Genomic DNA, 56,662 nt, shown 5'->3' with positions numbered 1-56,662 from the left:
GGGCGGCCGAGACGAGCCGGGCAGCCTGAGTTCGTGCCGCGGACAGTTTACTTTTTGCCCCGGACGGGCTTAAGCCTCGCTGAAGTCCCGCCTAGGGCAAAAAACAAACTGTCCCCAGAGCCAAAGCCATGAACAAGCCAGCCGAACCCAATTCCTTCCGCACCGGCCCCGACCCCGAGGGCATGTTCGGCATGTTCGGCGGCCGTTTCGTCGCCGAGACGCTGATGCCCCTGATCCTTGATCTGGAGCGCCACTGGAGCGAGGCGAAGGACGATCCGGCCTTCCGGGCCGAGCTCGAACATCTGGGCAAGCACTATACCGGGCGGCCGAGCCCGCTCTATTTCGCCGAGCGGCTGACGGCACATCTCGGCGGGGCCAAGATCTATTTCAAACGTGAGGAGCTGAACCACACCGGCTCGCACAAGATCAACAACTGCGTAGGCCAGATCCTGCTTGCCAAGCGGATGGGCAAGACACGCATCATCGCCGAGACGGGTGCGGGGCAGCATGGCGTCGCTTCCGCGACCGTCGCGGCCCGGTTCGGCTATCCCTGCGTCGTCTATATGGGCGCCACCGACGTCGCCCGGCAGCAGCCCAACGTGTTCCGCATGAAGCTGCTCGGTGCGGAGGTAAGGCCCGTCACGTCCGGCCACGGCACGCTGAAGGACGCCATGAACGAAGCGCTGCGCGACTGGGTGACCAATGTCGAGGACACTTATTACCTGATCGGCACAGCCGCCGGCCCGCATCCCTATCCGGAGATGGTGCGCGACTTCCAGGCGGTGATCGGCACCGAGGCCAAGGAGCAACTCCTGGCTGCCGAAGGCCGGCTGCCGGACCTCGTCATCGCCGCAGTGGGAGGCGGCTCGAACGCGATCGGCATCTTCCATCCGTTCCTTGACGATCGCTCGGTCAGGATCGTCGGCGTCGAAGCCGGCGGCAAAGGTCTTTCCGGTGACGAGCACTGCGCCTCCATCACCGCCGGCTCGCCGGGCGTGCTGCACGGCAACCGCACCTATCTGCTGCAGAACTCCGACGGCCAGATCAAGGACGGCCACTCGATTTCGGCCGGCCTCGATTATCCGGGCATCGGGCCGGAACACTCCTGGCTGCATGCCACCGGCCGCGTCGAATATGTACCGATCATGGACACCGAGGCGCTAGAAGCCTTCCAGCTCCTCACCCGGCTCGAAGGCATCATTCCAGCGCTGGAGCCCAGCCATGCGCTAGCCGAGGTGATCAAGCGCGCGCCGCAGATGGGCAAGGACGAGATCATCCTGATGAACCTCTCCGGCCGCGGCGACAAAGACATCTTCACCGTGGGCAAGATACTCGGGATGGAGCTTTGAGGATTGACCGGGCGCGCTGTCGAGCCGCTTTCCGCATATGTGCTGACGCGCGATAGCGAGCGCCTGCTCGATCGCGTGCTGCCCCCCCTGTCGCGCGTCGCCGACGAAGTGCTGGTCCTCGATTCGGGAAGCCGTGACCGGACGATCGAGATCGCCCGTCGGCACGGCTGCAGGGTCGAAACAAGCGAGTTCAAGGGCTTTTCTCGGCAGCGTCAGAAGGCGCAGTCATTGTGCACCTACGATCATGTGCTCTTCATCGACAGCGACGAGATCATGAGCGACGAACTCGTCGCCGAGATTCTCGCCCTCAAGGAGGCCGGGTTTCCGGCAGACGCCTATACCATCCGCCGCGATTGGTTCGTGCTCGGCAAACCAGTCCATGCGTTTTATCCGGTGCAAAGCCCGGACTACCCGATCCGCATCCTCGACAGGCGCAGGGTCGACTTCGCGACCTCCAACGAAGTGCACGAGACTGCATCGGGCTATCGCTCGATTCAACGCATCGAAAAGCCGCTCACTCATTTGACCTGCGCGACGAAGGATGAAGTCGAGACCAAGCTCAAGCTTTACAGCTCGTTGGCCGCAGCTGATTTGAGGGCGTCAGGACGTGCCATTCCGGCGCGACCTCTCGTGCTTGGCCGGTCGCTCGTGGCCTTCGTAAAATGGTATTTTGGCAAGGGCGCATGGATGGACGGCGGAGTGGGCCTGCGTGCCGGCGTTTTCGCTGCCCGTTATACTTACCTGAAATACGAGCGCGCGAGACTCATTGACCAACCGCAGCATGCAGTGCCTTAGGTGGAAAAGGCAGAATTGATACGTGCAGATCAAGATATCCCCGAAAGGCTCCGTATGACCACCCGCATCGACCGCTGCTTTGAGAAGCTGAAGGCCGAAAACCGGCCGGCGCTCGTCACCTATTTCATGGGCGGCGATCCGAACTACCAGACATCCCTGTCGATCATGAAGGCGCTGCCCAAAGCCGGTGCCGACGTCATCGAGCTCGGCATGCCGTTCTCCGACCCCATGGCCGACGGGCCGGCCATCCAGGCCGCCGGGCTGCGCGCGCTGAAAGGCGGCCAGACGCTCAGGAAGACGCTTGCCATGGCCGCAGATTTCCGCCGCGGCGACAATGACACGCCGATCGTCATGATGGGCTACTACAATCCGATCTACATCTACGGCGTCGACCGATTCCTCGCGGACGCCATCGATGCAGGAATCGACGGGTTGATCATCGTCGACCTGCCGCCGGAAATGGACCAGGAACTCTGCGTCCCGGCACTCAAGGCCGGTATCAACTTCATCCGTCTCGCCACCCCGACCACCGACGACAAGCGCCTGCCCAAGGTGCTGCAGAACACGTCCGGCTTCGTCTACTACGTGTCGATGACGGGCATTACGGGCGGGGCGCTGCCGGATACGTCCAAGATTTCGGGGGCCGTCAGGCGCATTAAGAGCCATACCAGCCTGCCGGTCTGCGTCGGCTTCGGCGTCAAGACGGCCGAGCAGGCAAAGGTCATTGGCACGGCGGCCGACGGCGTCGTCGTCGGCACGGCGATCGTCAACGCGGTGGCCAATGTCATCGGCCCGGACGGCAGGACGACGGCGGACCCGGCCGAAGCGGTGGCGACGCTGGTCAGCGGGCTTGCCGCCGGCGTCCGGGCAGCGCGCCTTGCGGCAGCCTGAGAAGCTTCCCATGTCTCTCGTCATGCCGTTCCGATCGAAAGGGCTGAAGCCATGAACTGGATCACCAACTACGTCCGCCCGAAGATCAATTCGATGCTCGGCCGGCGGGAGATGCCGGAAAACCTCTGGATCAAGGATCCGGAGACCGGTGAGATGGTCTTCCACAAGGACCTCGAGGAGAACCAGTATGTGGTCCCTTCATCCGGCCATCACATGCGGATCTCGGCAAAGGAGCGGCTGAAGTTCTTCTTCGACGACGGCAGGTACGAGGCGATCGACAACCCGAAGGTCGCGGTCGATCCCCTGAAGTTCCGCGACGAAAAACGCTATGTCGACCGCCTGCGCGACGCCAAGACCAAGACCAGCCTGGAGGATGCGATCCTCGGCGCGCTGGGCAAGATCGAGGGCCTGCCGGTGGTCGCGGTGGTGCAGGATTTCGCCTTCATGGGCGGCTCGCTCGGGATGGCGGCCGGCGAGGCGATCATCAGGGCATTCGAGGTCGCTTTCGAGAGGAAACAGCCATTGGTGCTCTTTGCCGCTTCCGGCGGCGCGCGCATGCAGGAAGGCATTCTCTCCCTCATGCAGCTGCCGCGCACCACGGTCGCGGTCGATCGCCACAAGGAGGCTGGGCTGCCCTATATCGTGGTTCTCACCAACCCGACCACCGGCGGCGTCACTGCCTCTTACGCGATGCTGGGCGACATCCATATCGCCGAGCCGGGCGCGCTGATCGGTTTCGCCGGGCCGCGCGTCATCGAGCAGACGATCCGCGAGAAGCTCCCGGAAGGCTTCCAGCGCTCGGAATATCTGATGGAGCACGGCATGGTCGACATGGTTGTCTCACGGCTCGAGCTGAAGCCGACGATTGCCCGCCTCTTGAAGATGCTGCTGAAGCAGCCCGCGGTTCCCAAGGCCGTCGAGCCGGAGATCCTGGCGCCGGCCGTGATCCAGGCCGAGGCGCGACCCTAACAAGCCATCAAGCACGAGACGCCGCACCGGTTGCTTGCCCGCGGCGCATCGGGCCGCGATCTGGACGTGCCGATCTCGCCCGACAGGCTAGTTTGGGCATATGGCTGGAAATGATTTCATGATTGGCACCGCAGCAGACAAGGAGATCGAGCGCCTGCTGGCCCTGCATCCGAAGGGCTTCGACCTGTCGCTCGACCGTATCACGCGGCTGCTCGCACGGCTTGGCAATCCCGAGAAACGCCTGCCGCCGGTCATCCATATCGCCGGCACCAACGGCAAGGGCTCGGCCTGCGCGTTCTCCCGCGCGCTCCTCGAAGCCTCCGGCCTTCGCGTCCACGTCCACACCTCGCCGCATCTGGTCAGGTGGCACGAGCGCTACAGGCTCGGCGCGCCCGGTGGCGGCGAGCTTGTCGAAGACGAGGTGCTTGCGGAAGCCGTCGCTCGCGTCGCGAAGGCCAATCGCGGCGAGACGATCACCGTGTTCGAGATCTTGACCGCCGTCACCTTCCTGCTCTTCTCAGAACATCCCGCTGACGCGGCGGTGATCGAAGTCGGCCTCGGCGGGCGCTTCGACGCGACCAACGTGATCAGCGAGCCAGCGGTTTCGGTGATCATGCCGATCTCGGTTGATCACGAGGCCTATCTCGGCGACCGGGTCGAACTGATCGCGGCGGAAAAAGCCGGCATCATCAAGCCTGGCCGGCCGGTCGTCATCGGCGCGCAGGAATCCGACACCGCGCAAGACGTCCTCCTCGAAGCCGCGGAGCGGCTCGGTGCGCCCCCGATCGTCTATGGTCAGGACTTCCTCGCTTACGAGGAGAATGGCCGCATGATCTACCAGGACGAATGGGGCCTGATGGACCTGTCGCCGCCGCGCCTGCCGGGCCGCCATCAATACGCCAACGCCGCTGCCGCGATTGCCGCAGTAAAGGCTGCCGGCTTCGAACTGTCGCACCGTGCCGCGGACCGCGCCATGACGAGCGTCGACTGGCCGGGCCGTATGCAGCGGCTGACACAAGGTGCGCTTGTCGAGCTCGCGCCGAGCGGTTCCGAGATCTGGCTCGACGGCGGCCATAACCCCGGTGCGGGAACTGTCGTGGCCGAGGCGCTTGCCGAGCAGGAGGAACGCTCGCCACGGCCACTCTTCCTGATTTGCGGCATGCTCAACACCAAGGACCAGACCGGTTTCTTCCGAGCCTTCCACGGCATTGCCCGTCACGTATTCACGGTACCGGTCAGGTCCAGCGATGCCGGTGTGCCGAATGCCGAGCTCGCGCTGCGTGCCGTCGATGCCGGGCTTTCTGCCGAGCCGGTCAATTCGGTCGCAGACGCGATGATGCTCTTGCGAGACACCTGGGACAGATCGGAGGTTCCACCGCGAATCTTGATCTGCGGATCGCTCTACCTGGCCGGCGAAGTGCTGGCGGAGAACGGTACGCCGCCGACGTGAGTGTTGGTGGCGGAGACAGCAAGAAGCCCGGCGCGAGGGCCGGGCTTCTGCGGTTAGTATCTGGGAGGATTACGCCACCGCGCCGCTGATCCAGTGCGACAGCGCCGTCTTCGGGGCCGCGCCGACTTTCATGTCGGCCACTTCGCCGCCCTTGAAGATCATCAGCGTCGGGATCGAGCGTACGCCGAACTGGGCAGCGAGCTCCGGATTCTCGTCGATGTTGAGCTTGGCGACCTTTACCTTGCCGTTGAGCTCGGTCGCGATGTCCTCGAGCGCGGGCGCGATCATCTTGCAGGGGCCGCACCACTCCGCCCAGAAATCCACGACGACCGGCTCCTTCGCATCGAGCACGTCCGACTTGAAGTTGTTCCGGTCGACCTTGACGGTTGCCATTTCGAGGATCCTTTCGGTGTTAACTTGCACAATATGTGGTGCGCAGCGGTCATGGCTTCAAGCACAGCTTGTGTCACGCTGTTTCTGTCACGCCTGGGCGAGTCGGGCAAGGGCATCTTCCATCACGTGTTCGGGCACGGCGATCAGCTGCGGTGTCTCCGTGAACAGCAGAGCCGCCCGAACAGCCCGGCCCGGATAGAGCGGTCCGAGCAGGGCGCGATAGAGCGCAAGCTGCGCGACGTAGGCCGGCGGCACGTCTGCGAGCCGCTCCGGCGGCGGGCGATTGGTCTTGTAGTCGACGATCAGCACCTCGTCCGCCGTTATTGCCAGCCTGTCGATCTTGCCGGAGATGGCGCGTTCGGCGCCGCCAATCTCGAGCGTGCCGGCGATGCTAACCTCCGCCCGCGACCGCGCAGAAAAGATCGGCGCGAAGGCCTCGTCGGCAAAAATGCGCATCACGGAGCCTGCGGCCGCCTCGCGATCCTCGGCCGGCCAAAGCCGGCCGATGCGCTCTATATAGCGCCGCGCGGCGAAGTCGCGCTCGGCCTCGCTCGTCTCGGGCAGCACCTGTAGAAGCTTGTGAACGGCGAGGCCGCGAGCAATGGCCAGCGACGGCTCCTCACCAGCGTCCAGCACCGGCGATTTCGGAATGGCAGCCGGTTCGATCGACTGGTCGATCGCCGCAATCGCGCGTGACGGCGTCAACGGCCGCGGCAGCAGCGGTTCCGGCGCAACCTGTTCGGTGAGCCAGGCCGGCACGGGGGCAGGTACGCGCTTCGCCGGGCGTTCGCTGTCACGACGCCTGACAGTGCTGTCGCCTTTTAAGACGCGGTAGCGGTAGCGGCAGCTGCCCTCGCCGAGCACCGGATCCGGCAGCGATTCGGCATCCGCCGAACCGGCGAGTGCCGCCGTCACCAGCGCGTGCCATGTTGCGCCGTTCTGCTGCTGCTTGCCGTGGTAGCCGCACACGATCAGCCGGTCTTCGGCGCGCGTCATGCCGACATAGAGAAGGCGACGGTATTCCTCCTCGGCCGCTTCCCTGATGCGGGCTGCCGCAGCACGCGAGCTCTCGCTCGCGAGATCGCTCGCAGCTCGCCAGAGAAAACCCTTGCCGTTCCACAATTTCCTGGCCGACTGGATCGGCAAGAGCCGCGGCAGGTGCTGCTCGCTGAACGGCCGCGCGCCATTGTCGACGAGAAAGACGACTGGCGCCTCAAGGCCCTTTGCCGCATGCGAGGTCATGATGCGCACCTCGGCGCGGCCCTGGTCCATTTCGCGCTTGATCTCGGGTGCTGCGCTTTCGAGCGTGGCGAGGAAGGCTTCAAGGCCCGGGGTCCCGACCTTCTCCTGCGCAAGGCAGAAGCTCATGAATTCGTCGATGATGTCGCCGGCCTCGGGTCCGAGCCGAGCGATCAGCTTGCGGCGCACGCCGTCACGGCCGAGCACGCCGGCGTAGAAGTCGAAGACCGGCTTGAAGGCAGCTTCGTTCGCCCAGCGATCGAGATCGGCGACGATCGCTCCAAGCTTCAGGTCGGTCTGGGCTTTCCTGCGCAAGGCACGGTCGAGCGAAACATCCCGCCGGCCATGGGCGATGTCGAACAGCGCCTTGTCGGAAAGCCCGAACACCGGACTACGCAGCAGCGCCGCGAGCGACAGATCGTCGTGCGGCTGCAGGGCTATGCGGCCAAGCGCGGCAAGGTCCTTCACTGCGATATGGCCGGCAAGGCTCAGCCTGTCGGCGCCCGTGACCGCGATGCGGAGGTCCTTGAGGCGCCGCGACAAGGCGTGGATGAAGCGGTCGCGCTTTCTCACCAGCACCAGCACGTCGCCGGCATCGAGCCGCCGTCCCTTCCCCTCGATGATCTCGCCCTTGCCGATCCATTCGGCGATGGTCCGGGAGATCGCGTCGGCAAGGCGCACGGCGGGTGCCTCGGCATGGTCGATTGCTTCGCGCCAGTCCTCCGGTTCCTCGATCGCCGTCGCCCCGATCGAGGGCCATACCTCGACATAGCCCGGTGCGCCGGCGCGGATCGCCTTGTGCTCGATAGGTTCGGGATCACGCGTCAGCCCCTTGCGGGCTGGCCCGTTGGCGAAGACCTGGTCGACAGCGGAGAGAATGTCGTCGGTCGAGCGGAAGGACCAGTTGAGCTTCACCGCCTCGAAGCTGCCCTTGGCAGCACTGACGCGCTCGCGAAAGAAGTGGCCGCTTTCGGCGAACAGCGCCGGGTCGGCACCCTGGAAGGAATAGATCGACTGCTTTTCATCGCCGACGGCAAAGATCGTGCGGTGCACGTTGTCGCGCGCGCTAACGCCGGAGAAGAATTCTTCGGCAAGTTGGCGCACCACCTTCCACTGCTCGGGACTGGTGTCCTGCGCTTCGTCGATCAGTATGTGATCGATGCCCTGGTCGAGCTTGTACTGAACCCAAGGCCCGACATCGCTCCGCGACAGCAGTCGCACGGTACGCGTAATCAGGTCGTTGAAATCGAGAAAACCGCGTGCTGCCTTCATCCCTTCGTAGCGCGCGATCAGCCAGTCGGCGACGATCAACGCGGCCGATGTCGCCTCGAGCATGCGGAACAGCGCCAGCCGGTCGGCAGCAGCCTGGATCGCAGCGACGGCAGCGGCGTAACGATCCATGAGGTCGGGGATGCGTTTCTGGAGCGGCTGCTTGAAGAGTTTCGGCGAATAAGGTTCGCCATCCCCATTGAGAAAGGCTTTTGCCAGCAGCCTCAAGCGCTGCCGGGGGTCGCTTTCGGCGAAGGCCGAGATCGCGTCCGGCAGGATGTTGGCGATGATGGCCTTCGCTTCTTCCGCGTGCGCCGCATGCACGAATTCTTCGAAGCCTGCCTGGTCGAAGCCAGGCAGCGGCCAGACAGATGCAGCGATCGAATCGGCGGTCTCCCCCGGCCTGAAGCCGAATTCCTCGAACAGGGCAGGGAAGGCGCCTTCTTCCTCGCGCAACTGTTCGATGAAGAGCCGCAACTCGTCGCGCTTGGCAACGATCTCGCCGAGCAGAATGTCGAGCCCGTATTCGCCGCCATGGGAGAGGATCTCCGAGAAGGCCGAGGCGAGCGTCGGCTGGCCGGACACTCCTGCCCCAGTGATCATCGCACGGCGGGCTTCGGAGATCAGCGCCTGCTCCATCTCGGGATCGAGCATCTCGAAATGGCCGGCGATGTTGGCCTCGAGCGGAAACTGGTGGAGAATCGCTTCGCAGAAGGCATGAATGGTCTGTATCTTCAGCCCGCCCGGCGTTTCCAGCGCCTCGGCGAAAAGCCGACGCGCCCGCGCGAGCTTCTGAGCATCCGGCCGGGCACCTTCCAGCGCTTCGACTTCGGCGGTCAACGCCTCATGCGAGAGCGCGGTCCATTTGGCGAGATCGTCATAGACGCGTTTGGCCATGTTGGCGGCGGCTGCCCGGGTGTAGGTGAGGCAAAGAATCTTCGATGGCTCCGCACCCTGCAGCAACAACCTGATCACCCGGCGCGACAACACATGTGTCTTGCCGGCGCCGGCATTGGCCGACACCCAGACGGAGTTCTGCGGATCGGCGGCAATCGCCTGCCGCTCGATCGTTTCCGGAGGTATCCGCCAATCCTCCTTCATTCGGACCCTTCCGCCTCGCCGTCGCCGCCGGCCGACCATTCGAGCACGCGGGCAAGGTGGTCGTAATCGCCTTCGACCTCGCCTTCGCGAAACGGCAGAGCGCGAGAGAGATAGCCTTGCCTGGGATCGGCATAGTAGTGCAGCAGGTCTTCCAGCCGGTTCCAGGCGAGCTCGGACAACTCCTTCGCTTCGCGCGTCGAGTTCCGGTGCTTGAGGATGGATTCCTCTTCCACCTCGCCATTGGCCTTCAGCCGCACATGGGCGAGTTCGTGAGGAAGAAGCGGCCCGGCGGCCTTGAACGCGCCGCGCATGAGAAGCGCGCCTTCCAGCGCGAGCTGCGGCGCAATCAGCGTGTGAGCCTGCGCCTTCGAGGGCGAGGAGCCTGTCTTGAAGTCGAGCACGTCCGCGCGGCCGGCGGCGAGCAGGTCTATACGGTCGGCATAACCGAGAAGCGTGACGCCGGTGCCGCCGACCGGCAAGGGATCGGACCGGACTTCCGCCAGCCGCCTCTTCACCGCGGCGCGCTCGCGCCGCTCCCAGGCAATGATCGCCTCGACCGAGCCCTCGAAGCGGGGCCACCAGACCGCCTCCACATCGGGCGGCAAGCAGGCCTCCGCGAAGGCGCTCCTGGCGGCAGCGACCAACAGCGTCTCGGCGTCGGGCGCTGCCGGATCGGGACAGCTCTCGGTGAAGCGGCTCAGAATGAGGTGGAAAAGCGTCCCACGTTCGGCCGCGCCTGGGTCGCGCAGCAGCGGGTCCAGCGGCGAAAGCCTCAGCACATGACGCGCGTAGATCGCATAGGGGTCGCGTCGCAGCGTCTCTATCTCGGTCACGGAGAATCTCTTCGGCCGTGCGCCGAGCGGAGGTTTCGGCTTCGGCCGCGGCTCGAACTTCACCGCCGCGCCGGCGTCAAGGCTCCTTGCCCAGGCAATGATCTCGTCGCCGCGCGCGTGCATCCTTGCGGTCTCATCCGGTCCGGCGAAAGTTGCCAGGCGCTGCAGCCAGCGCGAAGCGGTGGCCGGCGCGTCGCCGGAACGTGCGGAGCGGGTCAGCACAATCTGTTCGTGGCCCATCGCCATCATGAAATCATGCGCGGCGAGACCAATGCGCCGTTCCGGCGGGTCGAGTTCGAGCCCCCCTTTCATGACACGCGACATGAAGCGGTCCGGCTCGGCTTTGCGCGGCCAGCTGCCTTCGTTGAGGCCGCCGACCACCAGCATGTCCACTGTCTGCAGCCGCGCCTCGAGCGCGCCCCAGATCGAAACCCTGCCATCGCTTCCCGCCGCCGGCTTCACGACCTCGCTGGCGATCAGCGCTGCCGCAACATCGGGCCAGTCCTGACCTGCGACTGGAAAATTGGCATTCGAGCTGACCAGCGCACGAAAGAAGCCGGCAAACTTTTCGCCCTGCTCGCGCTGGTAGAGCTCGGCGAAGCCGCCAGCTTCATCGCGCGCGAGGCGCTCGAGCGCTATGATCGTGATGCGCGCCAGCTCGGCGAGCTGGATCTCCGGGCCACCACGGCAGGCAGCGAGCGGGGCCAATGCCTCGGCGAGGCGATTGAGGACAGCACGGGCATCGGCGACCGAGACCAGGTCGATCCGGCCGAACCAGAACGGCTTGCGTGTCGCGGATCGAAACGCCTTCAGCCGATCGTCGAACAAGTGCTGCAGATCGGCAATATCGGGCCGGCCCGCGCCGCCCCGCAAGGCGAACAGCTCGATGGTCTCGGCGGCATGACGCACCTTTGCGCGCTCGAAGCCGAGCCTGAGGAAGGGGTGCTTGAGCAGCCCCGCGATCGGCACGGGATTGCCCGGCTCGAAGACAGCTTCAAGGACGAGCTTCAGCAGCTCCGCCGCCGGCGTGTCGGCAAGCGGCCTGCCGCCTGAATCGTCGGCCCGGATGCCGAACCGCTGAAGCTCGGCGCTCACCCGCCTCGCCAGCTCGCGATCGGTCGTGACGAGCGCCGCAGTCCTGCCCGGCTCGACGATGGCTCCGCGCAACGCCACCGCGATCGCCGCTGCCTCCTCACGCTCGTTCGCAGCTTCGATCAAGGCAATCCCCGCCAAGGCACTGCCGAATGCCGCCTCGTCCGTCCGCGCGCGGCTCCTCATCCAATCGTCGGTCGTTTCGGCAGGCTTCAGCGCCTCGCTCAGGATGGAACCGCGAATCCTGAGCGGGGCGTGCAACGCGCCAATCTCGGCGACGTCGGCGCGCGCTATCCCTATCGCCCGGAGCAGCCTGGCGAGGCCGAACTGGGGATGTCCGAAGACAGAGGGATGGGGCGCGACGCCGTCGAGAACCCGCCATGAGCGGTCGTCCAGTGCAAGGTCGAGGCCAGGCAGCACCACCGCACCGTTCGGCAGCCGCGATATGGTGGCGAGCAACTCGGCGGTAGCAGGTATCGAGCCGGTCGAGCCGGCCGCGATCACCGGTCCGTGCGCGGGCGCGCCGGCAAGGCGCTTCGCCTCGCGGCGGATCAAGGCATCCCGATGCGCAGCCGGGTTGGAGCGGTCGAGCTCCTTGAGCGCCTCCGGCCAGATCGAAGTGACGATGTCGAGAAAATCGAGCGTCACCTGCCACCAGCCAGCGAGACTGCCGGACACCAGCTCGCCGAGCTTCTTCCAGTCCGCCCCCTCCGTCTCGATCTCGTCGATGAGAGCGGCCAGGTCACGCGCCAGCCAGATCGAATCGGCGGCCGAAGCGGGCACGACCACCTGTTCGTCGAACAACGCCGTGATATGGGCCGGCAGCCGGCTCTTCCAGGCCCGCACCAGCGGGGCCAGCCTCAGCAGCCGTTCGAGAGGGGCGATAGGCGGGGCAAGTTCGGTCTCGGCCGGGTCGGCCAGGTCCAGGGCGGAATCATCCTCGTCGAACTCGCCGAGCGGTCGGATGACGGGCAGGATCGCCCCACGCCGGCACGATGAAGAAGCTAGCCGTTCGGCAAAGGTGCTGCGCAATTCGCGCGCCGCGCGCCGCGTCGGCACGAAAATCGTCATGTCGGCGAGCGTCAGCGGGTCGCCGTCCCAGGCGAATCCCGGGACGAGCGCACCGGACAGCGTCGCCTCGGCAAGCACCGGCAGAAAAGGCGCTCCGGTCGGAATGGAGAAGACCCGCGGAGGCCGGCCTGCAGTCACGGCTTCATAGCGTGGGCGACAGCCTGCTCGGCGAGCGGGATGGCGCCAGGCGTGCCGACCGTGATCCAGTGGCCTTCCATCCTCATGCCATAGAGCCGGCCTTCGGCGATCGCCCGGTCGAAATAAAGGTTGAGCGAGTGCGGCGCAGCCGAAGCACCGGCAAAGATGCGGGGCTTGACGATCGCTGCCCCGGCATAGATCAGCCCCTCGGGCAGGCCTTTCGAGCGAGCAAGACGGCCGCTCGCCGCGAGAAGGAAATCCGTGCCACCGCTATGACCCGTGGTTGATTCGATCTCAGCCAGCATGATGAGAATATCCATCTCGGCCGGGTCCCAGGCAAGCGCCAGCCGCTCCAGGTTGGACCTGCCGCTGTCGATCCAGAATGTATCGGCGTTGAGGATATAAAAGGGCTCGCTACCCAATTGCGGCAGCGCCCTGACGATGCCTCCGGCCGAATCGAGCAGGCCCGCGCTCTCGTCCGAGATGACGATCTTCGGCGCGCTGCGCGAGGCAACATGGCGGATGATCTGATCCGGGAAATGGTGGACATTCACCACGGCTTTCTCCACGCCCGCTGCGGCGAGCATGTCGAGGGAACGATCGAGCAGGGTCTTGCCGGCGATCTTCACGAGCGGCTTCGGCATCGTGTCGGTGATCGGCCGCATGCGCTTGCCTAGCCCGGCGGCGAGAACCATGGCGTTCTTTGGGCTTGTTCGATAACCGGCTATCGCCGATGCCGGCTGAGCTGTCCTCGACTCCATCACACCGCCCGCTCCTCGAGGAATCCGTGTCGCTCGTAGAATTCACGCATCTCGGCAAGCGCCGGATGCTTGAGCGCACGGCGCAGATAGGCGCGGATGCGCGGCAGGTGCTTCAGATAGCCCGGTTTGCCGTCGCGGCGATGCAGGCGCACGAAGATGCCGAGGATCTTGGAATTGCGCTGCGCGGCCATCACGGCATAGGCCTCGTCAAAGGCGGCGCGGTCGAAGCTGCCCGCTGTCCTGCGCGCGCGGGCGTATGCCTCCACCGTGCGACGCTCCAGTTCCTCGGGGATCGTGACACGCGCATCCATGGCAAGCGAGGCGACGTCATATGCCGACGGGCCGATCAGCGCATCCTGGAAGTCGATCAGGCCGATCCGGTCCAGGCCGATCCTCTCCTCACGCCATATGAAATTGGGCGACTGGACGTCGCGCAGCATGAGGGTGGTTTCGGTATCGGCCAGGCGATCGAGTGCCCTGCCCCAGACTTCTTCGAACCCCTCGCGTTCGGCGTCGCTCGCCTTGCGTCCGCTCGTCGCCGGTACGTACCACTCGAGCAGCAGCTCCGCCTCGATCATCGTCGCCCCTCGGTCGAATGGCGGAATAAGATGCGTCACGCCCGGCGCCGCTTCTGCCTGCGAAGGCCAGCGCCTCAGATGCAGTTTCGCCAGAAGCTCGGCCGCGGTCTCGTAACGCTCCGCGACAGGCTCGCCGCGGGGTCCGAGAAAGTTGCTCGAGCCGAGATCCTCGATGACGAGGAAGCCTTTGTCGAGATCCTGCGCATAAATTCGAGGCACGGCGAAACCCGCCTCATGCAGCAGCCGGTCGACGGCCACGAAAGCCGAGACCGTGCGCGCCGTGTGCGCGATCTCCGCATAGGCCTTGTCGCCCCGAACAGGTGGGCCGAGCACCAGCGGCGGCGAGTTCATGAGGATGGCTGCTGGTGTTCCCTCTGCCTCGACGATTTCGTAGGACCGTGCCGAGGCATCTCCGGCCAGGTGTGTGCGATAGGCGCTGCTCCAGTCGGAAAGTTCGAGGAAATCCCTGGCCTCGAGCGATCGTCCGATCCTCGCCAAAATCGCTTCCGAACCGGAGATCCGCGCCAGGCGGCCTTCGTCCTGATGCGTCAGCTCGATCTCGACCACTTCACCCGACAGGCGCTCGCCGGCCCGTTCCGGCCATTCGATCAGCGCAACCCCTTCGGCAGACTGCTCGGCGAAGCCGAGCTCGTCGAGTTCGTCGGGGGAGCCGAGCCTGTAGAGATCGAAATGCGCGACCGGAATGCGCGCATCATAGGTTTGTAGCAGAGTGAAGGTCGGGCTCGGCACGTCGAGACGGGGGTCTCCGGCGAGCGCGCGGATAATGGCGCGCGCCAGCGTCGTCTTGCCAGCGCCGAGATCGCCTTTCAGCGCAACGACATCACCGGCGCGCAGCGCTGCAGCAACATCATCGCCAAAGAGCTCCGTCGCCCGTTCATTCGGCAAAAAGCGTTCGATCGCGGTCACGAAACTCGGCTACTCCGCTGCCGCCCTTGTGCCGACGGGCGCGATCGGGAACCAGCAGGTGACGGTCGTGCCGCTGCCCTCCGCGCTGTCGATCCTGACGGTCCCACCGTGCAGCTCGACGAAGCTCTTGACGACTGCAAGGCCGAGCCCGGCACCGCGCCGGCGGCCGCCATTGGTGCGTGACTCGAAACGGCGGAAGACCGTGTCGAGGAATTCGGCCGGCATCCCGGGGCCATCGTCATGGACGGAGAAGACGACGCCGCTCTCCGACCCCTCGCAGGCAAGCACGATTTCGCTGTTTTCCGGCGCATAGTTGGCTGCATTGCTCAGCAAGTTGAACAGAATCTGCCGAACCCGGTTCTCATCAGCATTGAAACTCTTCGGCGCGCGCTGGGTTTCGAGCCTTACCCGGATGCCGTGCTCGCGCAACCGTTCGGAGACAAGCTCGACGGCATTGGCGATCGTCCTATCGACCTCTACCTCCCCGATATCGAGCTCCATGATGCCGGCATCGACCGTCGCGAGGTCGAGAATGTCGTTGACGATGGTGAGGAGCACCGAAGAGGACGAGCCGATATGGTCGACATATTCGCGCTGGCGCTCGGTGAGGTGCCCGGTCTCGGCAAGCTGCAGCAGTTCGGTGAAACCAATGATGTTGGTGAGCGGCGAGCGCAGTTCATAAGAGACGTGCTGGACGAAGTCGTTCTTGAGCTGATCAGACTTCTGCAGAGCCTCGTTCTTCTCCTTCAGCGCCCGTTCGACATTGACGCTGTCCGTCACGTCGACAAAAGTTATCATCACCTGGCCGTTCGGCAGGTGGATCACCCCGTAACGCAGCACGGTGCCATTGGTGAGTTCGGCTTGGCCGCGGCGGTCGCGGCGTTCGTCGTCGAAACCGGTTACGGCGGCCACAAAGCTCCCCCAAGGACTCGCGGCGAGCTTTTCATCGCAGACCGCGCGAATCGCCGAAATATGAGTGCCGGGCCGGGCCAGCGAAGGTTCGATGCTCCATAATGTGGAGAAAGCCGGGTTGGAGAGGCGCACGCGCCCGTCGGGGCCGAACACGGCGACGCCCTCGGCAAGATTGTCGAGCGTCTCGCCCTGCACACGCACCGCAGTCTGGTAGCGGCTTTCCAGGTCGATTTTTTCGGTGAGGTTTTCGAACAGCCAGGTTACGCCGCCATTGGGCTGCGGATTGGCGACCACACGAATCGTACGCCCATCCGGCAGGTGCCACCAGTGCTCCTGCGGGGCCACCGCGCGATAGGCCGAAAGCAGGTTCTCCTTCCAGCGCCGCCATTCCGGCAGCTCCGCGAGCTTGCCTGAGGTGCGGAGCCTATCGAGCAGCAGCGCGTTGTCCGGCGCGCTGTCGAGGAAGACATGCTCCAAGTCCCAGAGCTTCTGGAAGGCCTGGTTGAAAAAGCGCAGCTTCTGGCCGGCATCGAAAATCGCGACAGCCGTGGTGAGCTGATCGAGCGTATCGGCGTGGCTGCTCAGAGTGCGCTGGTGCTCTTCGCGCATCGCTTCGATATCGGTCACATCGGCGGCAATGCCGGCCGAGCCTTCCAGTCCTGCGAAATCGGTCACGGCGAACATCTTGCGGTCGCCTTTGATCACGGTCGAAAGAGTCTGTTCGAAAACCTGGCTGGAGGCGTGCTGTCTCGCAATCGCTTCACGCGCATGCGTGCCCAACAATTCCTTCCCGTCGCGCAGGGCAAGGCTCGACGATTCGGCCTCGACTGCTGCGGCGTAGGCGCGGTTCACCCATCTCAGCCGTCCATCGGCGCCGCGCAGCCAGAATGGCATCTTGAGGGCATCGAGCAGGCCGAGCAGCGTCTCGTGCTCCCAGGAAAGCCGCTGATTCTCGAGCTTCAGGCGAGCGTTGGCACGATGGATCTCCGAGAGCGAGACGAAGCGGACGATGACGTGCTTTGCCGTCCTGCGACCCTGCACTTCGAGGCCCGCACCATTGACCGCCTCGACGGTAAGGTCGAAGCCAGCCGATTTCTCGCGCAGCGCCATGATCGCATGGTCAAGCGCGGCAGCCGAGCGCGGAGCGAGCCAGCGGCCGAAGGCAAGGAAGGAGCTACGGTCCTCCGGCGCTCCGGACTCGGGGGACAAGGAGCCGATAAGCTCCGGCTTCTTGTGCTCGTTCGACCAGACGATGACACGCTGGTCGCGCAGGTTGAGCATCGCCTCGGAGCGTTGCAGCGCAATACTGAGATCCGCGACCTTGGCGCGCAGCACCCCGTTCTCGTCGAAGGTGCGCCCTCGCTCGCGGATCAGCCAGATCGCCGAAAGCAGTGCTGCGCTGAAGATTCCGACGGAAACGGCGATCTGGATCACCTCGAAGGTGCTGACCGACAGCGGTCCGCTCGCGGCCAAGGCGGCACTCGCCGGCAGGCCGGCAGCAGCCGAGGAAAATGCAGCCAAGGCGGTCGTGCGGAGCAGACGCGGAGCGCGCCAGGCGAAACGCCGTCGCGGCCCTTCCAGATCGGAAGCGCATTTATTGCCGCCGGAAACGGCTAGTCCCGCCGGTCGCGGGTTTTCGCCCGGCATGTCTTGTTCCTCTCCGCCGCCTCTCTGCCAAGACTGCCCCAACTCAGTCCTCGTGTCCCCACGACGGGCGCGAGCGTCGCGAATCACTGCAATCTAATCGCTCCCGGAATATGCGTGAAGCAGGGTGCTGTGCAAAAAGAAGAAGCCGGGCGGATCAATCACCGCCCGGCTCTCGGAATCACAAGAATAAACGCCAAGGGTTTCATTTTTGTCGCAGGTTCTTGTCGCAGAACCGTGGGACAGTTTTGCACAACCTGGTCGGCGGTCTCAGTAGCGGTAGTGCTCCGGCTTGAAAGGACCCTGAGGCGTGACGCCAATATAGGAGGCCTGGTCGAGGGAGAGCTCGGTAAGCTTCGCCTTCAGCTTCCCGAGATGCAGCCGCGCCACCTTCTCGTCGAGGTGCTTGGGCAGCACATAAACCTCGTTCCGGTAGTGGCCGGGTTTCGAATAGAGCTCGATCTGCGCGAGCACCTGATTGGTGAAGGAGGCAGACATCACGAAGCTCGGATGGCCGGTGGCGTTGCCGAGATTGAGCAGCCGGCCTTCCGACAAGAGGATCATGCGCTTGCCGTCGGGAAAGGTGATCATGTCCACCTGCGGCTTGACGTTGGTCCATTTCAGGTTGCGCAGGGCCGCCACCTGGATCTCGTTGTCGAAGTGACCGATGTTGCCGACGATCACCATGTCCTTCATGGCACGCATGTGATCGAGCGTCACGACGTCCTTGTTGCCGGTCGCGGTAATCACGATGTCGGCGTTTGGCGCCGCATCGTCGAGTGTCACCACCTCGAAACCGTCCATCGCCGCCTGCAAGGCGCAGATGGGGTCTGCCTCGGTGACCTGCACGCGTGCACCCGCCCCTTTCAGGGAGGCGGCCGAGCCCTTTCCCACGTCGCCATAGCCGCACACCACGGCGACCTTGCCGGCCATCATCACATCGGTGCCGCGGCGGATGCCGTCGACCAGCGATTCCTTGCAGCCGTATTTGTTATCGAATTTCGATTTGGTGACGGAGTCATTGACGTTGATTGCCGGGAACGGCAGCAGCCCCTTCTTTTGGAGCTGATAGAGCCGATTGACGCCGGTCGTGGTCTCCTCGGAGACGCCACGGATCGATGCTTTCTGCTTGGCGAAGAAGCCTGGCGTGGCGGCCATCCGCTTCTTGATCTGCGCGAACAGGATCTCCTCTTCCTCGCTGCCTGGTTTGGAGAGCACGTCCTCGCCGGCTTCGGCGCGCGCGCCCAGCAGGATGTACATGGTCGCGTCGCCGCCATCGTCGAGGATCATGTTCGACGCGCCGCCGTCGGCCCACTGGAATATCTGGTCGGTGTATTCCCAGTATTCCTCGAGCGACTCGCCCTTGACGGCGAAGACCGGGATGCCGGAGGCGGCGATCGCCGCGGCGGCGTGATCCTGCGTGGAGAAGATATTACAGGAGGCCCAGCGGATGTCGGCGCCGAGCGCCTTCAGCGTCTCGATCAGCACCGCCGTCTGGATCGTCATGTGCAGCGACCCGGAGATGCGCGCGCCCTTCAGCGGCTGGTCCTTGCCGAACTCCTCGCGGCAGGCCATCAGGCCGGGCATTTCGGTTTCGGCAATTTCGATTTCCTTGCGACCCCAGTCGGCAAGGCCGATGTCGGCAATCACGTAGTCGTTCGAACGGGCCATGATGTTCTTCCTATCGGTCTTTGAATCTGCTGGCGCTGAAGCAAGATGGCGGCGTCAGCCGCGGCGCGAAAATTGAGGCCTGACGTAGCAGATCGGCACTTCGCCGACAATAGGACATAAAGAAATGTTTATGCGTGCATATCTTGCACGCGCTGACGGCATTGAACCAGGAGCCAATGCGGACATCCGTAGAATGGCCCAAGAAATCGCTGAACCGCTTGTCTGGTTCAGGGCATTGCCAACAGAGGACGTTTTGGCAGAACCTGCTCAGATCTCCTCGCCGAAGCGCGAGCTGATCAGCTTTTCGAGCGCCGTCATGACCTCTTCGGCTTCCGGCCCATCGGCCGTCACCCGGATGCAGCAGCCGGGGCTCGCGGCAAGCATCATCAGCCCCATGATCGAGGTGCCGCCCACAGAGACGCCGTCCTTCTCGACCCGAACCTCTGCCTGGAAACCGCTGACGAGCTGAACAAACTTCGCCGACGCGCGAGCGTGCAGGCCGCGCTGATTGACGATCTCGAACTCTCGGACCAGCGGAGCCCCCATCCACACCTACTTGCCGTTGAGCAGCTGGCTGGCGACGTTGATATATTTGCGGCCGGCGGCCTGCGCATGCTGCAGCGCCATCGCCATATCGTCACCGGTGCGCACGCTGGAAAGCTTGATCAGCATGGGCAGGTTCATGCCGGCGATCACCTCGACCTTTCCGGATTCCATTACCGAGATTGCGAGGTTCGACGGCGTCCCCCCGAACATGTCCGTAAGAATGACGACGCCGGAACCCGTGTCGGCACGATGCACGGCATCGAGTATGTCCTGACGGCGCTTCTCCATGTCGTCGTCGGCACCGATCGACACGGTTTCGAAATTCTCCTGAGGTCCGACGACATGCTCCACGGCGTGCCGGAACTCCTCGGCCAGCTGACCGTGCGTTACAAGCACGAGTCCGATCATTCTTTTTGGGCTCCCGTGATGGCCCTTGATACGGGGCTCATGCAACTTGACCGTCGGCACACCCGCCCCGTCGGCAGGAGCGCTATCTTGTCGACGCGAAGCTCGTTGACAAGCCCAAATATGATGCCAATTCGGCCAAATTGACGCATTCTCGACAGGTTATATGACGAATTTCTAACAGAATGGAGGCGTTTTCAGCCACGCCGCAACGGCGAGAGAGGAGGCCGTCCTGTTGCGTGACGGCAGGTCGAGCCGGGGCAAGGCGATGCTTGCGACGGTTTCGGTAAGCGGGTCGGAAAGGCGCGGCGCATCGGCTTTTGGGACGAGGCGGACGACCAGGTCGACGACGGCTGATTCGAAATGGGGCAGCAGCTGGGGGCCAAGTCCATAAACCTCCGCCAGACCCGCAATCGTCCGGGGGCTGTAAACAACAACGCGGCCATGACGCGGTTTGACGAAGATCTGGTCGTCGGCGACGAGCCGCGCGAATGAACCTGCCAACAGGAATTTCCGAATCAGAACAAGCGCGAGCGTCGTCTTGCCCGAGCCGGAAGCACCGGTGATCAGAACACCTCGATCACCGAGCACGAGCGCCGTCGCGTGAATATTCATTTCGGACGGCCCGGCTCAGCCTTCGGCGGGCAAGGTCACGACGAAGCGTGCGCCACGCACTTCGCCGGGCTTGCCACCGGGAATGTTCTCCGCCGTCAGCGTGCCGCCATGCGCCTCGACGATCTGGCGGCTGATCGAAAGGCCCAGGCCTGAATTCTGGCCGAAGGCCTCGCTTGCCGGACGATCGGTATAAAAGCGCTCGAAGATGCGGTCGATATTGTCGGCGCGAATGCCGGGCCCGTTGTCGTCGAGCGTGATGATGACATGCCGTCCGCTCCGCGTCAGTGTGACTGCGATGCGGCCGATCTCCTCCGGCACGAAGGAGCGCGCGTTCTCGACGAGATTGGTGATCACCTGCCCCAGCCGCAGATCGTGGCCGAGCACATAGAAGCCCTTGGCACCCTGCGGCAGCTTGCCGATCTTGAGGTCGATCTCGACCTTCTTCTTGCCGCGGCCGGTCTCGCGTGACACGGAGATCAGGTCGCCGAGGAGCTTCCGCATGTCGACGGTCGCGGCATCCTCGCGGGCGAGCTCGGCGTCGAGACGCGATGCGTCGGAAATGTCCGTGATGAGACGGTCGAGGCGTCGCACGTCGTGCTGGATGATCTCCATCAGCCTCTGCCGCGAGTTCTCGTTCTTGGCAAGCGGCAGAGTTTCTACTGCACTGCGCAACGAGGTGAGCGGATTCTTCAGCTCGTGACTGACGTCCGCCGCGAAGCTCTCGATGGCCTCGATACGCGCATAAAGTGCATTCGTCATGTCGCGAACAGCCGAGGACAGATTGCCGATTTCATCCTGGCGACCGGAGAAATCGGGGATCTCCTCACGGTTCTTCACACCACGCCGCACACGCACGGCAGCGGCGGCAAGTCGTCGCAGCGGGTTAGCGATGGTCGAAGCAAGCAGCATCGAAAGGATCGCGGTGACGAGCGCCGCAACTCCGAACACGCGCAGGATCGCCCGCCGTTCGGCGCTGACGATCTTGTCGATATCGCCGCCCTGGGTGGACAAGAGCAGGACGCCGAGCACCGCGCGGAAGCGCTGGATCGGGACCGCGACCGAGACGATCTGCTCGCCCTGCTCGCTGATCCTGACCACCGTCTGCGGGCTGCCGGTGAGTGCGGTCATTACCTCGGGATAGGCGGTGCCGCTGCCGCCGGGTTGTTCCTTGTAGATCGGCAGGTCGGCGGAGCGGAACAGGCTGCCGACATATCTCTGGATCCGGTCGAGAACGCCGGTCTCCTCATCCTCGATCGGCGGCAGCTCGTAGCGCAGGATCTGGCCGCGCGAATAGAGGTGCCGTGAATCGAGCAACAGATTTGCATCGCGGTCGTAGATCCGGGCGCGCGTTCGGGTCGGCGAGATCAGCCTTCGCAGCACCGGCGCGACACGCTCGGGATTGATCGGGAAATCAAGGCTGTCGAGCTGGTCCGTGCCGGGCGCCAGGCTTTCTCCGGCCTGCAGCTCCAGGAGCTTCTCGGGATCGATGCTGATCGAATCCGTCTCCACCGTCGCCGAGGCTGCGACGGCGCCGGCAATGATCTCGCCCTGGGTCATCAGGCTTTCCACGCGAGCGTCGATCAGCCCGTCGCGGAACTGGTTTAGGTAGAGGATGCCGATGACGAGAACGCCGAGCCCGGCAAGATTGAGGAAGAGGATGCGTCTGGTAAGGCTCGAAAAGACATAGTGGCCGAGGAAGCGCCTCAGCGGCACCGTCACCTTCGACAGCACCTTCCTCGGAAAACGCCATGGCCCCCTGGCGACAGCCAAAGGCTTTTTGATCTCGGCATCAACTGCCATTCAGCCCCTAGTCTCCGGGCGGGTTTTCACGCCTCGCGAAACCGGTACCCCACGCCATACAGAGTTTCGATCATGTCGAAGTCGTCGTCGACGGCTTTGAACTTCTTGCGCAAGCGCTTGATATGGCTATCGATGGTCCGGTCGTCCACATAGACCTGCTCATCATAGGCCGAATCCATCAGCGCGTCACGGCTCTTGACCACGCCTGGGCGCTGCGCAAGCGAGTGCAGGATCAGGAATTCGGTTACGGTGAGCGTCACCGGCTCACCTTTCCAGGTGCAGGTGTGGCGCTCCTGGTCCATCACCAGCTGGCCGCGCTCGAGCGATTTCGACTGCTGGTTGGGTACCTTTGCCGCAGCTTCGCGAGCGCTCGTGCGGCGCATCACGGCCTTGACCCGCTCGACCAGAAGTCGCTGCGAGAACGGTTTGCGGATGAAATCGTCGGCACCCATCTTGAGACCGAACAGCTCATCGATCTCGTCGTCCTTCGACGTCAGGAAGATCACCGGAAGGTCCGTCTTCTGGCGGATGCGGCGCAACAATTCCATGCCGTCCATGCGCGGCATCTTGATATCGAAAATTGCCAGGTTCGGCGGACGCGCCGAAAGCCCCTCCAATGCCGATGCCCCATCCGTGTAGGTCTCCACACGATACCCCTCGGATTCAAGCGCGATCGAGACAGAGGTAAGGATGTTTCTATCGTCGTCGACAAGCGCGATGGTTGCCATGTCAAGCGGCTCCCTCATGATCGGGTGTCCCTTCCTGCTGTGTGCAGGGGGTATTGGCGTACGAATTGAGTACAAAATGTGGCACAGATCACCGCAACTGTCATGGCCGGCGCGGTGAACACCGCGTCGCCGTTACGAAGTCCATCGTCAGATCTTCCCTCGACCCGCCCTCGAGCCGACCCGCCTTTACTTAGCGGCACTATAAACGATTTAAACGATTCTCAAAATGTTTAAATCGATTAATGATTTGAATCCACACAATATTTCTGGTTCTGCCCTCAGGTAGGGTCCGCTGTGGACCACAACGTACTTGCGGAGAGCGTCATGAGTGAGCGCGGCAAACGAAACCCGGAGTTTGGGATCGAGGCCGCGGGTCTCATCAGCTCAGGAACGGTCAGCTATAATCTCGGCACGGCTCAGCTCGTCGAAGAATCGATTCGCCGCGGCGAGGTGCGACTCACCGCTCATGGGGCGATTGCCGCCGAAACCGGCCGGCACACCGGCCGCTCGCCAAAGGACAAACACATCGTCCGCGACGACAAGACCGGGCCGACCGTCTGGTGGGACAACAACCGCGCGATGTCGCGGGCCCATTTCGACGCCCTCTACGCCGATTTTCGCTCACATCTGGCCACGCGCAACCTCTTCGTCCAGGACCTTGTCGGGGGCGCAGATCACAGCCTCAAGGTGCGCGTCATCACAGAGCTTGCCTGGCATTCGCTCTTCATCCGCAACCTGTTGATCCGGCCGGCGGCGGCGGACCTCGAGGATTTCGTAGCCGAAATGACCATCATCGACCTGCCGTCCTTCAAGGCAGATCCGGTACGGCACGGCACCGCAAGCGAGACGGTGATCGCCATCGATCTCTCCCGCATGATCGTGCTCATTGGCGGCACGACCTATGCCGGCGAGATGAAGAAGTCGGTGTTCACGGCGCTCAACTACTTGCTGCCGGAAAAGGGAGTCATGCCCATGCATTGCTCGGCCAATATCGGGCCGGCCGGCGATGCAGCGGTCTTTTTCGGCCTTTCCGGCACCGGCAAGACGACGCTTTCGGCGGATCCGATGCGGACCCTGGTCGGCGACGACGAGCATGGCTGGGGCGCTGACGGGATCTTTAATTTCGAAGGCGGCTGCTACGCCAAGACGATCCGGCTTTCGGCCGAAGCCGAGCCGGCGATCTTCGCGACGACACAGCGTTTCGGAACGGTCCTGGAGAACGTGGTGCTCGGCGAAGACGGCGTGCCGGATTTCGACGATGGCAGCCTTACCGAGAACACGCGCTGCGCCTACCCGCTCGACTTCATCACCAATGCGAGCAGGACCGGGCGTGGCGGTCATCCGCGGAACATCGTCATGCTGACGGCCGATGCCTTCGGCGTCATGCCGCCGATCGCCAAGCTGACGCCAGCGCAAGCAATGTACCATTTCCTGTCGGGCTACACGGCCAAGGTCGCGGGTACCGAACGCGGCGTGACGGAACCCCAAGCCACTTTCTCGACCTGCTTCGGAGCGCCCTTCATGCCCCGCCATCCCTCCGAATACGGCAATTTGCTGCGCCGGCTGATTGCCGAGCACGGCGTCGACTGCTGGCTGGTCAACACCGGCTGGACGGGCGGCGCCTTCGGGACGGGCCGGCGGATGCCGATCGGCGCGACCAGGGGGCTCCTTGCGGCCGCCCTCGACGGCTCGTTGAAGGACGCTTCGTTCCGCACCGATCCTCATTTCGGTTTCGCCGTGCCGGTGAGTGTAGCAGGGATCGACCCGGCCATGCTCGACCCGCGCGAGACCTGGGCCGACAAGGCCGCCTATGACAGGCAAGCGAAACGGCTCGTCGGAATGTTCGCGGCCAATTTCGAGAAGTTCGAGGCGCATGTCGACGCAGCGGTGCTCGACGCTGCGCCCGCGCTCCTGGAAGCGGCGGAATGATATCCGATCGAACGACGACAATGGTCTGACAGCGGAACCAGGGGACCCATGCCCTTCCTTTTTGATGGTCGCCGGGCCATCAATGTCTGCCATGGACTCTGAAAGCATCATCATTTCCGGCGAAGCGGTCATCCATCCCGAGGATATCGCGGAGACCTTCATCCGCTCGTCCGGACCTGGCGGCCAGAACGTCAACAAGGTCGCGACGGCCGTCCAGCTCCGCTTCGACGCGTCGCGCGCTCGCGGCCTTTCGGAACGCGTGCGCGAGCGTGCCATCAGCCTCGCAGGTCAGAGGGCGACCAAGGAAGGCGTCATCATCATCGAGGCGGGCCGCTTCCGCACGCAGGAGCAGAACCGCGCCGATGCGCGGGCAAGGCTCACCGCGCTGATCGCCAAGGCAGCCGAACCGCCGCCCAAGCCGCGCAAGAAGACGAGACCAAGCAAGTCCTCCGTCGAGAAGCGCCTGAAGGCAAAGGCCGGGCGTTCGACGGTGAAGAAGATGAGAGGCAGGGTCGAGTCGGACTGAGGCGGCGTTCACTGCTGCTCGAAGGCTCGATCCGGGTGGCAAGCCTGCCTTAGCCTGATACGATCCGCCGAATCTCGAGTCTAACCGCCATGCAAGTCCTGCCCAAAGGCGTGCGCCACATCCCTTCCTGTCTCGACAGCGAGGCGCAGGAAGCGCTGGTCGAGGATATCCGTAATGTGGTGCAGGCAGCGCCGCTCTATGTGCCGACCATGCCGCGATCGGGCAAGCCGATGAGCGTGCGCATGACCAATTGCGGCGCGCTTGGCTGGGTGACCGACAAGGAGCGCGGCTATCGCTACCAGCCGACGCATCCGCTGACCGGGAAACCCTGGCCGCCAATCCCTCGGCGCCTGCTCGACCTCTGGAACACGGTGTCCGGCTATCCGCACCCGCCGGAGGCCTGCCTGGTCAACTTTTACTCGCATGACGCAAAGATGGGCTTGCACCAGGACCGTGACGAGCAAGAGTTTTCCGCGCCTGTCGTCTCGGTGTCGCTGGGCGATGCCTGCCTGTTTCGTGTCGGCGGAACGAACCGCGCCGATCGCACCTTGTCCTTGGAACTGAAGAGCGGCGACGTCGTGGTCCTCGGTGGCGAAAGACGCCTCGCCTTCCACGGTGTCGACCGGATTTATCCGGCAACGTCCGCGCTGCTGAAGAATGGCGGCAGGATCAACCTGACGCTGAGGCGCGTAACGAAGCCATAGAGCCGAGTCGCCAATTCGGCCGGTTCCGTCAGAGCTTCCTGAGCGCCACCTCTACCACGCGATGATTGTCGCCCTTGCGCAGGATCAGATCCGCCCGGGGCCGCGTCGGCAGGATGTTTTCCCTGAGGTTCTTCAGGTTGATGTTCGTCCAGAGCCCCTCCGCGATGCTGCGCGCGGCGTCTTCCGAAAGCGCCGCATAGCGGTGGAAGAAGGATTGCGGGTCGCGGAAGGCGGTTTCGCGCAGCTTCATGAAGCGCTTGATATACCAGCTGTGGATCAGCGCCTCCTCCGCATCGATGTAGATCGAAAAGTCGAAGAAGTCGGAAACGAAGGGGACGAACTTGCCGTCCTTGGGCAGCTCACGCGGCTGCAGCACGTTGATGCCTTCGAAGATCAGAATGTCCGGCCGATCGATGGTGATGAATTCACCAGGCGTCACATCATAGGTGAGGTGCGAATAGAGCGGCGCGCGGACGTTCGGCTGGCCCGATTTGATGGCCGAGAGGAAGCGCAGCAGCGCTCCGACGTCGTAACTGTCCGGAAAACCCTTGCGCTCCATCAGGTTTTCGCGTCGCAGCACCTCGTTCGGATAAAGGAATCCGTCAGTCGTAATGAGATCGACCTTCGGGCTCGATGGCCAGCGGGCGAGCAGCTCTTTGAGAACGCGAGCGGTGGTGGATTTGCCTACGGCAACAGAGCCCGCCATGCCGATGATGAAAGGGGTCTTTACGACGTCGTCTGCGCTGAAGAAGGCCTGGCGCTGCCGGAAAAGCAGCTGGCTCGCCTCGACATGGGCCGAGAGCAGCCGTGACAGCGAGAGATAAATGCGCCCAACTTCGTCGAGGTCGATCGGGTCGTAGAGCGAGGAGAGCCGCGCGACCTCCTCGGCAGTCAGGGTGAGCGGGGTATCGGCTCGAAACTCGGCCCAGCGCTCCGCGGAAAAGAACCAGTAAGGGGAGTAACGGTCGGTCGGGACAAGCTGATCCATGGATCAGGCACCACCTTTTCTGAGATCAGCCCTTTGGGCGCGAAGCCTTCTCGGCAATGCCAGAGCGGCCCGTGCGGTGCTCCAGCTCGGCAATCACGCTCGCGAGCGAAACGCCCGAGATCGCGAGCACGACGAGCAGATGATAGAGAAGATCAGCGCTCTCCTTCACCAGACCGTCCTTGTCCGCCCTTATGGCTGATATGACCGCCTCGACGGCTTCCTCGCCAAGCTTCTGGGCCGCCTTGTCGATGCCACGGGCGAAGAGCTTCGCGGTCCAGGAATCGGGATCACCGGAGCGCGCACGCTCGGCAATGATCCGTTCGAGGTCGGCTAGGGAGAATTCGGACATCGGACGCGGTTTAGGGTCAAGCGGCGGCGAAGTCCAGCCGCATGGCAAGCCCGGCCTCCGCCATGTATGCCTTGGCCTCGGCAATGGTGTAGGTGCCGAAATGGAAGATGGAAGCGGCAAGCACCGCGGTCGCATGGCCATCCCTGATCCCCTCTACGAGATGGTCGAGATTGCCGACCCCGCCCGAGGCGATTACGGGCGAGCGCACCGCGTCGGCGATCATGCGCGTCAGCGGGATGTCGTAGCCAGCTTTCGTGCCGTCGCGATCCATTGAAGTGAGCAGAATTTCGCCTGCGCCGCGCTCGACGGCATCTCGTGCGAATTCGACCGCATCGATGCCGGTCCGTTCGCGGCCGCCGTGGGTGAAGATCTCCCAGCGGTCAGTCTCGCCTTGGGCCGAGACTTTCTTGGCATCGATTGCCACGACGATGCACTGGTTCCCGAATTTGTCGGCGGCCTCGGCGATGAAGTCCGGGTTCTTCACGGCAGCCGTATTGATCGACACCTTGTCGGCGCCGGAGAGCAGAAGCTTGCGGATGTCGGCGACCGTGCGCACGCCGCCGCCGACGGTGAGCGGCATGAAGCATTGCTCGGCCGTGCGGGCCACGACATCGAAGATCGTCGCGCGATTGTCGGAGGACGCCGTGATATCGAGAAAGCAGAGCTCGTCGGCGCCGGCCGCATCATAGGCCTTCGCGGCCTCTACCGGATCGCCGGCATCGATAAGATCGACGAAGTTGACGCCCTTGACGACGCGGCCGTCCTTCACGTCCAGGCAAGGGATCACGCGGGATTTGAGGGTCATGTGACTCAGTCGAGGAGGCCGGCGTAGATCGACTGAAGCCGTATGGTCAGTCCCAGCCCCTGGAGTAGCACTTCCGAGTCGAGCCCTTCCACCATCGCTGGCTTCGACCAACCAGCCGGCTCCTTTGACCAGAGCCATACCCTTGGTCCATCCTGCGCCAGGATCAAATAGTGGCGGAGCGTTTCAACCGACTGATACTCGCTCGCTTTATGGTGGAAATCGACTGCGAGCGTCGAGGGCGACAGTATCTCTGCGATGAATATTGGCGATGCCGCCGCCAGATCGTTTGCCGAGCCTGCTGCGCCGTCCACCATGACATCCGGATATCGCACGCTGGTCGCCGTTTTGACCCCGAAGTTGGCCGTCGAAACGGTATAGGGTGGGAACGTAAGCGATTGCCCAAGAATGGTCGTCAACCGTCCCGCGATGATGGCGTGGTTTCTCGAAACGCGCACCATCGTGTCGACGATCCTCCCCTCGACAAAATCCCACTTGCTCTCGCGCCCCTCGTTCCAGCGCAGGAATTCGTCCGGTGTGGTCGGATATCGCGACTGAAGGTTCATGAATTCAATTTAGCATCGGCGGTTCGCCGCTTCAAATCCCTCAGGATCGCCAGCGCTTCCCGTGGATCGATGCGTCCATCGTAGAGCGCGCGGCCGGAAATGGCGCCTGCAAGCTTGCTTGCGTCGGGCAGGGTCATGCGCTCGATGTCGTCGATCGAGGCCAGGCCGCCCGAAGCGATGACGGGAATGGAAACAGCTTCGGCGAGCGCGATCGTCGCATCCCAGTTGATGCCGGCCAGCACACCGTCTCGGTCGATGTCGGTATAGATGATGGCAGCGACGCCGGCACCTTCGAATTTCCGCGCCAGCTCGATGACGCCGAGCGTCGAGGCCTCGGCCCAGCCCTCGACCGCAACCTTGCCGCCGCGGGCGTCTATTCCGACAGCGATCCTGCCCGGAAACCGACGGCAGGCCTCCTTCACCAGCGCCGGGTCGCGCACTGCGACGGTCCCAAGAATCACCCGCGCGAGGCCTTTCGCCAGCCAGTTCTCGACATGCGCCAACGTGCGAATCCCGCCGCCGAGCTGCACCGGGTTCTTAGTCGCCCCGAGGATCGCCTCGACCGCGGCGCCATTCACCGACCGGCCCTCGAAAGCGCCGTTCAGATCGACGACGTGAAGCCACTCGAAGCCTTGATCCTCGAATGCCTTCGCCTGCGCTGCGGGATCGGTGTTGTAGATGGTCGCCTGGTCCATGTCGCCAAGCTTGAGTCGCACGCAACGGCCGTCCTTCAGGTCGATCGCAGGAAACAGGATCACGGCTTCCACCTAAGAAAATTCGCTATCAGCGCCAGGCCGAGAGCCTGGCTCTTTTCGGGATGGAACTGCGTGCCGGCAAGGTTGTCGCGCGCGACGGCGGCGGTGACGGGGCCACCATAGTCGGCAACGGCCACCAGATCCTCTTCGCGCCTGGCGTCGAGATGGTAGGAATGCACGAAATAGGCGTGCAGCCCTTGCCCGCCCGTTCGGATGCCGGCGAACAGCGGGTGTTCACGCCGGAGCTCGATCGTATTCCAGCCGATCTGCGGCACCTTCAGCGCCGGATCGGCCGGTTCGATCTCCTTCACGTCGCCTGCGATCCAGCCGAAACCCGGTGTGATCGTCTTCTCCAGACCGCGGTCCGACATCAGTTGCATGCCGACGCAGATGCCGAGGAACGGCCTGGCTCTGGCGATTGCGGCCTCCTCGACGGCCTGCCACATGCCCTCGACGGCGTTGAGACCGGAAGCACAATCGGCATAGGCGCCGACGCCAGGGAGCACGATGCGGTCGGCGGTCCGCACCCGTTCGGCATCGGCCGTCAACTCGATCTCTGCAGCGATTGCCGCTTCCCGCGCAGCGCGCTCGAAGGCCTTGGTTGCCGAACGCAGGTTGCCCGAGCCGTAGTCGATGATGGCGACACGCATGTCAGCGGCCCGGATTGAGGAGCAGTTCGACCGGCGCGCCGGGTGCCGTGCCGGCGCGGGCCGGATTTATCGACGGCGCGATCGGCTGGCGCTCGGCTGCGTCGTCGGGCTCTGCTTCGGCCGCGTATCGAGCCTCGGCATCAAGCTCGCTGTCAGCATCGACGGCGCCCCAGAAGCGCCAGCCGCGACGCCGAAACGCGGCGATGCGCATGCCGTTGCCTTCGAGGCCGATGAAGATCGCGATCAACACTCCGGCCAGCGATGCTGCAAGCCCGAGGCCCTGGACGCGCTCGAGCGCGCTCGCGGCCAAAAGCGCGGCGAAGACAGCGACCGCCTCGACCCAGAGCCGGTGCCAGAGGAGCCATAGCGGCGAGAACAGGAACGCAAGCCACGAAAAGCCGTCGCGCACGAAGACGGGGTCCTGCTCCGTTGCGCGGCCCGTTTGCGGCGGCTGGAATACGACCCACGACGCCATCGCCCCTATCCCTTCAACGAGCCTTTGGTGGAGGGTACGGCGTCGGCCTGGCGTGGGTCATGTTCGAATGCGGTTCGCAGCACCCGCGCCGCAGCCTTGAAGCAGGTCTCGGCGATATGATGGCTGTTGGCGCCATAGAGATTGGTCACGTGCAGCGTGATGCCGGCATTGTGCGACAGGGCCTGGAAGAACTCGCGCACAAGCTCGGTGTCGAAAGTGCCGATCTTGGATGACGGAAAGGCGACATTCCATACCAGAAACGGGCGGCCCGACACGTCCACGGCAGCGCGGGTCAGAGCTTCGTCCATGGCAAGATCGATCGAAGCGTAACGGACAATCCCGCGCCGCTCACCTAGCGCCTTGGCGATCGCCTGGCCGAGCCCAATGCCGGTGTCCTCAACGGTATGGTGATCGTCGATATGCAAGTCGCCTTTGGCTTTCGCGGTAATGTCGATCAGCGAATGGCGCGACAGCTGCTCCAGCATGTGATCGAAGAAGCCGACGCCGGTCGCGATGTCGAAACGACCGGTTCCGTCGATGTCGACGGAAACGGCGATCGACGTCTCCTTCGTCTCGCGGCTGAACTTTGCAGCGCGTTGGCCCTTTGCGGACGCCATCGGGTCTTGCTCCGGTTAAGGATTGCGGCGGAGCCTCTTAACAGCACAACAGCGCGAATACCAGTTCACCCGAACCCCCTTGCAAGCATGGCCGGCCGAACGCTCCGGTTTGCAAATGAGCGGCTGTCGCATACATAGAGCGCGACCAACTCGTGCCGCGCGATTGCCGTCCTGGGATAGCGCGAAATCGGAGAAATTCCATGTCCAACGAACCAAGCATGCACGCCACAACGATCGTGACGGTGCGCAAGGGCGGCAAGGTCGTGATCGCCGGCGACGGCCAGGTGAGCCTCGGCCAGACCATCATGAAGGGCAATGCGCGCAAGGTGCGCCGCCTCGGCAAGGGCAATGTGATCGCCGGCTTTGCGGGCGCCACCGCCGATGCTTTCACTCTACTGGAAAGGCTCGAGGCCAAGCTCGAGCAATATCCCGAACAGCTTACGCGCGCCTGCGTCGAGCTCGCTAAGGACTGGCGCACCGACCGCTATCTGAGGCGCCTCGAGGCGATGATGCTCGTTGCCGACAAGAATGTGACGCTGGCGCTGACCGGCACCGGCGACGTGCTCGAGCCCGAGCACGGCGTCATGGCGATCGGCTCGGGCGGCAACTATGCGCTGGCGGCTGCCCGCGCGCTGATCGATACCGACATCGATGCGGAAGCCATCGCCCGAAAGGCGATGGAGATTGCCGCCGATATCTGCGTCTACACCAACCACAACGTTGTGGTGGAAACGCTTGAGACCACCTGACAAGCAGGCCCGGGTCCGCGCGGAGCGCTATCGCTTCCGGCCCGTGAGCGAAGACGACCTGCCTCTGCTTGCGGCGTGGCTTGCCGAACCGCATGTGGCTGAGTGGTGGGGCGACGGGCCGGAGGCTTCACTTGCGGAGATCCGCGAGGCCATGGACAGCATCTCCACCGAGCCCCTCATCGTCGAGCTCTACGGAAAGGCGATTGCCTATCTCCAGAGTTACGACCCGCATCTGGAGGACGACCATCCCTATCAGGATCAGCCCTTCGGCACACTCGGGCTCGATCTGTCGATCGGCAATCCTCGGATGGTCGGCATAGGGCATGGTTCGGCGCTTCTCAGCCAGTTCATCGAGGAGCTTTTCGCGGAAGGCGTTCCGCGTGTGATCATCGATCCCGATCCCGCGAACGCCCGCGCTGTCCGCGCTTATGAGAAGGCTGGATTTCGGGCGATCGGCGAGCGCACATCGATTTATGGTCATGTGCTCCTCATGGCCCGCGACGCAGAAGAGGGGGAGATATGACGGTTCCAGGCGGGTCGGCCGTGCGGCCGGGAGCTGCGGCGGCTACGGCCGGTCTGCTCGTAGCCGTCGCGCTGGTTGCGGCCCAGGCCGCGATTCTTTACGCGATGGGACGCACGCCGATCTGCGAGTGCGGCTATGTCAAACTCTGGCACGGCGTCGTGCTGAGCTCGGAGAACTCACAACACATCTCCGACTGGTACACGCCATCGCACATCATTCACGGCTTCCTGTTCTATGCGGCAGCGCGTTATCTGTTTCCGGGCTGGCCTGTCGCAACGCGGCTGGCGCTGGCTGTCGCAGTGGAAGGCGGCTGGGAAATCCTCGAGAACAGCCCCTTCATCATTGACCGCTATCGCGCCGGTACCATTTCCCTCGATTACTATGGCGACTCTATCCTCAATTCGGTCTCGGACACCCTCGCCATGGTGCTCGGCTTTGTATTGGCGTGGCGCCTCCCTATATTTGCAACGGCAGCTCTTGCCCTCCTCTTCGAGCTCGGCACGGGCTATCTCATCCGGGACAATCTGACGCTCAACGTGATCATGCTGCTGCATCCGTTCGAGTTCATCAGGCAGTGGCAAAGTGGATAGTTTGAAATGAGCACCTTCTCCCCTCGCGAGATCGTTTCGGAACTCGATCGTTTCATCATTGGCCAGAAAGACGCAAAGCGCGCCGTGGCGATCGCCCTGCGCAACCGCTGGCGGCGCCAGCAGTTGGAAGGCCAGATGCGCGAAGAGGTGATGCCGAAGAATATCCTGATGATCGGCCCGACCGGCGTCGGCAAGACCGAGATATCGAGGCGTCTGGCGAAGCTTGCCGGCGCGCCGTTCATCAAGGTGGAGGCGACCAAGTTCACCGAAGTCGGTTATGTCGGCCGCGACGTCGAGCAGATCGTACGCGACCTCGTCGAAGCGGCAATCGGCCTCGTACGCGAGAAGATGCGCGAGGACGTCAAGGCGCGCGCGCACCTCAATGCCGAGGAACGCGTGCTGGAAGCCCTGGTCGGCAAGACGGCGAGCCCGGCCACGCGCGACAGCTTCCGCAAGAAGCTGCGCGACGGCGAGCTGGATGGCAAAGAGATCGAGGTCGAGGTTGCCGATACCGGCGGCGGCATGGGCGGCTTCGAGATTCCCGGCATGCCCGGCGCCAATATCGGCGTGCTCAACATCAACGACATGCTGGCCAAGGCCATGGGCGGCAAACGCACCAAAATGCGCAAGACCACGGTGAAGGACTCCTACGAGCTCCTGATCGCCGATGAATCCGACAAGTTGCTGGACCAGGACGAGGTCGTGCGCAAGGCGATCGAGGCGACCGAGAATGACGGCATCGTGTTCCTCGACGAGATCGACAAAATCGCGGCGCGTGAGGGCGGCATCGGCGCCGGCGTTTCCCGCGAGGGGGTACAGCGCGATCTGCTGCCGCTCGTCGAAGGCACAACTGTCGCGACAAAGTACGGCCCGGTGAAGACCGACCACATCCTTTTCATCGCCTCCGGCGCGTTCCATGTTTCCAAACCGTCGGATCTCCTGCCGGAGCTGCAGGGCCGCCTGCCGATCCGCGTCGAGCTTCGTGCGCTCGAGAAGGAGGACTTCGTACGCATCCTGACCGAAACCGAGGCGAGCCTCATCAAGCAGTACATCGCCTTGATGGAGACCGAAGGCGTGAAGCTCACCTTCACTGATGACGCGATCGATTCACTCGCCGGAATCGCCGTCGACCTCAATGCCAGCGTCGAGAATATCGGCGCACGGCGCCTGCAGACGGTCATGGAGCGCGTGCTCGACGAAATCTCCTTCAACGCGCCAGATCAATCCGGAGGCGAGGTCGTCATCGATGGCGACTATGTCCGCCAGCATGTCGGCGATCTCGCCAAGAACACAGATTTGTCCCGATTTATCCTGTAGTAAGGCGGGGCGGGCGCTTGTAGCGCCCGTTTCATTGTCGGACGGGCCGTCGGCAGGAGATGGGGGATCTTTTGAAAAAGCGAAGCGCTGCTCCCTGCATGCGCGAAAGCGCGCCGGCCCTGACGAGCCCTCGGAGTAGCGGTTGGCGACTGCCCGGACTGGCCATCGCCGCGCTGCTTGCCGGCGCCGTGGCGGCTGCGGCAGCAACGATCGTGCCTCCCGGCAACCGCAACCAGGAGCAGCCACCCGTGCCTGGCGGGTCAGCGTCGCGCACACAGGCGCTCAAGACCACCTATGAGGCGAAGTATCGCAAGGTCTACAAGCTGCTTGCGAACGACAACAAGCTACGCGCGAAGATCCGCGAATCAGCAGCGGCCTATGGCATCGATCCGATGCATATCGTCGGCGCGATCGTCGGCGAGCACACCTATAATGTCGATGCCTACGACCGGCTGCAGACCTATTACATCAAGGCGATCTCTTATCTCGATCAGGCAATCTCCTTCTCCTACGGGGGCGAGAATGTCGACGACTTCGTCCAGCGGCCGGAATTTGCGGCCTGCAGCGGTTTGAAGGACAGCTACGAGCTGTGGACCTGCCGCGAGTCGGTATGGGAAGCAAGCTTCCGCGGGCGCAATAGCTTTCCGAACGACCGGTTCAGCGCCGTTTTCTTCCAGCCATTCTATGCCGGCCAGACCTTCGGAATAGGCCAGCTCAACCCGCTGACGGCGCTCGAAATGAGCGACTATGTTCATCGAGTGTCCGGCTTTCCGCGGCTCGATGCCAGCGATCCGCGCAGCGTCTACAAGACGATCATGGATCCTGACATGACGCTTCCCTATGTCGCTGCGACACTGAGGAAATCGATCGACGCTTACAAATCGATCGCCGGCTTCGACATCTCACAAAATCCCGGCCTCACCGCGACGCTCTATAATCTGGGCAATCCCGAAGCGCGGGCGCGCGCGCTCAGGGCGGAGAATGCCGACAGGCAGGCACAGGGGCTCGAACCGCGCCTGCCGCAAGAGAATTATTACGGCTGGCTGGTCAACGAGAAGCTGCCGGAGCTGAAGGCGGTGTTCTAAATTTAGAGCGGCGGCGTCCACATTGGATCGCCTCGGCTCTATCCTTTCCTTTGCGCTTCGGACCAAAGAGCCCGCTTAGTTTTACGATCTTCGATCGAGCATTGCGGCGATCGCCGTCAGATCGTCCTCGCCTAGCTGCGAAATGCGTCGGGCGAGCTTGTTGGCAAGCTCGGTGGCATTCGGCGAGAGTCCAGCCGTATCGATGACCACGCGCGGGTCTGAGCTGGCAGCGAGCTTCTCCAGCTCATCGGCATCATCCCAGATCACGTTGAAATAGCCGATGATCTTCTGGACCATCGCCCAGCTCGGCAGGCCGCGCCGACCATGCTCCAGCGCCGACAGATAGGCCGCGCTTACACCGAGCGTCGCGGCCATTTCCTTCTGCGACACGCCTTTGACGCGGCGCAGCTCGCGAAGCTTTGCACCGAACGGGGTCAAAGCGAGCGGCCTTCATTGAGGCGGCGCAGCCTGACATAGATAGCACCGGCGCCGCCGTGCTGGCGGGCGGCATTGTCGTGGCCGCTCACCAGTGCGCGAAACAGCGGAGTCGAGAGCCAGGCGGGCACAGCCCGCTTCAGCGCGCCTTCGCTGCCGAAGGACGTGCCTTTTCCCGTGATCACCAGCACATAGCGGAGACCGCTGGCATGCGCGCGATGCAGGAACGACAGCAGCAGCCCATGCGCCTCGCTCTGCGTCATACCGTGCAGGTCGACCCGCGCCTCGATAGGCAGGCGGCCCTTCAGAAGCTTGTCGCGCGTCTGCTTGTCGAAGGGGTGCGCCCCGGATTTTTCCTTGTGAATCGCCTTCTCGGAAGCTTGGGCAAGAACCGGCGCCGCAGTCGACAGCAGCTTTTCCATGGGAGCAGCTTCCACTGCGACTGGTTCGGGCAACGGCACAGCCCTGCCCTTCAACGGCTTGGCGGTTTTGGCCACCATCGCCCAGACGATGCGGTCCTCCTCGCTGAGCTCGCCCCGCAAGCGGCTGCTCATGCGGATTGCTCCGCGAACAATCCGAGCGGCAGAAGGGCATAGAAGTCGGCCGGATGGCGAATGACGCCGGCAATTTCGCCGGCCGCGCGACCCGATCCGGCGAACAGGTCGCCGCGTGCCGGGCCGGTAATGGCCGAGCCGGTATCCTGTGCGATCATCAGGCGCCGGAACGGTGCACCGTCGAAAGCCAGAAGGCTTTGAGAATCAATGAAGAAGGGCGTGCCGAAGGTGTGCAGCAGCCGGTCGACTGCAACGGAGCGGCCCGGCGTGAGCTGGACCTTGGCTGCCGCGATCGGCCCGAGCGATTCGTCCGGCACAGGTGCCTCGCGAAAGAAGATATAGGAGCGGTTTTGCCAAAGAATCTCGTTAACGCGGCCGGGATTGTCGCCAAACCACATCCGGATCGACTGCATGGTGACGTCGCCGGGTGGAATCTCGCCAAGATCAGCGAGAACGCGCCCCGCGCCGGTGAAGCGGTGCCCGGTCTTTGCCGCATAGGTCACCCGGCGGATCGTGCCGTCGGTCATCTTAAGCCGGGCTGCGCCCTGGACATGAATGAAGAAGGCGTCGACCCTGTCCGCCAGCCAGGCGATCTCCAGCCCGCATCCGTCCAGCGCGCCCTGCTCGATGGCAGCGCGATCATAATATTCGACGATGCCGTTGTCCGCCTGCCGGCCGAAGGCAAAGTAGGAGTCAAAACCGGCAGGGCGATTTGTCTCGTCGATATCGATGAGATCGTCAGGGCGCGAAAGCAGGGGAACGGTGAAGCGGCCGGTGGCGACCGGCGAAGCTTCGACCTCCGGCTCGTAGAAGCCGGTCACGAAGCCGCGGCCGCCATCTTTCGGCGCGATCAGCGCAGGACGGAAATGCTCGACGAAAAAGGCGTCGGCCTCTGCCGGACCGACTGCCCCGAGGTTAAGGGCGGCTGCGTAAGCTGTCGCAAACGACCCGGCCTCGACGCCGAGACTGCCGCTCCTGTACGGCTTCTCTAGAAAACGGCAGGCGGACCGCCGGAAGGCCGCAAACGCCTGCGACTTGTCGTCATCGCGCCAGCCGGGGACCTCGTCGAAGGAGACGGGATGGAACAGCGGGGAAAGCGCCACGCCAGATACTCCCGCCCGACTTGTCCCGATCAGTCTTCCGCTTCGGTGGCGACCAGCTTCCAGTTGGGATCGCGCGAGCGCGTGTCACGGGCGAAGGTCCATACGTCTTTGACCTCGGCAACAGTCTCGGGATCGCCATCGATCACTTCGCCGGCGCCATTGCGCGTGGCCGAGATCAGCTCGCTCACGATGCGCAGCGTGATATGCGCTTCACTGCCCTTCATCTCGGCCGAGACGATCTCGGCCTTGTCGATGCCGACAAAGGAGGACTGGATCTTTTCCGAGCGGGATTCGCGTTCGGAGATGGCCGAAACGAAACCGTCATAGACCTCTTTCGAGAGCAGGTTCTTCAAGGTCTTCCGGTCGCCATCCGCATAAGCCATGACGATCATCTCGTAGGCCATCTTGGCGCCGTCGACGAAGCCCTTGGGATCGAAGCTCTGATCGGCGTCCTTGATCGCGCGCAGCCCCCTGTTGAGGTCGGTACCGGGCTTGGCCACGGTATCAATCACCTTATACGCGTCCTCGTCAGCGCCGGGCGACCGCTTCTTGGGTAAAGAAACGACGTTTTCCGTGCCGGAAGTTGCGGGAGCCGCGTCTTTCTTCTCCCGGCTACGCGCTGCGGTATAGGGATCGAAGGGCGGACGCTCATTGCCAGTGCGGCGCCCGAGCACGTTGCGCAACTGGAAGAAGATCACCACGGCGGCAATCAGGAAGAAAATCGTGCCGAAGTCGAAGAAGCCCATGTCTTCCGTCAATATTCCCTGTCCTCGGCGTCGCTTCCCGGTCGGTATGCCTCCGGCGGCAGCAATGCGCTATTCCTGATCAGAGCCACCATATAGAATGGCGGGCGCAATCATTCAAATCAAAGCCGTCCATACCCATCTTTTGGTGAATGTGCCGGCACAGCGTGCGCCTGCCATATTCGACAAGACAGGAAGGCTTGAGACATTTGCCGTTCGTTGGACTCATCCTTATCGGCCTGCCGCTGCTCGAGATCGCGGGTTTCGTGATCGTCGGCAGCAAGATCGGTGTTTTGTGGACGATTGCGCTGGTCATCCTTTCATCGATCGTTGGCTCGACGCTGCTGCGCGTCCAGGGCTTCAGCGTCGTCACCCGGATTCGCCGCGAGCTTGAAGCCGGGCGCGACCCCGGCCGTGAGCTGGCGGACGGCGCCATGATCATGCTTGCCGGTATTCTGCTCCTCATCCCGGGCTTTGTCAGTGACATTCTTGGGTTGCTGCTCTTCATTCCGCCAGTGCGCGAGTTCGTCTGGCGGCTCCTGAAGAGGCGGATTGTCGTCAGCTCCTTCGGCGCAGGTTTCGATGGATTCGGTACGAAGCGTCGCGGCGGCAAGACGATCGATCTCGATTCTGAGGATTTCAGCCGCACGCCAGATCCGAAATCGCCGTGGCGGATCGATTCCGATCGTCGATAAGCTTTCGCCGTCGGCCCACGCCTATCGGAGTGTGAGATGGATAATGGGCTTCCGGAGGTCTATCTGGTCCGGCACGGCGAAACGGAATGGAGCGCATCGGGAAGGCACACCGGCCGGACCGATATACCGTTGACTGCAGCCGGAGAAGAAGCGGCGCGCCAGCTTGCCGCCCGGTTGCGGGGGCTGTCATTCTCGGCTGTGTGGTCCAGTCCGTCTGAACGCGCGTTCCATACCTCCGTGCTTGCCGGGTTCGGCTCGGCAGCACTCAGGAAACCAGAGCTGGCGGAGTGGGACTACGGCGCGTATGAGGGGCTGACCACGAAGCAAATTCTCGCACAACATCCCGGCTGGCGCCTTTTTCGCGACGGATGTCCCGACGGAGAGAGTGTGTCGGCTATCGGGGCGAGGGCCGACCTGGTCGTCGCGGCACTGCGGGAGCTCGACGGCAAGGTCCTGGTCTTTTCCAGTTCCCATTTCCTCCGGGTGCTCTCCGCCCGCTGGCTCGGATTGCTTGGCGCAGACGGAGCACATTTCGTCCTCGATACCGCAAGCATCAGCATACTTGGCTACGAGCACGACCTCACCGAACCGGTGATCCGACGCTGGAACCAGAGGTAACGAGGGACGGCCGGCGCACAGTCAGTTCGGGCGGCCTGTAGTCCAGCGGGGGGTTCACATACCTTGGATCGTCTTCGCAGGATGGGCGAGGATCTCGGCGACCGTCTGCTCGACGGTGTGGGCCGAACTGTCGATCCAAAGCCCTATCTTCGGTGTCTCGGCGTGAAGCAGTTCCCGCATGTGCGTCGCGGCCCAATCGCCGTAAGCCGTCTTCTCGCGCGCTATGTCGCGACTTGCCAGGACTTGCGGCGAAGGGTCGAGGACGACAACGCCCGGGCGAAACCTGCGCAGTCGGCCGACCACATCGAGGAGCGACTTTCCCAGGATCACGTCCTGGTAAACGACCTGGAAGCCTGCGGCGGCATATTCCGAGGCGGCATGGCAAGCGAGTTCGTAGCGTAGTTGAAGCTGCCGCAATCCCTCGGGCGACAAGTCGGGGCCCATCGTCTCGCGACCGTTGACGATCATCTTGCGGTAGATATCCCCACGCAAATGAATGCTTTTCGGCAGCCGCTCCGCAAGCGCCTGCGCCACGGTCGATTTCCCGGCCGCCATTCCTCCCGTGACGACGAGAATTTGCGGAAGCTCTTGGTTCTCCATTCAATCCTGACCTTCACGAGTGGCGACAGCGTCCGGCGCTGCCTGTCTCCGGCTGACAATGCTTGATCCATACCAGCCGGTCTGCGATAAGCGGCGCGCGAAGCTGCTTAAACGCCATGAGGAGCGAATCGGTGGGTCCGATTGCCATCTTCAGTGGTAGTGCTCATCGCGAACTGGCGGAAGAGATCTGCGCGAAGCTCCAGGTACCTTTGCTGCCGACCCAACTCAAGCGATTCTCGAACGGCTGCATCGAGGTGCAGTTGCAGGCGAATTGCCGTGAGCAGGATGTCTTTCTCATTCAGCCGCTGAGCGCGCCGGTGCAGGATCACCTGGTCGAGCTGTTATTGATGCTCGATGCCGCCAGGGGCGCGTCCGCGTCGCGGGTGACGGCGGTAATGCCTCACTATGCCTATGCTCGTTCCGACAAGAAGGATGCCCCGCGCATCTCGATCGGCGGCCGTCTTGTCGCCGACCTCCTGGCGACGGCGGGGGCCAATCGGGTCCTGACGATGACGCTTCATTCTCCGCAAGTCCATGGGTTCTTCAGTATCCCTGTCGACCACCTCCATGCGCTCGGGGAGCTCTCGGATTACTTCCGGCGCTACGATCTCACCAACGGCGTGGTGGTGTCGCCCGATCTCGGCAATGCCAAGAACGCGGCCGCCTTCGCGAGGAGGCTGGGGCTACCCGTCGCTGCCGGTGCAAAGCAGAGGCTGAGCGACACTGAAGTCACGATCTCGATGCTCATCGGCGATGTCAGAGACCGCGACGTCATCGTCCTCGACGACGAGATCGTGAGCGGCGGATCGATCTTGGAACTGCTCCGGCATCTACGCGACCACAATGCGCGCTCCGTCCGGATTGCCTGCACGCATGGGGTCTTCGCGAGTTCCGCCGCGGAGCGCCTCGCTGCCGAGCCGGACGTGCTCGAAATAGTCACCACGAACACTGTCCCGATCCCGGCAGAAAAGCGTCTGCCCAAACTGACCGTATTGTCCATCGCGCCGGCGCTCGCAGAGGCCATGCGGCGCATCAACAACGGAGAATCTGTCAGCGCCCTGTTCAACTAGGCGCGGTGGAGGCCAAACTTCCGGCCCATGCGCCTGCCTGCGAGCTTGTGTTGGTCCGGTCAGCGTGCTAGCCAGCGCGCGTTTTCGAACCGGGCCGCTACAGGCCGAAGACAAAAACAAGAGAAGCAAGGGAACGGCCCATGGCCAATAATGACGAGGCCGCAAAGACCGGCACCGACGCTACCAAGAACGGCAATGGCAGTCAGGCGCAGCCGACACTCAACGTGCTCGCGCAATATGTGAAGGACCTTTCCTTCGAGAGCCCCGGCGCGCCGAATTCGCTGCGCCCCCGAGACAAGGCTCCCGGTATCAACATCAGCGTGAATGTCGGCGCCAATCCGCTCTCGGAGAAAGAGTTCGATGTCAATCTCACGCTCAATGCCAAGGCGAACTTCGACAAGGAAGTGCTCTTCAACGTCGAGCTGGTCTATGGCGGCGTGTTCCGCATCGACGGTTTCCCGCAGGAGCACATGCTGCCGATCCTCTTCATCGAGTGCCCGCGGCTGCTCTTTCCCTTCGCGCGTCAGATCATCGCCGAAGCTACGCGCAATGGCGGCTTCCCTCCGTTGATGCTGGATCCGATCGATTTCGCGCAAATGTTCCAGCAGAAGCTCGCCGAAGATCAGGCGAAAGCCAAGGTCCAGGTAAGCTGATTTCCAGCAATCTCCAACGCCGGAGATTGGCCGAGGCGCATATGGCGGCTCTTCCTTCTCCCACAGGGGCGAAGGGAGAGCTTGGCATCTAGTTCGCCGCAAATCTCAAACGCCTGAGTTTGACGGAGACGCAAAATGCAGAGCGTCTTCTTCCACTATGTGCAGAACCGGGTAAGAATTTGAGGGCAGGCGCGGCTATGGCCGCGCCATTTCAATCATGGGTAGCGTTCAGCCGCTTCCAGATTGCAGCGTCACCGAGCCCTGCAACCATTGCGGCATGCGCGGCGAGTTCTGCTTCGGAAAGCCGTGGAGTGAGCGGACGCGGGCGCGCACCGATCGTGACGGCAGCGATATCGATCTCGATCCCCTGCTGCACCTCCATAGCGGTCTCCAGCACGAGCGAGGCCTGCTTGCCGCCGACCAGCTCGATATAGACCTCGGCCAGCAGCTCCGAATCGAGCAATGCGCCGTGCTTGGTGCGCCGGCTGTTGTCGATGCCGTAGCGACGGCAGAGGGCGTCGAGGGAATTCGGCCCCATCGGATGCTTGCGGCGCGCGATCGCAAGTGTGTCGACCACACGGTCCGGCACGACTGGCAGATGACCGAGCCGCTCGAATTCGGCATTGATGAAGCTGATGTCGAAGGAGGCGTTGTGAGCGATCAGCTTGGCGCCGTCGATGAAGGCAAGGAACTCGTCCGCGATCTGGTCGAAAGGCGGTTTGTCCACGAGGTCTGCGGCGCCGATGCCATGGACCGCCTGTGCCTCGGCATTGATCTGGCGCCCCTGCGGATTGATGTAATAATGAAAGGTGCGGCCGGTGAGAAAACGGTTGTCCAGCTCGACGCCGCCGAGCTCGATGATCCGATCCTGGTAAGGATCGAGGCCAGTCGTTTCCGTGTCAAAGACGATTTCGCGCAACGAATCACTCCGTTGTGCCGAGAATAGCCCAGCCGACAAGCTCAATGCGACAGGGCCGAGGTTTTCCCCGTCAATTCGCGAATGATCGCCTCTACCTGCCCGCGCGCCGCTTCGACGCTTTCGCTGGTGTCGATCACGAAATCGGCGCGCCGTCGCTTTTCGGCATCCGGCGTCTGCCGGGCAAGGATGGCCGCGAATTTCTCTTCCGTCATGCCGGGTCGCGACAGCACGCGCTCGCGTTGCAGCTCGGCCGGCGCGGAGACCACGGCAATCCTGTCGACCCGGCTGGTGCCGTTGGTCTCGAACAGCAGGGGGATGTCGAGCACAACCAGCTGCGCGCCGGCTGCGCGAGCGCTTGCGACGAAGCGGTCGGCATCGGCCCGCACCAGCGGGTGGACGATCTTCTCGAGCCGCGCAATCGCTTCGGCATCGCCGACGACCTTTTTGGACAGCGCCACACGATCGACGACACCAGCGATGGCGGTGCCCGGGAAGGCTTTCTCGACCAAAGGTGCGGCTGCGCCGGCATAGAGCCTGTGCACGGCCTCATCCGAATCGTGCACGGGCACGCCGGCTTCGGCAAAGAGTTTCGCCGTGGTCGACTTGCCCATGCCAATCGAGCCGGTCAGGCCGAGCACGATCATCTGCTCTGCCCGATATCGGCGACCACCAGGGCCCTGAGCTCGTCGGTAACTTCAGGCATCACGCCGAACCATTTGCGGAAGGCGGGCGCGGCCTGATGGAGCAGCATGCCGAGCCCATCGACCGTCTTCAGCCCGCGGCGGGCCGCCTGGGCAAGCAACGGGGTCTCGAGCGGCACATAGACAATATCGGTGACGATCGCGTGATCCGGCAGCAGATCCGGATCGGCCGGCAGCTCATCACCCTCATGCATGCCGAGCGAAGTCGTGTTTACCAGGAGATCAGCTTCGGCAAGAACTTCGCGAAGCGCCTCGAGCCCGGATGCCGTTACGCCGTCGCCAAAGCGGTCCTTGAGCTCGGCCGCGCGCTCCGGCGTGCGGTTGGCGACGCGGATTTCGCCGATGCCGGCCTGCTTCAGTGCGTAGGTTACGGCGCGGGCGGCGCCGCCGGCGCCGATCACGACAGCGCTTTTTGCCTTGCGCCACTCCGGGGCGAACTGGTCAAGGTTTCCGGCAAAGCCCGCGACATCGGTGTTGCCCCCGCAGACATGACCGTCCTCGAGCCACAGCGTATTGACTGCACCGGTCGACTGAGCCGCCTCGTCGCGATAGCCCACGCCGATGAAGGCCGCCTTCTTGTGCGGAATCGTGATGTTGCCACCGGCAAAACCGGACTCAGGCAGGCTCCTCAGAAATTCAGGGAACTCGGAAGGCTCGACGTCGATTGCCCGGTAGCTGCCGTTCAGGCCGTAAGCCTTCAGCCAATAGCCATGAATCATCGGCGATCGCGAATGCGCAATCGGATGACCGCAGACGAAGGCATGGACCGGGACTTGCGGGGAACCGTCAGCCATCGATTGCTCCGAGCTTGCGCAGTTCGGCGAGCAGCGGCAGCAGCGGCAGGCCGACAATGGTAAAATAATCGCCCTCGATTTTCTCGAAAAGCTGGATGCCCTCGCCCTCAACCTGATAGGCGCCGACGCTCGACAGGGCCTTGTCGCCCACGCGCGCAAGATGGCGGCCGATGAAGGCCGGATCGAGGTTGCGCATAGTCAGCTGCGCCACGCCAAGATAGGACCACACCATCTCGCCGTCCCGCACGAGAACCACCGCGCTGTTCAGCTGATGGGTCTTGCCGGAGAGACGCAGCAAATGACGCCGCGCGGCTTCCATGTTCGCCGGCTTGTGGAAGATTTCGTCGCCGAGCGACAACGTCTGGTCGCAGCCTATGACGAGTGCCCCAGGATTGTCGGCGCTGACATCGTTGGCCTTGGCGGTTGCCAAGATCATCGCCACATCCTCGGGGCTCACTCCGCTCCGTTCGAGGGGTGCCTCGACCGCGCGTTCGTCGATGTCGGGCCGTTCCGAGAGGAAATCGAGCCCGGCATTGGCGAGCAGCGCTTGGCGGAACGGACTTGCGGAGGCAAGGATCAGCTTTGCGGACATCTGCTGCTTCCGATGTTGGCGCTAGAGCATGACGCAAAAACGGAGGGCTGAAGCGCGAGGAATCTATCCCGCCGTAAACCCTGCGGCATCTAGCGCGCCTTGCCGCGCAGCGCAACGATCGCTGCCGCCGTCTCTTCGATCGAGCGGCGTGTGACGTCTATCATCGGCCAGCCGTTGCGCGTGCAGAGCTGACGCGCGTAGGAAAGCTCCTCCGAAATAGTTGCCTTGTCCACATAGCTCTGGGTGTCGATCCCGGCGGCTGCACCGAGCACGCGGTTCTGCCGCACCTGGGCGACGCGCTCCGCCGTCGCGATCAACCCGACGATCAGCGGCCGTTTGGCATTGGTCAGGCTGCCCGGCATCGGCACTCCGAGCACGATCGGGATATTGGCGGTCTTTATGCCACGATTGGCGAGATAGATGCTGGTCGGCGTTTTGGAAGTGCGCGAGATGCCGACCAGGACGATTTCGGCCTCTTCGATGTCCTCGGGCAGCTGGCCGTCGTCGTGCTCCATAGTGAAGTTGAGCGCATCGATGCGGCGGAAATATTCGGCGTCGAGCACGTGCTGCGCACCGACGCGGCGGCCGGCGGGCGTGCCGAGATATGACTGGAAAACGGCAAGCACCGGCTCGAGCACGGAAACGCAGGGCAAGCCCATCGCTGCGCAGCGCTCGTCGATGGTGCGGGCAAGGTTCTGGTCGACAAGCGTATAGAGCACGATGCCGGGCTCGAGCTCGATGTCCTCGAGAACATTGGCGAGCTGCTTGTCGGTGCGAATCAGCGGGTAAATATGCTCGATCGCCCGGGCATCCTTATATTGCGCGGATGCGGCCCGCCCGGCTGCGATCAACGTCTCGCCCGTCGCATCGGAAATAAGATGCAGATGGAAGAAGCTTTGCGGTTTGTTCACGATTTAAATGACCTGCTGTGGAAAGCTGTGAGCGGAAGGTGAGTTCCGGCCAGTCCGGCCGAGACGGACTGTATCAGACACACCGCCGTCCACAATTTGCCCTGCGGCGGAACGCCGATTGACTTTGGGGATAAGAGCCGGGAGAGTTCGAGCCATCCCAAGGCATGGTGCCCGATCATGCAAATGGCAGGGAACTAACACCATGAAATCTAATGCGTAATTAGAGTTACCCCCGTTGTTGACATATGCAGATCCAAGGCCGTTCTTGGGCTGATGAAAGTCGTTTCGGAGCCGAAACCGGGGATCGATGCGAACTCCCGATTCCAACAGAGTCTTAGAATCAGAAAACTCTTTTAAGAGATGAATATTGATTTGAAGCGCGAGGCTGGAGACGCCGTGGCCGGCAGGAAAACAGTGCTGGAGGTGCTGCAGGGCAAGGCGGTCTTCCCGCCGCCGATCTGGCTGATGCGCCAAGCGGGACGCTATCTTCCCGAATATCGCGAGACCCGAGCCAAGGCAGGTGGTTTCCTGGACCTTTGCTTCAATCCCGACACCGCAGTCGAGGTTACGCTGCAGCCGATCCGGCGCTTTGGCTTCGATGCAGCGATCCTGTTCTCCGACATTCTCGTCGTTCCTCATGCGCTCGGACGCGACCTGCGTTTCGAGGAGGGGCTCGGTCCGCTGATGACGCCGATTGCAGCGAGCGAGATCGAACGCCTGGACGGCAGTCGTTTTCACGAGAAGCTTGAGCCGGTCTACGAAACCGTGCGCCGGCTGAAGAGGGATCTGCCCGCCGAGACGACGCTCATCGGCTTTTCCGGCGCGCCCTGGACGGTCGCGACCTACATGATCGCCGGCCAGGGCACGCCGGACCAGGCGCCAGCCAGGCTTTTCGCTTATCGACACCCCGAAGCGTTCGCGAAGCTGCTCGCCCTTATCGCCGATTGGTCCGCCGATTACCTTGTCCGGCAGATCGAGGCGGGGGCCGATGCGCTGCAGATATTCGATTCCTGGTCAGGTGTGCTTGATGAAGCGGCTTTCCAGGCAGCTTGTGTCGCGCCGGTGAAACGGATCGTCGCGCGGGTGCGAGAAAGCTACCCCGACGTGCCGATCATAGGTTTTCCAAAGGGTGCGGGTGCGCTTTATGGCGGTTACCGGGAGCAGACGGGCGTGACGGCGCTCGGGCTCGACTGGACCGTGCCGTTGTCGCAGGCGCGGCATTTGCAGAAGGCTGGTCCGGTTCAAGGCAATCTCGATCCGTTGAGACTGGTTGCAGGCGGCCGGGCGCTTGCCGAAGGCATCGATCGGATCCTCGACGAACTTGGTAAAGGGCCGCTCATCTTCAATCTCGGTCACGGCATCACGCCCGAGACACCCGTCGAGCATGTCGAGGAAATGATCGCGCGGGTCCGCGGGAGGACGAAGCGATGAACGAGGCTCGGCACACTGCCGCTCGCGGCGGATCGCCTGGAATTCGAACCGCGGTCGCGCTGGCCCTCTTCGTCGTTTTGGTGGCCGCGCTCTTCTTGCTCGTTCCCGATGACTACTATCTCTGGATCAAGGCGATCCACATCATCGCGGTAATCTCCTGGATGGCGGGCATGCTCTACCTGCCGCGCCTCTTCGTCTACCATGTCGATACCGAGATCGGCTCGAAGCAGTCCGAGACGTTCAAGGTGATGGAGAAGCGGCTGCTGCGTGCCATCATCAATCCTGCCATGCTCGCGACCTGGGCAGCTGGGCTATGGCTTGCCTGGAAAGGTTTTGGCTTCAGCGGCGGCTGGCTGCACGCCAAGATCGCGCTGGTTCTGGTAATGTCCGGGGTGCATGGCTATCTGTCGGCTGCAGTCAGAAAATTTGCCGAAGATCGCAATGAAAGGCCGGCGCGCCACTGGCGGATCGTCAACGAAGTTCCCACATTACTTATGATCGCTATCGTGATCCTTGTTGTCGTTAAGCCTTTCTAGCTTGGCGGCTGTGGGGTTCGAGCTTAGAGCCCTTGCTCTTTCGCTTTAGCGCGGATAGAAGTTGGCCTTCTCTCCCCCGCCTAGCGCCGTTTGTTCCTTTTTGAGCCAGCGCTTCCGGCACGCCTAGCGTACCGCTGCTTCGCCATTTTCCCGAGAACGCCCATGCAGGAAATGAAATTACAGGAATTCAAGAACAAGAAGCCGACGGACCTGATCGCGTTCGCCGAATCGCTCGAGGTCGAGAATGCGAGCGTCATGCGCAAGCAGGAGCTGATGTTCGCGATCCTGAAGAAGCTCGCTGCGCAGGATGTCGAGATCATCGGCGACGGTGTGGTCGAAGTGCTGCAGGACGGCTTCGGCTTTTTGCGCTCCGCCAACGCCAACTATCTTCCCGGCCCGGACGACATCTATATCTCGCCCTCACAGATCCGGCGTTTCTCGCTGAAGACAGGCGATACGGTCGAAGGACCGATCCGTAGCCCGAAAGAAGGCGAACGGTACTTTGCACTGCTCAAGGTCAACTCGATCAACTTCGATGATCCGGAGAAGATCAGGCACAAGATCCATTTTGACAATCTGACGCCGCTCTACCCGACCAAGCGGCTGAAGATGGAGATCGACAATCCGACAACCAAGGACATTTCGCCGCGCGTGATCGACCTGGTCGCGCCGCTTGGCAAAGGACAGCGCGCGCTGATCGTCGCGCAGCCGCGCACCGGCAAGACGGTGCTCCTGCAGAACATCGCCCATTCGATCACGGCCAACCATCCCGAGTGCTACCTCATCGTTCTCCTGATTGACGAGCGGCCGGAAGAAGTGACCGACATGCAGCGTTCTGTGAAGGGTGAGGTGGTCTCCTCGACCTTCGACGAGCCGGCGGCGCGCCACGTCCAGGTCGCCGAGATGGTAATCGAGAAGGCGAAACGCCTTGTCGAGCATGGCCGCGACGTGGTCATCCTGCTCGATTCCATCACGCGCCTCGGCCGCGCCTACAATACGGTGGTGCCATCATCCGGCAAGGTGCTTACCGGCGGTGTCGACGCCAACGCCCTGCAGCGGCCGAAGCGCTTCTTCGGCGCGGCGCGCAACATCGAAGAGGGCGGTTCGCTCACCATCATCGCGACTGCGCTGATCGATACCGGAAGCCGCATGGACGAGGTGATTTTCGAAGAGTTCAAGGGGACAGGCAACTCCGAAATTGTGCTCGACCGCAAGGTCGCCGACAAGCGCATCTACCCCGCCATGGACATCCTCAAGTCCGGCACGCGTAAGGAGGATTTGCTGGTGCCTCGCGCCGACCTCCAGAAGATCTTCGTGCTGCGCCGGATCCTGGCGCCGATGGGCACCACGGACGCGATCGAATTCCTCATCGACAAGCTCAAGCAGACGAAGAGCAATTCCGAGTTCTTCGATTCGATGAACACCTGAGGCACTCTAAGCAGGTAGTGGTGGAACAAGCCACGAATGCGTGCCGAAAGCATTTTGCTGCCACGTGAAATCACTTGGCATCGCACAGATGCCAAAAACAGACAGATAGAGCGGCAGCCGGGATTTGTCCGGCGTCAGCCGCTCTAAGACCGGTGGCGTAGGTTGTCATCGTAAAATCGTAAGACACCTTTGCGCCGCCCACTTGGCTCAGGCGCCGGTCGGCCGCAGCGCCTTTTCCAGCTCGGCTGCATCGTCGATCGGCGGCAGGCAGGCCTGGCCGATACAGAGCCAGGCGGCGGCCCGGCTCGTATCCAGCTTCACCCCGCCGGGCAATTCGACGGGCTCCCCCCCGAGCGGCAGAACGAGGTCGGCGCGCCGCGGGTCTGGGTGGGCGCGTGCCGCCTTCGATAGTGTCGGCCCGGCCTGATCCTCGACAATGACCAGCTTTCGGGCGCTTTCGAGCATGGTGCACGCGTTCACGATGCCGGACTGCCCATAAGCCTGACTGCGCAAGCGCCCTGACGCGGCCTTTGCGATTGTCCAGGCACGGTCGAGGAGATCGATGCGATTGGTCGCGGTGCCGACGCGAGCAAAGGCTTCGATGATCTGACCGGTGGCCGAGGGAATTGCCTCATCGACGTCGCCGCGAATTCGAATAGGCACATCGGTGGCGTCGGACGCCGTCAGATAGTGGCCTTCATGAGCTTCGTCGATGTACCAGCGATCGGTGAGTTCGAGGAAGGCCGAGGCATCGTTCACGTAGGTGGCTTCGCCGGTGGCCTCGTAGAGCGCGATTGCGGCGCCAGCCATGGAGGCGTAGTCCGAAGACATCGCCGGGAACAGCTTTCGATCACCGAGGATCGAATGCGGCAAGCGCCCATCTGCATCCTTCGATTCACGAACGAAACGATAAGCCGATTTTGCGGCCTCCAACCATTCGGGTCGATCGAGGCCCCGCGCTGCTTGCGCCAGCGCTTCAATCAGGAGGCTATTCCAGTCGACCAACACCTTGTCGTCACGGCCCGGCCGCACGCGTGTCTCCCGATGGTCGAGCAGGCGGCCCAGCAATGGCCGGAGACCCTCGCCCGATGCCGCACCATCCGGCGAACTGCTGCGGTGGAGAATCGGCCTGCCCTCCCAGTTTGCCGGGCCCGACAGGGTGTAAGCGGAAAAGAAGGTCTCCGAGTCGGGGCCCAGCACCGATTCGATTTCGGAGCGATCCCAGGTATAGAAAGCGCCCTCCTCTCCGCCGCTGTCGGCGTCGAGGCTTGCCGCGAAGCCGCCGCCCTCGACACGCATTTCCCGCAGCAGCCACTCGACGGTCGTTTCGATTCGATCGCGAAATGTCTCGTCGCCGGTTTCCGCCCAAGCCCAATTGGCGATGCGGATGAGCTGCGCGTTGTCGTAGAGCATCTTCTCGAAATGCGGGACGAGCCATTCGGCGTCGGTAGAATAACGGCAGAGGCCGCCGCCGACATGATCGTAGATGCCGCCGTCGAGCATATTGCGGAGGCTGAGGATGACGGCATCGCGGTGGTCCGTATTGCCGCTTTCGAGCCAGCTTAGCCAGAGCGTGACCATGAAGGGCGCGTGGGGGAATTTCGGCGCCCCACGCAGTCCGCCGAGCCGGTGATCGATCATCGAGTGGATGCTGCCGGAGAGCTGGGGCAAAAAGCTCCGCGCCGTTTCGTCCGCGGCCGGATCCAGTGCCGAAAGCCGTGCAGCGACGTGATCGTTCAGCACATTGCCGGTATTCGCCAGCTCGTCGCGCCGGTCCTGCCAGGCGCGATGGACGGCCCCGAGAACCTGAATGAAACCGGGGCGGCCAAAGCGCGGGTTCTTGGGAAAATAGGTTCCGCCCCAGAAGGGCTTTGCCCCGGGTGTCAGAAACATGGTGAGCGGCCAGCCACCCTGCTCGCCCGTGGCGCTGAGGGCGGCCATGTAGATCTGGTCGATATCGGGCCGCTCCTCGCGGTCCACTTTGATGTTGACGTAGAGCCTGTTCATGAGGGCCGCGACATCCGGATCCTCGAAGCTTTCATGCGCCATCACGTGGCACCAATGGCAGGCCGCATAGCCGACCGAGAGAAGGATCGGGCGGTCGAGCTCCGCCGCCTCCGCGAGGCTCGCTCGAGACCAGGGACGCCAGTGGACTGGATTGTCCTTGTGCTGCCTGAGATAAGGGCTCGTCTCTTCCGCGAGCAGATTGGCCTGTGGTAGGGGCACGGGTCGCTTTCTGGGATTGGCCGTTCGGATCTAGCCGGACATTTTGAGGGTTTTTCCCAAATGGCTGGTTAGTTCCTGTTGTTACAGGTTCTTACAGGTCTGACCGCAGACTCCCTGGGACAGGTTGCGGGACCTGCTGGCGAAGTTAGGGCGACGTGGAGGCCGCGGCAAATGCAATTCCCGGACACGATTTTTGCGTTGTCGAGCGGCAGGCCGCCATCGGGCGTCGCGGTTATCAGGCTGTCGGGTCCCCATTCGCGATTGGCGCTGGAGGCGATCGCCGGAAAAGTGCCGCCGGCACGGCGAGCCGTTCTGTCGGATTTTCGGTCGACAAGCGGCGATCTGATCGATCGAGGCCTCGTGTTGTTCTTTGCTGAACCCGCTAGCTTTACGGGAGAAGATTGTGCCGAGCTGCACGTCCATGGCGGGCGGGCAGTGGTCGACGCGATGACCGGGGCGCTTTCGCGCATCCCTGGCCTGCGTGCTGCAGAAGCGGGTGAATTCACCCGCCGGGCCTTTCTCAACGGCAAGATGGACCTGACCGAGGCTGAAGCGCTGGCCGACTTGATTTCGGCCGAGACGGAGGCGCAGCGGCGCTTTTCAGTGGTGAGTGCCGGCGGCGCACAAAGCTCGATCTATACCGGCTGGCGCAAGCGCATCGTGCATGCGCGGGCGATGATCGAAGCCGAGCTCGATTTCGCCGACGAAGGCGATGTCCCCGGCTCCGTCTCCGATCAGGTCTGGCAGGACGTCGCTGCGCTGGTCGGCGAGATCGGGACGCATGTGGAAGGTTTCCACCGTGCGGAGATTATCCGGGAGGGCTATTCCGTCGTGATTGCTGGCGCGCCCAATGCCGGCAAGTCGAGCCTAATCAATGCGCTGGCGCGCCGCGACGTCGCGATCGTCACCGACGAACCGGGCACAACGCGGGACCTCGTGCATGTCGCCCTCGATCTTGACGGGGTAAAGGTGGTGGTGACCGACACGGCCGGAATTCGTGAGGGCGCGGGGAAGGTCGAGACGATTGGCATTGAGCGGGCGCTGGAGAGCGTGCGTAAGGCAGACCTTGTGGTGCTGCTGGAAGACATGAGCACCCCGGCAGGGTTAACGTTTCCTGAATCACAGGCGGAGAGGCTGAGGGTCGGCAGCAAGGCCGATCTGGTCGACCGCCGCTTGGTGTCTGCCGGCGGCCATTTCGACCTGACGATCTCCGTCAAGACCGGAGAGGGTGTCGACCAGCTTCTTGGGCTGATCGCGAACAAGGCAGGAGCGGCAATCGGCGCGGTCGAAAGCCTGCTTCCGGCTCGAGCTCGTCATGTCGCCCTGCTCAGGGAAGCCGCGGGGCGCCTGACCGGGTCGCTTAGGGAAGGTGCGGACCTCGAGGTGCGTGCCGAGGAGCTTCGGCTCGCAAGCCAAGCTTTCGGGAAAATTGCCGGCACCGTGGATGTGGAGGAGGTGCTCGGGGTCATCTTCTCGGAGTTCTGTATCGGCAAGTGATTCACGTGAAACAGACGGCGAGGGGACGGTGATCGGCGACGGGCCGCCGGATTCACGTGAAACACTGCACATGCGGCGCCATGAATTTGGCGTTTGCAGCTATCTGACGGTGAAGAACTGCGGAAACAGACGTTTCCCTGGGAAGTGCGGAAGGTAAGTGCCCTACGTCGCCCCCCTCTGTCCTGCCGGACATCTCCACCACGAGGGGCGAGATCGGCCGTCATCAGCGGTTTCGCCAATCTCAGACGCTGACCATTGACGAAATCCAAGCGGCCGTCCGACCTCCCCCCATGGGGAGAAGATGTCCGGCAGGACAGGGGGGCGCTGTCAGCCTTGCCGCGGTAAAGTCAGGCGCGCGTCTCGCACGTGGCAATGTGCCCGCCATAGCACGGTCCTAATTCTCCTTTTTGCGCTGGGTCCTGCGCAAAAAGCTCACAGCGGCTCGCCGGATGTGTGCATGATTGCCGCCAAAATGTTTCACGTGAATCCGAAACGATCCCCGCACAACTTGACAAAGCGGCGCTTGAGGACGAAGGGCTGGCCTATGCAGAAGTTCGATGTCATCGTCATCGGGGGCGGTCATGCCGGCTGTGAAGCCGCGGCCGCATCGGCGCGGGCCGGCGCCGAGACCGCGCTTGTCACCCTCAGCGCCGACACGATCGGCGTGATGTCCTGCAACCCGGCAATCGGCGGACTCGGCAAAGGCCACCTCGTCCGCGAGATCGATGCGCTGGACGGGCTGATGGGACGGGTCGCCGACGCAGCCGGCATTCAGTTCCGATTGCTCAATCGCCGCAAGGGCCCCGCTGTGCGCGGTCCGCGCACCCAGGCCGATCGCAGGCTTTACCGCAACGCCATGCGCGCCGCGATCGATTCGCAGCCGAAACTTACTGTGGTCGAAGGAGAAGTGGTCGATCTGTCGATAGCCGAAGGACGCGTTGCCGGGGTCGCGATGGCGGATGGGCGCCTGCTCTCTTGCGGTGCCGTCGTGCTGACGACCGGCACATTCCTGCGCGGGCTGATCCATATCGGAGAGCGCAAATTTCCAGCGGGCCGAATGAATGAAAAGGCGTCGGTGGGACTGTCTGGGACCTTCGTCCGCGCCGGATTCAAGCTCGGCCGGCTGAAGACGGGCACCCCGCCGAGGCTCGACGGGCGCAGTATCGATTGGGCGTCGCTGGACATGCAGGCTGCGGATGAGGTGCCAGCCTTCTTCTCGCTTATGACCGATCGTCTGGCAAACCGGCAGATCGCCTGCGGGGTCACCCGTACGACGCCGGCAACACATGAAGTGATAAGAGCCAATCTCAGCCGCTCCGCCATGTATTCCGGGTCGATCGAAGGCATCGGGCCGCGTTATTGCCCATCGATCGAGGACAAGATCGTCAAATTCGGCGATCGCGACGGCCATCAGATCTTCCTCGAGCCTGAGGGGCTCAAGGACGATACGATCTATCCCAACGGAATCTCGACTTCGCTGCCGGAGGAAGTCCAGCTCGACATATTGAAGACGATTCCCGGGCTTGAACGGGCCAGCATGCTGCAGCCCGGCTATGCGATAGAATATGATCACATAGATCCGCGCGAGCTATCTAAGTCATTGGAAACACAGCGCATTTCTGGCCTTTTCCTGGCTGGGCAGATCAACGGCACGACGGGTTATGAGGAGGCTGCTGCACAGGGCATTGTCGCCGGCATCAATGCGGCGCGCAAAGCTTCCGACGCCGGCGAGATGAGCTTCGGGCGAGCCGACGCCTATATCGGCGTGATGATCGACGACCTCACCAGCAACGGGATCACCGAGCCCTACCGCATGTTTACCTCGCGCGCCGAGTTTCGACTGTCGCTGCGTGCCGACAATGCAGACGATCGGCTGACTCCCCTCGGGATGAAACTCGGGATCGTCCAGTCCGAGCGGGCAGGCCGGTTCAGGTCAAGACAGGACGCATTGGGGCGCGCACGAACGCTGGCTAAGAGCCTGACGCTCACCCCGAACGAAGCGGCCCGATTCGGACTCGAAATGAATCGCGATGGGGTTCGTCGATCAGCATTCGATCTTCTTGCCTATCGTGACGTCGATCTGGAGCGGCTCAAGACGATCTGGCCGGAACTTGGCGGCATCGACGAGCGGTCGGCAGAGGCGCTCGAGACCGAAGCGAAATATGCGGTTTATCTCGACCGCCAGGCCGCCGACGCGGCGGTCGTGCGTCGAGAAGAAGCTCGGTCCATCCCTGCTGATCTGGACTTCACGGACCTTCCCGGTCTTTCGAACGAACTCAAACAGAAGATGCGTATCCGCAAGCCGCGGTCAATTGCCGAGGCGCAGCGCATCGATGGCATGACGCCCGCGGCGCTCGGGCTGATCCTGGCATATATAAGGAATGCCGAGATCGAGCTGCGGAAAGGGGCGGCGTGAGCCGGGGCGAGAACAGTCCAGCGGTGGCGGTCGACTGAAAGAGCAAGGCCAACTACTGAAGGCATGTGTCAGATATGTCCTGAAGGCAATGTGTCGGACATGTCGCCCAGAGCCTTCGGGTTTTTGAGTTTACGTCACCCGCCCCTCCCTGTCGGGAAAAGCCACTGGGTGAAGAAGGCGTTCAGCTGAAAGCTAATCACCGAACCCGGAGGATTGGCTGAAGCGGAAATGCGAGGCTCCCCCTTCTCCCCTTGTTGGCTAGAGTGCGCTCACATGTGATTTTCGACCAATAAAATCAATGGCTTAGCGGAACGCGGGGTGAAGGGGCGGATTTGTCGACAGTCGGGCGCAACAGCCTGGAAAAGGTGCCTTCCCCGGTCTCCGGCCCGTCGAAGAAGCGGCGCCTCCGAATCAGATGTGTGCGCACGCTAGCCCCTTGTGTGCAAGGTGGATCGGCGCGCAGCGCCGAGACGGAGTAGGGGTTTGCAGGGCGCGTTGCCAGAGAAAGCGCTCGATGATGGTGTCTCAGGCGCTGGTGAACTCCTCAGCACCTGGTCTCTCCAGAAGCACAGCACGCGATGCGCGCATCGAGTTCGCTAATGCAACTTGACACCTCAGATAGTCGCTCATCCGTCCCGGCGCTTCGCGCTGAGCCACCTTCTCCCACAGGGGAGCCACAGGGGATAAGGAGGAGCTTGGCATTTGGGTCGTACTACGCCCCGACGATGCGCAGAGGCCATTTAGGTCGGTGTCAACCGAATTGCAGGACACCCAGGCCAGTGCGCAATGTCGGTTGCCTCTCCCGGCTTCCGCAGGGCTGTCCGGGGAAAATTTCTGGTGAATCGAAATGCCGCAGGCGCATGCCCCGCAAGACGGGGATTTTCCGTCTACCTTCTGGTTGTCGAGACTCAGAAAGGGGACGGGGCATGCGCTTTTCA

At 63.1% G+C, this 56,662-nt stretch carries 54 protein-coding genes (1 of these 54 cut by a window edge); 23 read left to right on the top strand and 31 right to left on the bottom strand.

The window, feature by feature from the left end:
• The 6 genes from SAZ10_RS22535 to SAZ10_RS22510 form a co-directional block, all read left to right on the top strand.
• Positions 1 to 29, top strand: the final stretch of a protein-coding gene (locus SAZ10_RS22535) for a phosphoribosylanthranilate isomerase (RefSeq protein WP_318611632.1). 631 nt of this gene lie to the left of the window's left edge; only the last 29 of its 660 coding nucleotides appear in the window; the start codon falls outside the window, past its left edge; the stop codon is at positions 27 to 29.
• A 99-nt stretch (positions 30 to 128) separates the two neighbouring features.
• Positions 129 to 1,349 carry a tryptophan synthase subunit beta gene (gene trpB / locus SAZ10_RS22530; protein ID WP_318611631.1) on the top strand — a complete coding sequence of 407 codons (1,221 nt, stop codon included), beginning with the start codon at positions 129 to 131 and terminating at the stop codon, positions 1,347 to 1,349.
• A 3-nt stretch (positions 1,350 to 1,352) separates the two neighbouring features.
• Complete coding sequence (locus tag SAZ10_RS22525; RefSeq protein ID WP_318611630.1) at positions 1,353 to 2,144, top strand: glycosyltransferase family 2 protein; 792 nt, start codon at positions 1,353 to 1,355, stop codon at positions 2,142 to 2,144.
• 54 nt (positions 2,145 to 2,198) lie between these two features.
• Positions 2,199 to 3,035: a tryptophan synthase subunit alpha gene (gene trpA, locus SAZ10_RS22520; RefSeq protein WP_318611629.1), complete on the top strand. Its 837-nt coding sequence runs from the start codon at positions 2,199 to 2,201 to the stop codon at positions 3,033 to 3,035.
• A gap of 51 nt (positions 3,036 to 3,086) precedes the next feature.
• A complete protein-coding gene (accD, locus tag SAZ10_RS22515) occupies positions 3,087 to 4,004 on the top strand; it encodes an acetyl-CoA carboxylase, carboxyltransferase subunit beta (RefSeq protein ID WP_318611628.1) in 918 nt (305 codons plus the stop codon).
• Positions 4,005 to 4,122: 118 nt separating this feature from the next.
• Positions 4,123 to 5,454, top strand: coding sequence for a folylpolyglutamate synthase/dihydrofolate synthase family protein (locus tag SAZ10_RS22510; RefSeq protein ID WP_318611627.1), 1,332 nt, complete (start codon positions 4,123 to 4,125; stop codon positions 5,452 to 5,454).
• Positions 5,455 to 5,523: 69 nt separating this feature from the next.
• Here SAZ10_RS22510 and trxA read toward each other — a convergent pair whose 3' ends face one another.
• The 12 genes from trxA to SAZ10_RS22450 all read right to left on the bottom strand — a co-directional run bounded on the left by trxA (position 5,524) and on the right by SAZ10_RS22450 (position 23,177).
• Positions 5,524 to 5,847, bottom strand: a complete 324-nt coding sequence (trxA, locus tag SAZ10_RS22505; protein WP_318611626.1) for a thioredoxin — start codon at positions 5,845 to 5,847, stop codon at positions 5,524 to 5,526.
• An 87-nt stretch (positions 5,848 to 5,934) separates the two neighbouring features.
• On the bottom strand, positions 5,935 to 9,456 hold the full coding sequence (gene addA / locus SAZ10_RS22500; protein WP_318611625.1) for a double-strand break repair helicase AddA: 3,522 nt from the start codon (positions 9,454 to 9,456) through the stop codon (positions 5,935 to 5,937).
• Positions 9,453 to 12,590, bottom strand: coding sequence for a double-strand break repair protein AddB (gene addB / locus SAZ10_RS22495; protein WP_318611624.1), 3,138 nt, complete (start codon positions 12,588 to 12,590; stop codon positions 9,453 to 9,455). The genes addA and addB overlap by 4 nt, the downstream gene beginning before the upstream one ends.
• On the bottom strand, positions 12,587 to 13,285 hold the full coding sequence (locus SAZ10_RS22490; RefSeq protein WP_318611802.1) for a nucleotidyltransferase family protein: 699 nt from the start codon (positions 13,283 to 13,285) through the stop codon (positions 12,587 to 12,589). The genes addB and SAZ10_RS22490 overlap by 4 nt, the downstream gene beginning before the upstream one ends.
• A gap of 65 nt (positions 13,286 to 13,350) precedes the next feature.
• Entirely contained in the window at positions 13,351 to 14,856 is a 1,506-nt protein-coding gene (gene tsaE / locus SAZ10_RS22485) for a tRNA (adenosine(37)-N6)-threonylcarbamoyltransferase complex ATPase subunit type 1 TsaE (protein WP_318611623.1), read from the bottom strand.
• Between the two features lie 9 nt (positions 14,857 to 14,865).
• Positions 14,866 to 17,415, bottom strand: coding sequence for a sensor histidine kinase (locus tag SAZ10_RS22480; protein ID WP_318611622.1), 2,550 nt, complete (start codon positions 17,413 to 17,415; stop codon positions 14,866 to 14,868).
• 267 nt (positions 17,416 to 17,682) lie between these two features.
• Positions 17,683 to 19,083: an adenosylhomocysteinase gene (gene ahcY / locus SAZ10_RS22475; RefSeq protein ID WP_318611621.1), complete on the bottom strand. Its 1,401-nt coding sequence runs from the start codon at positions 19,081 to 19,083 to the stop codon at positions 17,683 to 17,685.
• A gap of 267 nt (positions 19,084 to 19,350) precedes the next feature.
• A complete protein-coding gene (locus SAZ10_RS22470) occupies positions 19,351 to 19,629 on the bottom strand; it encodes an HPr family phosphocarrier protein (RefSeq protein ID WP_318611620.1) in 279 nt (92 codons plus the stop codon).
• A 6-nt stretch (positions 19,630 to 19,635) separates the two neighbouring features.
• Complete coding sequence (locus SAZ10_RS22465; RefSeq protein ID WP_318611619.1) at positions 19,636 to 20,037, bottom strand: PTS sugar transporter subunit IIA; 402 nt, start codon at positions 20,035 to 20,037, stop codon at positions 19,636 to 19,638.
• A gap of 174 nt (positions 20,038 to 20,211) precedes the next feature.
• Positions 20,212 to 20,649 (bottom strand): HPr kinase/phosphorylase, encoded by a 438-nt coding sequence (locus SAZ10_RS22460; RefSeq protein ID WP_318611618.1) that lies wholly within the window; start codon positions 20,647 to 20,649, stop codon positions 20,212 to 20,214.
• Positions 20,650 to 20,664: 15 nt separating this feature from the next.
• Positions 20,665 to 22,449, bottom strand: coding sequence for a sensor histidine kinase (locus SAZ10_RS22455; protein WP_318611616.1), 1,785 nt, complete (start codon positions 22,447 to 22,449; stop codon positions 20,665 to 20,667).
• A gap of 26 nt (positions 22,450 to 22,475) precedes the next feature.
• Complete coding sequence (locus SAZ10_RS22450; RefSeq protein ID WP_318611801.1) at positions 22,476 to 23,177, bottom strand: response regulator transcription factor; 702 nt, start codon at positions 23,175 to 23,177, stop codon at positions 22,476 to 22,478.
• A 324-nt stretch (positions 23,178 to 23,501) separates the two neighbouring features.
• On the opposite strand from SAZ10_RS22450, the gene SAZ10_RS22445 reads away from it, so the two are divergent.
• The 3 genes from SAZ10_RS22445 (at position 23,502) to SAZ10_RS22435 (ending at position 26,336) form a co-directional block, all read left to right on the top strand.
• The gene (locus SAZ10_RS22445; RefSeq protein WP_318611615.1) at positions 23,502 to 25,106 is read left to right on the top strand and encodes a phosphoenolpyruvate carboxykinase; all 1,605 of its coding nucleotides are present in this window, start codon (positions 23,502 to 23,504) and stop codon (positions 25,104 to 25,106) included.
• A 91-nt stretch (positions 25,107 to 25,197) separates the two neighbouring features.
• Complete coding sequence (gene arfB / locus SAZ10_RS22440) at positions 25,198 to 25,632, top strand: alternative ribosome rescue aminoacyl-tRNA hydrolase ArfB (RefSeq protein ID WP_412535277.1); 435 nt, start codon at positions 25,198 to 25,200, stop codon at positions 25,630 to 25,632.
• Positions 25,633 to 25,721: 89 nt separating this feature from the next.
• Entirely contained in the window at positions 25,722 to 26,336 is a 615-nt protein-coding gene (locus SAZ10_RS22435; RefSeq protein ID WP_318611613.1) for an alpha-ketoglutarate-dependent dioxygenase AlkB, read from the top strand.
• Positions 26,337 to 26,364: 28 nt separating this feature from the next.
• Here SAZ10_RS22435 and coaA read toward each other — a convergent pair whose 3' ends face one another.
• Genes coaA through hisB form a run of 8 tightly spaced genes read right to left on the bottom strand, consistent with a single transcriptional unit; the run spans position 26,365 to position 31,538 of the window.
• The gene (coaA, locus tag SAZ10_RS22430; RefSeq protein WP_318611611.1) at positions 26,365 to 27,324 is read right to left on the bottom strand and encodes a type I pantothenate kinase; all 960 of its coding nucleotides are present in this window, start codon (positions 27,322 to 27,324) and stop codon (positions 26,365 to 26,367) included.
• Between the two features lie 25 nt (positions 27,325 to 27,349).
• Positions 27,350 to 27,673 (bottom strand): phosphoribosyl-ATP diphosphatase, encoded by a 324-nt coding sequence (locus SAZ10_RS22425; protein ID WP_318611609.1) that lies wholly within the window; start codon positions 27,671 to 27,673, stop codon positions 27,350 to 27,352.
• A gap of 16 nt (positions 27,674 to 27,689) precedes the next feature.
• Positions 27,690 to 28,478, bottom strand: a complete 789-nt coding sequence (gene hisF, locus SAZ10_RS22420; RefSeq protein ID WP_318611608.1) for an imidazole glycerol phosphate synthase subunit HisF — start codon at positions 28,476 to 28,478, stop codon at positions 27,690 to 27,692.
• A gap of 5 nt (positions 28,479 to 28,483) precedes the next feature.
• Positions 28,484 to 29,041: a Uma2 family endonuclease gene (locus tag SAZ10_RS22415; RefSeq protein ID WP_318611607.1), complete on the bottom strand. Its 558-nt coding sequence runs from the start codon at positions 29,039 to 29,041 to the stop codon at positions 28,484 to 28,486.
• Complete coding sequence (gene hisA / locus SAZ10_RS22410; RefSeq protein ID WP_318611605.1) at positions 29,038 to 29,799, bottom strand: 1-(5-phosphoribosyl)-5-[(5-phosphoribosylamino)methylideneamino]imidazole-4-carboxamide isomerase; 762 nt, start codon at positions 29,797 to 29,799, stop codon at positions 29,038 to 29,040. Before hisA ends, SAZ10_RS22415 begins: the two co-directional genes overlap by 4 nt.
• A complete protein-coding gene (hisH, locus tag SAZ10_RS22405) occupies positions 29,796 to 30,446 on the bottom strand; it encodes an imidazole glycerol phosphate synthase subunit HisH (protein WP_318611604.1) in 651 nt (216 codons plus the stop codon). Before hisH ends, hisA begins: the two co-directional genes overlap by 4 nt.
• 1 nt (position 30,447) lies before the next feature.
• Positions 30,448 to 30,921 carry a DUF2628 domain-containing protein gene (locus SAZ10_RS22400; protein ID WP_318611602.1) on the bottom strand — a complete coding sequence of 158 codons (474 nt, stop codon included), beginning with the start codon at positions 30,919 to 30,921 and terminating at the stop codon, positions 30,448 to 30,450.
• Between the two features lie 5 nt (positions 30,922 to 30,926).
• A complete protein-coding gene (hisB, locus tag SAZ10_RS22395; RefSeq protein WP_318611601.1) occupies positions 30,927 to 31,538 on the bottom strand; it encodes an imidazoleglycerol-phosphate dehydratase HisB in 612 nt (203 codons plus the stop codon).
• A gap of 200 nt (positions 31,539 to 31,738) precedes the next feature.
• Between hisB and hslV the strand changes: the two genes are divergently transcribed.
• From hslV to SAZ10_RS22370, 5 genes are all read left to right on the top strand, one after another.
• The gene (gene hslV, locus SAZ10_RS22390; RefSeq protein ID WP_318611599.1) at positions 31,739 to 32,287 is read left to right on the top strand and encodes an ATP-dependent protease subunit HslV; all 549 of its coding nucleotides are present in this window, start codon (positions 31,739 to 31,741) and stop codon (positions 32,285 to 32,287) included.
• Positions 32,274 to 32,810 (top strand): GNAT family N-acetyltransferase, encoded by a 537-nt coding sequence (locus SAZ10_RS22385; RefSeq protein WP_318611598.1) that lies wholly within the window; start codon positions 32,274 to 32,276, stop codon positions 32,808 to 32,810. Before hslV ends, SAZ10_RS22385 begins: the two co-directional genes overlap by 14 nt.
• Positions 32,807 to 33,400, top strand: a complete 594-nt coding sequence (locus SAZ10_RS22380; protein WP_318611597.1) for a DUF2585 domain-containing protein — start codon at positions 32,807 to 32,809, stop codon at positions 33,398 to 33,400. The genes SAZ10_RS22385 and SAZ10_RS22380 overlap by 4 nt, the downstream gene beginning before the upstream one ends.
• Positions 33,401 to 33,406: 6 nt before the next feature.
• Positions 33,407 to 34,717 (top strand): ATP-dependent protease ATPase subunit HslU, encoded by a 1,311-nt coding sequence (hslU, locus tag SAZ10_RS22375; RefSeq protein WP_318611596.1) that lies wholly within the window; start codon positions 33,407 to 33,409, stop codon positions 34,715 to 34,717.
• 98 nt (positions 34,718 to 34,815) lie between these two features.
• Complete coding sequence (locus tag SAZ10_RS22370) at positions 34,816 to 35,802, top strand: DUF1402 family protein (protein ID WP_318611800.1); 987 nt, start codon at positions 34,816 to 34,818, stop codon at positions 35,800 to 35,802.
• A gap of 81 nt (positions 35,803 to 35,883) precedes the next feature.
• Here the strand turns inward: SAZ10_RS22370 and SAZ10_RS22365 are convergent, their stop codons facing one another.
• The 4 genes from SAZ10_RS22365 to SAZ10_RS22350 are packed head-to-tail and all read right to left on the bottom strand — an operon-like array spanning position 35,884 to position 38,640.
• Positions 35,884 to 36,240, bottom strand: a complete 357-nt coding sequence (locus SAZ10_RS22365; RefSeq protein WP_318611595.1) for a helix-turn-helix domain-containing protein — start codon at positions 36,238 to 36,240, stop codon at positions 35,884 to 35,886.
• Positions 36,237 to 36,791, bottom strand: coding sequence for a Smr/MutS family protein (locus tag SAZ10_RS22360; RefSeq protein WP_318611594.1), 555 nt, complete (start codon positions 36,789 to 36,791; stop codon positions 36,237 to 36,239). Before SAZ10_RS22360 ends, SAZ10_RS22365 begins: the two co-directional genes overlap by 4 nt.
• Positions 36,788 to 37,894, bottom strand: a complete 1,107-nt coding sequence (locus tag SAZ10_RS22355; protein ID WP_318611593.1) for a murein transglycosylase A — start codon at positions 37,892 to 37,894, stop codon at positions 36,788 to 36,790. The genes SAZ10_RS22360 and SAZ10_RS22355 overlap by 4 nt, the downstream gene beginning before the upstream one ends.
• Before the next feature lie 29 nt (positions 37,895 to 37,923).
• A complete protein-coding gene (locus tag SAZ10_RS22350; protein WP_318611799.1) occupies positions 37,924 to 38,640 on the bottom strand; it encodes a Tim44/TimA family putative adaptor protein in 717 nt (238 codons plus the stop codon).
• A 206-nt stretch (positions 38,641 to 38,846) separates the two neighbouring features.
• Between SAZ10_RS22350 and SAZ10_RS22345 the strand changes: the two genes are divergently transcribed.
• Together SAZ10_RS22345 and SAZ10_RS22340 are read left to right on the top strand one after the other, a co-directional pair.
• The gene (locus SAZ10_RS22345) at positions 38,847 to 39,332 is read left to right on the top strand and encodes an FxsA family protein (RefSeq protein ID WP_318611592.1); all 486 of its coding nucleotides are present in this window, start codon (positions 38,847 to 38,849) and stop codon (positions 39,330 to 39,332) included.
• Positions 39,333 to 39,368: 36 nt separating this feature from the next.
• Positions 39,369 to 39,950, top strand: coding sequence for a histidine phosphatase family protein (locus SAZ10_RS22340; protein ID WP_318611591.1), 582 nt, complete (start codon positions 39,369 to 39,371; stop codon positions 39,948 to 39,950).
• Positions 39,951 to 40,004: 54 nt separating this feature from the next.
• On the opposite strand, the gene SAZ10_RS22335 is transcribed toward SAZ10_RS22340, so the two are convergent.
• Positions 40,005 to 40,550, bottom strand: a complete 546-nt coding sequence (locus SAZ10_RS22335) for an AAA family ATPase (RefSeq protein ID WP_318611590.1) — start codon at positions 40,548 to 40,550, stop codon at positions 40,005 to 40,007.
• Between the two features lie 131 nt (positions 40,551 to 40,681).
• Here SAZ10_RS22335 and SAZ10_RS22330 point away from each other — a divergent pair, with 131 nt between their 5' ends.
• Positions 40,682 to 41,620: a ribose-phosphate pyrophosphokinase gene (locus SAZ10_RS22330; protein ID WP_318611589.1), complete on the top strand. Its 939-nt coding sequence runs from the start codon at positions 40,682 to 40,684 to the stop codon at positions 41,618 to 41,620.
• A gap of 140 nt (positions 41,621 to 41,760) precedes the next feature.
• Positions 41,761 to 42,273 (top strand): protein-export chaperone SecB, encoded by a 513-nt coding sequence (gene secB, locus SAZ10_RS22325; protein ID WP_318611588.1) that lies wholly within the window; start codon positions 41,761 to 41,763, stop codon positions 42,271 to 42,273.
• A gap of 211 nt (positions 42,274 to 42,484) precedes the next feature.
• Here secB and dnaQ read toward each other — a convergent pair whose 3' ends face one another.
• From dnaQ to SAZ10_RS22300, 5 genes are all read right to left on the bottom strand, one after another.
• On the bottom strand, positions 42,485 to 43,192 hold the full coding sequence (gene dnaQ / locus SAZ10_RS22320) for a DNA polymerase III subunit epsilon (RefSeq protein WP_318611587.1): 708 nt from the start codon (positions 43,190 to 43,192) through the stop codon (positions 42,485 to 42,487).
• 41 nt (positions 43,193 to 43,233) lie between these two features.
• Positions 43,234 to 43,836, bottom strand: coding sequence for a dephospho-CoA kinase (gene coaE, locus SAZ10_RS22315; RefSeq protein ID WP_318611586.1), 603 nt, complete (start codon positions 43,834 to 43,836; stop codon positions 43,234 to 43,236).
• Entirely contained in the window at positions 43,833 to 44,687 is an 855-nt protein-coding gene (locus SAZ10_RS22310; RefSeq protein ID WP_318611585.1) for a shikimate dehydrogenase, read from the bottom strand. The genes coaE and SAZ10_RS22310 overlap by 4 nt, the downstream gene beginning before the upstream one ends.
• Complete coding sequence (locus tag SAZ10_RS22305; RefSeq protein WP_318611584.1) at positions 44,680 to 45,279, bottom strand: Maf-like protein; 600 nt, start codon at positions 45,277 to 45,279, stop codon at positions 44,680 to 44,682. Before SAZ10_RS22305 ends, SAZ10_RS22310 begins: the two co-directional genes overlap by 8 nt.
• An 89-nt stretch (positions 45,280 to 45,368) precedes the next feature.
• Positions 45,369 to 46,190 (bottom strand): pyruvate, water dikinase regulatory protein, encoded by an 822-nt coding sequence (locus SAZ10_RS22300; RefSeq protein WP_318611583.1) that lies wholly within the window; start codon positions 46,188 to 46,190, stop codon positions 45,369 to 45,371.
• Between the two features lie 396 nt (positions 46,191 to 46,586).
• On the opposite strand from SAZ10_RS22300, the gene hemE reads away from it, so the two are divergent.
• From hemE to rho, 3 genes are all read left to right on the top strand, one after another.
• Positions 46,587 to 47,621, top strand: coding sequence for a uroporphyrinogen decarboxylase (hemE, locus tag SAZ10_RS22295; protein ID WP_318611582.1), 1,035 nt, complete (start codon positions 46,587 to 46,589; stop codon positions 47,619 to 47,621).
• Positions 47,618 to 48,157, top strand: a complete 540-nt coding sequence (gene hemJ, locus SAZ10_RS22290; RefSeq protein WP_318611581.1) for a protoporphyrinogen oxidase HemJ — start codon at positions 47,618 to 47,620, stop codon at positions 48,155 to 48,157. The genes hemE and hemJ overlap by 4 nt, the downstream gene beginning before the upstream one ends.
• A 162-nt stretch (positions 48,158 to 48,319) precedes the next feature.
• Positions 48,320 to 49,585 carry a transcription termination factor Rho gene (rho, locus tag SAZ10_RS22285; RefSeq protein ID WP_318611580.1) on the top strand — a complete coding sequence of 422 codons (1,266 nt, stop codon included), beginning with the start codon at positions 48,320 to 48,322 and terminating at the stop codon, positions 49,583 to 49,585.
• Positions 49,586 to 49,792: 207 nt separating this feature from the next.
• Here the strand turns inward: rho and SAZ10_RS22280 are convergent, their stop codons facing one another.
• Positions 49,793 to 51,811: a thioredoxin domain-containing protein gene (locus tag SAZ10_RS22280; protein WP_318611579.1), complete on the bottom strand. Its 2,019-nt coding sequence runs from the start codon at positions 51,809 to 51,811 to the stop codon at positions 49,793 to 49,795.
• A gap of 171 nt (positions 51,812 to 51,982) precedes the next feature.
• Here SAZ10_RS22280 and mnmE point away from each other — a divergent pair, with 171 nt between their 5' ends.
• Positions 51,983 to 53,308, top strand: coding sequence for a tRNA uridine-5-carboxymethylaminomethyl(34) synthesis GTPase MnmE (gene mnmE, locus SAZ10_RS22275; protein ID WP_318611578.1), 1,326 nt, complete (start codon positions 51,983 to 51,985; stop codon positions 53,306 to 53,308).
• Between the two features lie 544 nt (positions 53,309 to 53,852).
• Positions 53,853 to 55,724, top strand: coding sequence for a tRNA uridine-5-carboxymethylaminomethyl(34) synthesis enzyme MnmG (mnmG, locus tag SAZ10_RS22270; protein WP_318611577.1), 1,872 nt, complete (start codon positions 53,853 to 53,855; stop codon positions 55,722 to 55,724).
• The last annotated feature ends 938 nt before the right edge of the window (positions 55,725 to 56,662 follow it).

This window comes from Mesorhizobium sp. BAC0120, assembly GCF_033542235.1.
Lineage (GTDB): Bacteria > Pseudomonadota > Alphaproteobacteria > Rhizobiales > Rhizobiaceae > JAWRCU01.
This window is presented reverse-complemented; position numbering and strand designations above follow the sequence as displayed.

Excerpts from the sequence above, each read along its gene's own strand:
- trpB (WP_318611631.1), top strand. The coding sequence starts at position 129 with ATGAACAAGCCAGCCGAACCCAATTCCTTCCGCACCGGCCCCGACCCC.
- trpA (WP_318611629.1), top strand. The coding sequence starts at position 2,199 with ATGACCACCCGCATCGACCGCTGCTTTGAGAAGCTGAAGGCCGAAAAC.
- accD (WP_318611628.1), top strand. The coding sequence starts at position 3,087 with ATGAACTGGATCACCAACTACGTCCGCCCGAAGATCAATTCGATGCTC.
- SAZ10_RS22510 (WP_318611627.1), top strand. The coding sequence starts at position 4,123 with ATGATTGGCACCGCAGCAGACAAGGAGATCGAGCGCCTGCTGGCCCTG.
- trxA (WP_318611626.1), bottom strand. The coding sequence starts at position 5,847 with ATGGCAACCGTCAAGGTCGACCGGAACAACTTCAAGTCGGACGTGCTC.
- addA (WP_318611625.1), bottom strand. The coding sequence starts at position 9,456 with ATGAAGGAGGATTGGCGGATACCTCCGGAAACGATCGAGCGGCAGGCG.
- SAZ10_RS22490 (WP_318611802.1), bottom strand. The coding sequence starts at position 13,285 with ATGGTTCTCGCCGCCGGGCTAGGCAAGCGCATGCGGCCGATCACCGAC.
- SAZ10_RS22480 (WP_318611622.1), bottom strand. The coding sequence starts at position 17,415 with ATGCCGGGCGAAAACCCGCGACCGGCGGGACTAGCCGTTTCCGGCGGC.
- ahcY (WP_318611621.1), bottom strand. The coding sequence starts at position 19,083 with ATGGCCCGTTCGAACGACTACGTGATTGCCGACATCGGCCTTGCCGAC.
- SAZ10_RS22470 (WP_318611620.1), bottom strand. The coding sequence starts at position 19,629 with ATGGGGGCTCCGCTGGTCCGAGAGTTCGAGATCGTCAATCAGCGCGGC.
- SAZ10_RS22465 (WP_318611619.1), bottom strand. The coding sequence starts at position 20,037 with ATGATCGGACTCGTGCTTGTAACGCACGGTCAGCTGGCCGAGGAGTTC.
- SAZ10_RS22460 (WP_318611618.1), bottom strand. The coding sequence starts at position 20,649 with ATGAATATTCACGCGACGGCGCTCGTGCTCGGTGATCGAGGTGTTCTG.
- SAZ10_RS22455 (WP_318611616.1), bottom strand. The coding sequence starts at position 22,449 with ATGGCAGTTGATGCCGAGATCAAAAAGCCTTTGGCTGTCGCCAGGGGG.
- SAZ10_RS22450 (WP_318611801.1), bottom strand. The coding sequence starts at position 23,177 with ATGGCAACCATCGCGCTTGTCGACGACGATAGAAACATCCTTACCTCT.
- SAZ10_RS22445 (WP_318611615.1), top strand. The coding sequence starts at position 23,502 with ATGAGTGAGCGCGGCAAACGAAACCCGGAGTTTGGGATCGAGGCCGCG.
- arfB (WP_412535277.1), top strand. The coding sequence starts at position 25,198 with ATGGACTCTGAAAGCATCATCATTTCCGGCGAAGCGGTCATCCATCCC.
- SAZ10_RS22435 (WP_318611613.1), top strand. The coding sequence starts at position 25,722 with ATGCAAGTCCTGCCCAAAGGCGTGCGCCACATCCCTTCCTGTCTCGAC.
- coaA (WP_318611611.1), bottom strand. The coding sequence starts at position 27,324 with ATGGATCAGCTTGTCCCGACCGACCGTTACTCCCCTTACTGGTTCTTT.
- SAZ10_RS22425 (WP_318611609.1), bottom strand. The coding sequence starts at position 27,673 with ATGTCCGAATTCTCCCTAGCCGACCTCGAACGGATCATTGCCGAGCGT.
- hisF (WP_318611608.1), bottom strand. The coding sequence starts at position 28,478 with ATGACCCTCAAATCCCGCGTGATCCCTTGCCTGGACGTGAAGGACGGC.
- SAZ10_RS22415 (WP_318611607.1), bottom strand. The coding sequence starts at position 29,041 with ATGAACCTTCAGTCGCGATATCCGACCACACCGGACGAATTCCTGCGC.
- hisH (WP_318611604.1), bottom strand. The coding sequence starts at position 30,446 with ATGCGTGTCGCCATCATCGACTACGGCTCGGGCAACCTGCGTTCGGCA.
- SAZ10_RS22400 (WP_318611602.1), bottom strand. The coding sequence starts at position 30,921 with ATGGCGTCGTGGGTCGTATTCCAGCCGCCGCAAACGGGCCGCGCAACG.
- hisB (WP_318611601.1), bottom strand. The coding sequence starts at position 31,538 with ATGGCGTCCGCAAAGGGCCAACGCGCTGCAAAGTTCAGCCGCGAGACG.
- hslV (WP_318611599.1), top strand. The coding sequence starts at position 31,739 with ATGTCCAACGAACCAAGCATGCACGCCACAACGATCGTGACGGTGCGC.
- SAZ10_RS22380 (WP_318611597.1), top strand. The coding sequence starts at position 32,807 with ATGACGGTTCCAGGCGGGTCGGCCGTGCGGCCGGGAGCTGCGGCGGCT.
- hslU (WP_318611596.1), top strand. The coding sequence starts at position 33,407 with ATGAGCACCTTCTCCCCTCGCGAGATCGTTTCGGAACTCGATCGTTTC.
- SAZ10_RS22370 (WP_318611800.1), top strand. The coding sequence starts at position 34,816 with ATGCGCGAAAGCGCGCCGGCCCTGACGAGCCCTCGGAGTAGCGGTTGG.
- SAZ10_RS22360 (WP_318611594.1), bottom strand. The coding sequence starts at position 36,791 with ATGAGCAGCCGCTTGCGGGGCGAGCTCAGCGAGGAGGACCGCATCGTC.
- SAZ10_RS22350 (WP_318611799.1), bottom strand. The coding sequence starts at position 38,640 with ATGGGCTTCTTCGACTTCGGCACGATTTTCTTCCTGATTGCCGCCGTG.
- SAZ10_RS22340 (WP_318611591.1), top strand. The coding sequence starts at position 39,369 with ATGGATAATGGGCTTCCGGAGGTCTATCTGGTCCGGCACGGCGAAACG.
- SAZ10_RS22335 (WP_318611590.1), bottom strand. The coding sequence starts at position 40,550 with ATGGAGAACCAAGAGCTTCCGCAAATTCTCGTCGTCACGGGAGGAATG.
- secB (WP_318611588.1), top strand. The coding sequence starts at position 41,761 with ATGGCCAATAATGACGAGGCCGCAAAGACCGGCACCGACGCTACCAAG.
- coaE (WP_318611586.1), bottom strand. The coding sequence starts at position 43,836 with ATGATCGTGCTCGGCCTGACCGGCTCGATTGGCATGGGCAAGTCGACC.
- SAZ10_RS22310 (WP_318611585.1), bottom strand. The coding sequence starts at position 44,687 with ATGGCTGACGGTTCCCCGCAAGTCCCGGTCCATGCCTTCGTCTGCGGT.
- SAZ10_RS22305 (WP_318611584.1), bottom strand. The coding sequence starts at position 45,279 with ATGTCCGCAAAGCTGATCCTTGCCTCCGCAAGTCCGTTCCGCCAAGCG.
- hemJ (WP_318611581.1), top strand. The coding sequence starts at position 47,618 with ATGAACGAGGCTCGGCACACTGCCGCTCGCGGCGGATCGCCTGGAATT.
- rho (WP_318611580.1), top strand. The coding sequence starts at position 48,320 with ATGCAGGAAATGAAATTACAGGAATTCAAGAACAAGAAGCCGACGGAC.
- mnmE (WP_318611578.1), top strand. The coding sequence starts at position 51,983 with ATGCAATTCCCGGACACGATTTTTGCGTTGTCGAGCGGCAGGCCGCCA.
- mnmG (WP_318611577.1), top strand. The coding sequence starts at position 53,853 with ATGCAGAAGTTCGATGTCATCGTCATCGGGGGCGGTCATGCCGGCTGT.